The following is a 46,606-nucleotide window of genomic DNA, read 5'->3' as shown; positions in this document are numbered from 1 at the left end:
CTCGAGCGCCGAGCTGCTGGCCTGGAAGCTCTCCGAGACCTGGAAGATCGGGCTCGTCGACTGGCCGCAGGAGCGCGATGCGCTGCGCGCGCTGCTGCGCACCGAGGCGGCGACGACCCCTCAGGAGCTGCAGAAGGCCGCCCCGCACCTCTCGCGCGTGCTCGCTCCGGCCTGGCTCGCCTCGCCGTACGAGGTGCACCGCATCGGCACCGAGACGACCTTCGACGCGGTGTTCCTCGTCGACGCCGGGGCGACCACGCTGGCCGAGAACGTCGGAGCGATCCGCCGGGCCAAGCAGGTCGTCGCGTTCGGCGACCCGGTCACGCAGACCCCCACTCCCTTCGGCCTGCGCGTCGACGAGACGCCGGAGTTCGGCTCCACCGCCTCGCGGACCGACGTGGAGGCGCTGCACGCCCAGTCGGCGCTCGCCCGACTCGGCGAGCTGCTCAACACCGTCACGCTCACCCGCAGCTACCGCGCGGGCGGCGAGGACCTGGCCGAGCTGGTCAACCGCCGCTTCTACGGCGGCCGCATCGACTCCCTGCCCTGGGCCGGCTCGTTCCTCGGACACGACTCGCTCCGCTTCCACTACATCGCGAGCGGGCACGGCATGCCCGAGAACGACTCCGGAGCCGTCGAGTCCGTCGACGCCGAGGTCGCGAAGGTGGTCGAGCTGGTGCTCGAGCACGCGGTGATCCGTCCGCGCGAGTCGCTGATGGTCATCACTGCGAGCCCTCGCCACGCCGTGCGGGTGCAGCAGGCGGTGCTGACGGCCTTCGCCAAGCGCACCGACCTGAGCGACTTCATCCTCGGCGACCGGCCCGAGCCCTTCGCCGTCGTGACGCTGGAGCAGTCGGTCGCGCAGAGCCGCGACCGCGTCATCTTCTCGATCGGCTACGGCCGGACGCCCCACGGCCGCCTGCTGTCGAACTTCGGCGCTCTCGCGGAGCCGGGCGGAGAGCGCCTGCTGGCGGTCGGGATGACCCGTGCCCGCCGCTCGATGGACATCGTCTCGTGCTTCCGCCCGGGCGACATCGACGAGTCGCGCATGCGATACGGCATGGTCGCGCTCGCGCAGGTGCTGCAGGAGGCGGAGGACCGCGTCCAGCCGAGCGACCGCGACGACTACTCGGAGCCGATGCTGGTGGATCTCGCCGCGCGCCTCGAGCGCCGCGGACTCCGGGTCAACATCGGGCACAAGGGCAAGCTGGCCCTCGTCGCCGCGCACGGGACCCGTGCCGTGGTGGTCGAGACCGACCGCGACGTGAGCACGCAGAGCCTGCGCGTGTCGCTGCGCCTGCGTCCGGAGCTGCTGCGGCGGCTGGGCTGGCACTACCTGCGGGTGCACAACTTCGAGCTGTTCGCCGACCCCGAGGCCGTGGCCGCGCGGGTGGCCGGGCTGGTCGGTGCGACCGCGGGGGAGGAGCAGACCCCTGCTCCCGCCGCCGGCGAGGCTCCTGCTCCTGCCACTCCTGCCGCTCCTGCCGCCGCCGCCGCTCCGGCGTCGGGGGAGACGCAGCCCGTCGAGCCGCTGCCGCACGACTGATCGTGGCGCCGGATCCCGACGCCCCCGCGGGTGCCGACCGCCCGTTGCGGCGCACCCGCGGCGGCCGGCGGGCGACGCTCCCCGCGAAGCCCGGCACCGATCCGTCCCCGCACGACGCGCCGATCGCCGACCCCTCCGCACCGCCCGCGCGCCCCGACACCGGCCCGAACGACGCGCGCCTGCGCCAGGACGTCCCCCCGCACTACTGATTCCACCCGCGCCGGCTGACGGTCCGCGAGTCGACGCAGGTTCCGTCGACGATCCCGGACCTCACCCCGGCCCGCCCCTGCTCGACGAGCGACCACGTCGCGCCGACGTCTGGCGGGCGCCCACGTCGGACCCGTCGACGGTGGCCGACCGCATCCCGTCCGGTGCCGCTGACGACCGCGTCCGCCCGGTGCCCGCTGGCCGACCGCTTCCCGCCCGGTGCCCGGCGGTATCCGAGGAGCGCGTGGAGACAGGGCCGATCAGTCCCCGTCGGAGACGCCGAAGGTCCCGTTCGGCGACCTCCCGAAGGTGCAGGTGCCGTCCGAAACGCGTGCCGGTGTTTCGGACGCATCGTTCGCACAACGCTCTGCGAAGCGTTCCCCCATCGTGAAGCCGACCGCGGTCTTCTTCCGCCTCCGGCGGAAGAAGACAGAGCGACTCAGTCGACGTGCTTGCCGGAGTTCGCGGTGGTGGCGGTGCCGTTGTTGGCGAGCAGGTCGCGGATGTCGGCGAGGAGCTCGAGCTCGGTGGGGGCCTTGTCCTCCGCGGCGGGGGCGTCGGCGGCCTTCTTGGCGAAGGCGGCGTTCTTGAGGTGGTTGATCGGCAGGACGAACGCGAAGTAGAGGACGAAGGCGACGATCACGAACTGGATCAGGGCCGAGACGACCGAGCCGTAGGCGATGACGGTCGGGTCCTCGCCGTTCTCTCCCGGCCGGATGACCCAGTTCAGGGTCTCGAGGGAGGAGGCGTCGAAGATCACGCCGATGAGCGGGTTGAAGATCCCCGTCACGATCGCGTTGACGATGGTCGTGAAGGCGGCGCCGATGACCACGGCGACAGCCAGGTCGATGACGTTGCCGCGGAGGATGAACTCCTTGAAGCCGTTGATCATGATCGTTCCGTTTCTGCCGTGAGCGGTGAGTGGCGGTTCAGCTCCCTGAGGAGGAGCCCGAGGAGGAGGACCCGGAGGAGCCCGAGGACGACGAGGAGGAGGACGATCCGGAGCCCGAGGACCCCGAACCGGACGAGGAGCCGCCCGAGCCGCCCGAGCCCGACGACCCGGAGGATCCCGAGGAGGAGCCGCCCGATCCCGAGGAGCCCGACGACGAGTCGGATGAGCCGGAGCCGGACGAGCCCGAGCCGGACGAGCCGGATCCCGAGGAGGAGGAGGAGGAGCCGCCCTCGCTCGACTTCCCGCCGGAGCGGGAGTCGGTGCGGTAGAAGCCCGAGCCGTTGAAGGTCACGCCGACCGCGCTGAACACCTTGCGCAGCGCCCCCTGGCAGCTCGGGCACTCGGTGAGCGTGTCGTCGGTGAACTTCTGCTGGATGTCGAAGGCGTTGCCGCACTGCGTGCAGCGGTAGGAGTAGGTGGGCACAGAGGGCTCCTCGGAGGCGGGTGGGGGAGAAGGAGGACGGGGTCAGTGGCGCAGGTCGACGATGCCGGAGGGAGTGACGACTCCGTCGACGGCCTGGTCGTGGACCTCGCTGGGCACCCGGTCGACGAGCTCGCTGTCGAAGACGACGGCGTAGACCGGAGGGCACTTCTCCATCGAGCCGAGGGTCTTGTCGAAGTAGCCGCGCCCCCAGCCCATCCGCATCCCCTGCCGGTCGACGGTGGCGGCCGGGACGACGATGAGGTCGACGTCGTTGATCGCGATGGGGCCGAGCAGCTGCCCGACGGGCTCGGGCATGCCGAACAGGCCCTGGGTCTCGGTGTGGCCGTCGCCGACCGCCCAGTCGAGCAGGCCGTCCTGGCGTGAGACGGGGAAGAGGACGCGGATGCCGTGGCTCTCGGCCCAGCCCAGGAACGGCCGGGTGCTCGGCTCGTCCGGAGCGGAGAGGTAGCACGCGAGGGAGCGGGCCCCCACGCGGGTGGCGAGCTCGATCAGGTGGGTGGTGATCTGCTCCGCGGCCTGCTCGCGAGCGGTCGAGGTCTGCGTGCGGCGGCGCTCGCGCAGCTCGGCGCGCAGCGCCCGCTTCTCGTGCGTGATGTCGGCTGGCATGCGCTCAGTCTAGAACCGGGCCCCGCGCCGGCCTCCGCGCGGACGACCCTGAGGGACGCTCGTCCCGGACCGCCCCGGAACGGGGTCCGGCGCCTTCCGTCGCCGGTCCTGGCGCGAAACTCCCGCGACTTCCCCCGCCGCTAGGATGGCGCCCCATGGGCACTCGAATCCGCAAAGCAGTCATCCCCGCCGCAGGTCTCGGCACCCGCTTCCTGCCGGCGACGAAGGCCATCCCCAAGGAGATGCTGCCGGTCGTCGACAAGCCGGCGATCCAGTACGTGGTCGAGGAGGCGGCGGACGCCGGCCTCCAGGACGTGCTCGTGATCATCGGGCGCAACAAGAACGCGCTCGCCAACCACTTCGACTCGGTGCCCGAGCTCGAGCAGAACCTGTCCCAGAAGAAGGACGACAAGAAGCTCGAGCACGTCAAGTACGCCAGCGACCTCGCCGACGTGCACTTCGTCCGTCAGGGCGAGCCGAAGGGCCTCGGCCACGCGGTCTCCCGCGCGCAGCGCCACGTCGGTGACGAGCCCTTCGCCGTGCTCCTCGGCGACGACCTGATCGACGCCCGCGACCCGCTGCTCTCGCGCATGATCGACGTCGCCGAGCAGCGCGACACCACGGTGGTCGCGCTGCTCGAGGTCGACCCCGACCAGATCCACCTCTACGGCTGCGCCGCGGTCGAGGCGACCGACGAGGACGACGTGGTGCGGATCACCGGCCTGGTCGAGAAGCCCTCCAAGGAGGACGCCCCCTCGAACCTCGCGATCATCGGCCGCTACGTGCTGAAGCCCGACGTGTTCGGTGTGCTCGAGCACACCGCTCCGGGCAAGGGCGGCGAGATCCAGCTGACCGACGCGCTGGAGCGCATGGCGCAGGACCCGGCCGAGTTCGGCGGCGTCTACGGCGTCGTGTTCCGCGGCCGCCGCTACGACACCGGCGACAAGCTCGACTACATCAAGGCCATCGTGCAGCTCGCCTCCGACCGCGACGACCTCGGCAAGGACCTCAAGCCCTGGCTGAAGGACTTCGTCGCCGGCCTCTGAGCCCCGGCGAGCGCGCCTCCGGAACGGACGGGACCCCTGCTGCGGCACGGGATCCCGTCCGTTCCTCCGTTCCCCGAGGGCATGGAACGCCGCGGAGTCCAGTCCCCCTCCCGCAGTGCGGCGGAGCAGTAGGGTCGCATCATGCCGCTCCCGATCCCGACGCTCACCGAGGGTCGTGTCACCGTCCGCCCCATCCGCGTGCGCGACGCCCGCCCTCTCGAGCGGGAGCTGATCGCGAACCGGTCCTGGCTGCGCCAGTGGGAGGCGTCCGACCCCCGTGGAGGCGCCGCGTTCGACGTGCGCGCCAGCATCCGCTCGCTGCAGCAGAACGCGCGGGCCGGCGGGGGAGTGCCGTTCCTCATCGACTGGGACGGCGAGCTCGCCGGGCAGCTCAACATCTCGAACATCGGGTACGGCTCGCTCTCCTCCGGGTCGATCGGCTACTGGGTGTCCGAGCGCTACGCCGGGCGGGGGATCACTCCGATCGCCGTGGCCCTCGCGGCCGACCACGCCTTCCTCGACCTGGGCCTGCACCGGATCGAGATCTGCATCCGCCCGGAGAACCGGCCGAGCCTGCGCGTGGTCGAGAAGCTCGGCTTCCGCTACGAGGGCCTGCGGCGGCGCTTCATCCACATCAACGGCGACTGGCGCGACCACTTCTGCTTCGCCCTCGTGGCGGAGGAGGTGCCCCGCGGCGTGCTCCGCCGCTACCTCGACGGGCAGGTCCCGTCGGAGGTCGGCGTGCCGACCGACGCGGACCTCCGCGCCTCGCGCCGCTCGGGTCTCTCCGGACCCTCCGACGGCGCCGGTGTCCCTCCGACGGGGCCCCGGCTGATCCGCGATCCGCACGGACACACCTACCCGTAATGACGGACGGGAGTGCCCGGTGCTCCTAGCGTTGTCCGCATGAGTAGCGACTGGCTGGGCGGGGGCGTCGTCTGGGCGCTCGCCGCCGTTCTGTGGGTCGCCTACCTGATCCCCACGTGGATGCGCAGGCGGTCGTACAACGCGACCGAGCGCAACGCGGTGAGGCTGCAGCAGACGCTGCGGATCCTCGCCGAGACCGCGGAAGTGCCCGAGCACGTGCGTGCGGAGGCGACGGCCCGCGAGGTGGCGCTGCAGCAGCGCCGGCTCCGGGTGACCGAGACACGACGACGAGCCGAAGAGAAGGCACAGGCGATGGAGCTGGCACAGGCGGAGAAGGCGGCGCGCGACGCGCTGCGACGGGCGACCGCGAGCGCACGGCGGAGCACGCGGTCGGGGCCCTCGGTCCTGCGATGGCGCCAGGGCGCCGCGCTGGCCGTGCTGGTCGGCGCGGTCGCCGCGCTGGTCGGGCTCGTGATGCTGCCCTTCGGCGGTACGGGCGCGGTGCCGCTCGTCGGCCTGCTCCTCGCCGTCGCGGGGCTCGGCACGCTGATCCTGCTGGCGCCGGGTCGCCGCCGCGCCGCCGCTCCGGTCGCGACCGCGACGACGGCCGCCGCGACCGAGCGCCGGCGCGCCGAGGTCTTCGAGGCCGAGCTCGCCGAGGAGGCGGCGGACGACGCCTCCGAGGAGCTCGCCGAGGACCGTGCGAGCTGGACGCCGCAGCCGCTCCCCAAGCCGCTCTACCTCTCCCGGGGCACGGTGGCCGCCTCCGCGATGGCGTCGATCGACGCCGTGGAGCGCCTGCGCACCGCCGCGGCGGAGGCGGAGCTCGCCCAGCGCGCCGCCGCGACCGCTCCCGAGGTGGCGCCGCTGCGCGTCCCGCGTGCTGCCGCTCCCGCTCCCGAGGCGCCGCGTCCCTCCTCCCGCTTCGCCGCGATGGGCGTCGTGGACGGCGTCGACGCGATCGACCTCGACCAGGCGTTGCAGCGCCGCCGCGGGGCCTGACGCGAGTGCGAGGCGCCTGCTCGTCCGTGCTAGTGTGGACGAGTTGTTCGGGCCGGTGACGGCTCGGAAGGCACGGGTCCGTGGCGCAGTTGGTAGCGCGCTTCGTTCGCAATGAAGAGGTCAGGGGTTCGAATCCCCTCGGATCCACCACAACGGAAGGCCCGCTCGAGAGAGCGGGCCTTCTGCTTTGTGCCGGCCGCCCGCTCGGGAACCTCGCCTGTTCGGCGGGTCGACCGCCTCGCGGCCTCGACGCGCTCGTCGGCGGAGGAGTGGTCCGTCCGATCGGCACTCGGTACTAGGCGTCTCCGCCGATCCTGGCTCGACCGCCGAGGACGGCGACTCCCGTCGAGACTCCGGCGACTGCGACCATCGCGACGATGCCCAGTGCACGGAGCACGAACGCCTTGTGCTCCGAATCCTTCAGCGCTTCGTCGTCGATCGCTTCTTTGAACAGCCGAAGGACCGAGTAGCGGTCCGCCGCGCTCAGGGTGTCACGATCCAGTTCGCGGTTCAGGACGGCGCGGTACTCGGCGAAGGCCCTGTGAACCTTCTTCTGACTCTTCCAGTTGGCTCGAACGGCTGAACTCGCCTGATCTCGCACTTCACTGAACGAGTCGAGGACGAGATTCTTGAAATCCGGGAACTGCTCGACGACCTTCAGGGCGAGCTCCTCGCTCATGTTCGGCAGCTCGGATGCGAACGCGATGAACTTCTCTTTCGACAGATTCCTCCAGGAGTCGATACCGATCCTCTGCTTGAGATCGTCCTCGTTCGAGTAGTCCATGCTGATCCCTCTTCCCTCCACGGCGACGGCCGATCATCGCCTCAGAGTATCGAGGAGGAGCCGTCGGTCCACGTGCTCTCCGGGCGGGAGAGCGCGCGGGCCGGTCGTGCAGGTCCTGACGATCGGGTGCCCGAAGCTGTGGGCCGCCCGCCTCCGTGCGTCCTGCGTATCCCCCATCCGGGCCGCGCCGGACGGGAGCCGCCCTCCTCCGGTCCGTCGGGGGATCCGCGGCGACGTACGCTCGCCCCTCGTGCTCTCGCAGCACGCGAGGCACTCGAACGATGGACGACCAGGGGACGGGACGACATGGGGACCACAGCACACAGGGCACGGCGGAGAGCGGCAGGGGTCGGCGCGGGGGCGATCGCGCTCCTGGCGGCGCTCCTGGCGGCACCGCCGGCGCAGGCGTCCGGGACGCAGACGCTGCTCGCGCTCGGCGACTCGATCACGCGGGCAGCGACGACCTGCGGGGTGAACCGCGATTGCGTCGAGAACTCCTGGGCGACGGGATCGGCGCCCGCGGTCGACTCGATCGCGAGCCGGATGGCGGCGGCGGATCCGCGGACGGCGGTCCGCGCGGTGAACTACGCGAAGTCGGGCGCGGTCATCAGCGGAGTCGAGTCGCGGATCGACGCCGCGGTCGCGGCCGGGGAGGAGCCGGACGTGGTCACGCTGCTGATCGGCGGCAACGACCTCTGCTCGCTGAGCCTCTCGCCCGACTCCCGCGACGGCTACGCGATGACGCCCGCGGCCTCCTTCGCGGCGTCGGCGACCCGGATCCTGCGCTCGATCGGCGAGGAGTGGCCGGAGGCGACGGTGCTCGTCGGCTCGGTCCCGGACATCGAGTCGGAGTGGGAAGCCGTGAAGCCGACGCCGGGCGCAGCGATCTGGGCCTGGGGCGGGGTCTGCAGGACCCAGCGCGGAGTCGACGCCACGACCGGAGCCCCGCTGACCGGCTCGGCCTCCACCGCCTCGCTCGCGGCGGCGGAGGACCGGGAGGCCGACTTCAACGAGGCACTCGAATCGGCCTGCGCGTCCGCCGCGAACGACTGCGTGTGGGACGGCGGCGCCCTCACGGCGGCTCCGATCTCGCTCGATCAGCTCTCGACGGACGTCGACTACTTCCACCCGAACGTCGCCGGCCAGGCGATGATCGCGGAGGAGCTGTGGACGGCCTGGGGCCTCGGCGACGAACCGGCTCCGGCTCCGACCCCGACTCCCACGTCGGCGCCCACCGCGGCTCCTGCTCCGGCACCCGCAGGCTCGCCCGCGCCGTCGCGCGACACCACGGCTCCGAAGACCGTCATCACCGCGCCGACGAGCGGATCGACGGTGCGCGGCTCGGTCACCCTGGTCGCCACCGCCAAGGACGACGTCGGCACGACGAAGCTGAGCTTCTGGAGCGGAGCCACGCGGCTGGGCGACGCGACGAGGGCGTCGGACGGCACGTGGCGCCTGACCGTCTCGGCCTCCTCCTACCCGGCCGGGCGGTACGCGATCGTCGCGCACGCCTCCGACGCCGCAGGGAACCTGGGGCGGAGCTCTTCGATCACCCTCAAGCGCTGAGCGGCTGAGGGGGCCGTCCGTCACCGGCCCCCTCAGCCCCGCGCGACGAGCAGCACGTCGGGACGATCCCAGTTCTCGACGGTCTGCAGCACCCAGAAGACCCCGAAGAGGGCGAGCGCGACGGCCTCGCCGAGCAGGAGCCACTGCTCGCCGAGAAGGTCCGCTCCCCGCCCCGTGAGAAGCAGGAGCACCAGCGCCGCATCGACCGCGGCGATCAGCACCGCGAGAACGGCGTAGCAGCGGGAGTAGAAGCGCGGCGTCCCCGGCCCGCTCGCTCCCTCCTCGCGCACCGCGACGGCGTGCAGACCCGCGGTGACGGCGATGAGGAGGAAGAAGACGCCGGCGGCGGCGTAGTGGCCGAGCCGCAGGAACGACGGGAGCGTGCTCCAGGCCGCCAGAGCGATCAGGAGGGCGGCGGCGATCGCGGTGCGGACGAGCGCCCAGCGGTCGAGGACCCGGTCGAGGGCGAGCAGGATCACGGAGGCGACGAGGACGGCCGCGGCCGTGACCAGGTAGGCGGGCAGGGAGGCGGCGACCTCACCCGCGGCCGTCGCGGGAAGGCACGACGCCCCTCCCGCCGGGCACACCGCCTGGAGGCGCTGCAGCTCCTCCGAGGCGAGGGGCACCGGCACGATCGCGATGACCGGCGCCGTCATGCCCGCCAGTAGCAGGAGGAAGCGCCGCACGCTCCTGCCGGCGAGGACGACCAGCGCGACGCCGACCGCGAAGAGCGCCCCGGTGAAGAGGGAGCGGACCGGGGTGTAGTACGAGGCGCTGATCGAGCGCAGCGGGCCTCCGACGACGAGCTGGTGGACGAGGCCGGCCGTGAGGAGCACCACGGCCGCCACCAGGGAGAGGCGGACGTAGCGGTAGGTGCGGAGGGAGGAGACGGCGCCGCCCCCGCCCAGCGCGTCGCTGCGGGCCACCCGGCTACTCCGCGCGCAGGCCGGAGGAGGCGAGGGCGAAGTCGACGTCGATGCGGATCGCGACGCGGAGGGGGTTCGGGCGCGGGGTGCGGTAGCGCTGGGAGTAGAGCTCGACGGCGTGCTGCACGGCGTCCGGCTCCTCCTCGATCGTCGCCGGACCGCCCAGGCTCAGCCACCGGATGCCGTCGACCTGCCCGACCGTCGCGGTGCCGCCCCGCCGGACGTTGAGCACCTTCTGGCTCTCGCGGGACGTGATGACGCGGACGACGCCGTCCTCGTAGGTGAAGCCCACTGCGACCACGTGCAGGCGGCCCTGGCGGCCGGGGGTGGAGAGGGTGGCCAGGTGGCGCTCGGTGACGAAGGCGAGGCCGTCGGCGCTCAGGATGCTCATCCCGCGAGCGTAGCCGGAGGCGCCGACGCGCTCCTGGGGGCGGACCGCCGGTCAGCCCTCGAGGATCAGCGCCTCGCCCTGGCCGCCTCCGCCGCAGAGCGCGGCGACGCCGAGCCCGCCGCCTCGGCGACGGAGGGCCAGCGCCAGGTGCAGGGCCAGCCGTGCTCCGGAGGCGCCCACCGGGTGGCCGAGCGCGATCGCCCCGCCGTCGAGGTTGACCGCTTCGGGCTCGACGCCCAGGTCGTCCGCCGACTGGAGGACGACGGAGGCGAACGCCTCGTTGATCTCGATCAGGTCCAGGTCGGACACCGCTGCACCGCGGCGGCCGAGCGCCCGGAGGATCGCCGCCGACGGCTGCGAGTGGAGGGAGTTGTCCGGTCCGGCGACCTGCCCGTGCTCGGCGACGGCCGCGAGCCAGGGCAGTCCCCGCTCGCGGGCCCAGCCGCGGGACACGACGACCAGCGCGGCGGCGCCGTCGGTGATCGGGGACGAGCTGCCCGCCGTGATCGTGCCCTCGGGCGAGAACGCGGGGGCCAGCCGGGCGAGCGTCTCCACCGTGCTGTCCTCCCGGATCCCGTCGTCGGCGGACACGACGAGGTCCGGTCCGCGCCGCTGCGGAACCGCGACCGGCACGATCTCCTCGGCGAGCACGCCGGTGGACCGTGCCGCGGCGGCCCGCTGGTGCGAGAGCGCGGCGAAGGCGTCCTGGCGCTCGCGGCGGATGCCCCGTGCGGCGTTGCCGTCGTCGGTCACCCTCCCCATCAGGCGGCGGTCGAACGGATCGAGCAGGCCGTCGTGGAGGAGCGCGTCCTCGAGCGGACGCGGACCGACGCCCAGGCCCGAGCGGGATCCGAGCAGGAGGTGCGGCGCGTTGGTCATCGACTCCTGCCCTCCGGCGACGACCACCTGCGCCTCGCCGAGCCGGATCATCCGCGCCGCGTCGATCACCGCGGTGAGACCCGACAGGCAGAGCTTGTTGATCGTGACCGCCGGGACGTCCCAGCCCAGGCCCGCGAGGACCGCGGCCTGCCGGGCGGGGCCCTGACCGGCTCCGGCCTGGATCACCTGGCCGAGCACGACCGCGTCGACGTCGGCCGCGGAGGCGCCCGAGCGCTCGAGAGCCCCTCGGATCGCAGCGGCGCCGAGCTCGACGCCCGAGAGCGGCGCGAAGGCTCCGGAGAAGCGGGCGAACGGGGTGCGGGCGCCCCCCAGGATCACGGGGGTGGTGTCGTCAGTGGACACGGGGACTCCTTCTCGACGGTGAGAGCGGGGGAAGCGGTGGGGAGACGGATGCCGTAAGCCGGCCCGGCTCAGGGAACGAGCAGGATCTTCCCGCGGACGTGGCCGTCCTCGCTGAGCCGGTGCGCCTCGGCGGCCTGCTCGAGCGGGAGGCGCGGACCTGTCGCGACCGCGAAGCGCCCCTCGCTCGCCAGCCGGGCGGCGAGCGGCACGCCCTCGCGGCGGAGGCGCTGCTCCTCCTCGGTCAGCGGCACGGGACTGCCGCCGCTCCAGGCCCGGATGCCCAGCTCTGCCGCACGAGGGCCGGCGACCACCGTTCCGACGTGCTGCGGGTCCTCGACCAGCGCGAGCGAGGCGGCGAGCGCCTCGTCCGTCCCGGCCGCGTCGAGCACGCGGTCGACGCCCTCGGGCGCTGCGGCGCGCAGCCGCTCGAGCAGTCCGGGCCCGTAGGCGACCGGCACCGCTCCGAGCGCGCGCAGCGCCCCGTGGTTCGCCGGGCTCGCCGTGGCGATCACCCGGGCTCCGCGGTCGACGGCGAACTGGATCGCCGCCCGGCCGACCGCGCCGGCGCCCGCGTGGACCACGAACGTCGATCCCTCCGCGACGCCGAGCGAGACCACCGCCTGGTAGGCGGTGGAGACCGGGATGCCGAGCGCGGCCGCCTCCTCGAAGCCGAGTCCGTCGGGGAGCGGATCGAGGGAGTCGGGGGAGACCGCGACGGCGGTCGCGTAGGTGCCGGTGGCGCCGCTGACGATCACCCGGTCTCCGACGCTCCAACCGGTCACGCCCGGACCGACGGCGGAGACCACGCCGGAGCCGTCCGACCCGAGCCTCCGCGGACCGTCGAACGGCGGGCTCGGGCGCAGGCCGGAGCGCACCTTCCACTCGATCGGGTTCACGCCGGCCGCGCGGACGGCGACCACCACGGTGCCGGGCCCCGCCTCGGGCTCCGGCGCCTCGACGGTCTCGAGCACCTCGGGCCCGCCGATCCGCTCGTACTGCACGATCCTCGCCATGTCGTCCTCCTCCTCGCGGGCCACCGCCCGCTCCGGTCGCCTCAGTCCAGCAGACTCTCGCGCACCTGGCGGCGCAGCACCTTGCCGATCAGCGAGGTCGGCAGCTCGTCCACCGGGACGATCCGCTTGGGCACCTTGTAGGGCGTCAGGTGCAGCCGGCAGAAGTCGCGCAGCGCCTCCGGATCCACGGCCGTCCCGGCCCGCAGGACCACGGCCGCCGCGACGCTCTCGCCGCCGTCCTCGCGGGGGAGCCCGACGACGGCCGCGCGCGTCACGTCCGGGTGCGACTCCAGCACTCCCTCGACCTCGGAGGGGGAGACGTTGAAGCCGCCGGTGATGATGAGCTCCTTGGCCCGGTCGACGATCGTCACGAAGCCGTCGGCCGAGACGGTCGCGATGTCGCCCGTGCGCAGCCAGCCGCCGGGGAGGAGGGCCTCGGCCGTCTCCTCCGGCCGCTTCCAGTACCCCTGGAACACCTGCGGCCCCCGGAGCAGGAGCTCGCCGGACTCGCCCGGGCCGCGGTCGACCGACGGATCGGCGGGGTCGACGAGGCGGATCGTCGTGCTGGGGAACGGCACGCCGACCGTGCCGGGCCGGCGGGTCGGGCCGACCGGGTTGCCGAGGGCGACCGGCGAGCTCTCGGTCATGCCGTAGCCCTCGACCAGGAGTCCCCGGCTCGCGCGCTCCCAGCGGTCGACCGTCGCGACCGGCAGGCTCATCGCTCCCGAGATCGCGAAGCGGATGCCGCGCAGGTCGAGCTCGTGGCGCTCGGAGGCGCGGGCCAGCGCGTCGTACACGGGCGGCACCGCGGGGAGGAAGGTGGGCGGCGACGACTTCGCGGCCGCCTTCACGAGGCCGACGTCGAAGGTCGGGAACAGCACGACCTTCGCGCCGATGCTGATCGCGAAGGTCAGGCACAGCGTCAGCCCGTAGGCGTGGAACAGAGGGAGCACCGCGTAGAACGTCTCGTCGCCCTCGCGCAGGCCCGGCACCCAGGCGCGGCCCTGCAGGGCGTTCGCACGGAGGTTCGCGTGCGAGAGGATCGCGCCCTTGGGCGTCCCGGTGGTGCCGCTCGTGTACTGCAGCAGGGCCGTGTCGCCGAGGACCGGGCGGGGGTGCGAGCGCGCGATGCGGCGGTTCTTCAGCAGCGACGCGAAGGGCACCAGGGAGCGGCTGCGGGGGGTCGCGGTCAGCTTCTCGCGCGACCGGCGCACCGACGGCAGGGGGAGCCGCAGCGCCAGGCGCTTGCCGAGCGGGAAGGAGCGGGTGAGGTCGACGGAGACGACGCGCTCGATGCCCAGGTCGGCGGGCATGGTCGCGACGACGTCGGCGATCTTGTCCCAGACGACCGCGAACCGGGCGCCGTGGTCCTCGAACTGCCGCCGCAGCTCGCGCGGCGTGTAGAGCGGGTTGTGCTCGACCACGATCGCTCCGAGGCGGAGAGCGGCGTAGAACGCCACCACGTGCTCCGGGCAGTTCGGGAGCACCAGCGCGACGCGGTCGCCGGCGCGCACGCCGAGGCGCCGCAGGCCCTCCGCCGCCCGCGAGACCTGCTCGCCGAGCTCGGCGTAGGTGGTCTCGGCGCCGAAGAACTCGAGCGCGGTGCCGCGGCGGTACCGCGCGACCGAGTCCTCGAGCAGGTCGACGAGCGTCTGGGTGGGAGGGTCGATCTCGGCGGGCACGCCCTCCGCGTAGGAGGTCAGCCACGGCTTCGTCGCCAGGTTCGAGGATCCGGAGGTCACGGGCCGAGTATCGGGCACCCGCCTCCGCACTTCCTCCGAGGCGCGCGGAGGGGGTGCCGCACCGGGCGCGGGAGCGGCAGGCTGGCGGCATGAGCGCAGCCATCGACCTCCTCCGCGACGCCTTCGGCCGGGTGCACGAGAACGTGCACGCCGTCCTCGACGACAGCACCCCCGATCAGCTCGCGTTCCGCGCGGACAACCGCTCGAACTCGCCCGCCTGGCTCGTCTGGCATCTCGTCCGAGTGCAGGACGACCACCTCGCCCCGCTCGCCGGCCACGAGCAGGTGTGGACGGCCGACGGCTTCCACGGCCGGTCCGGCCTGCCCTTCGGGCCCGACGAGACCGGCTACGGGCAGGAGCCGGCCGAGGTGGCGGCGCTCGCCGCGGTGCCGGCCGCGGTGCTCGCGGAGTACGCCGACGCCGTGCACCGGCAGACGCTCGCCCTCCTCGACACGCTCGGCGACGAGGACCTCGAGCGCGTCGTCGACGAGCAATGGGAACCGCCGGTGACCCTCGGGGTGCGGCTGGTCTCGGTGATCGACGACGACACGCAGCACGTCGGCCAGGCCGCGTACGCGAAGGGTCTCGCCGAGCGCTCGGCGCGCTGAGCCCGGCCTCTACGCTGGCGTGATGCGCGCGCTCCGGACCCTGCCCGCGAGCGCGGTCCTCGCCCTCGCCACCGCGCTGACCCTCGTCGGCTCCTCGATCCCCTCCTACTGGAACGACGAGGCCGCGACCCTCCGCCTGGCACGGCTCCCGGTGGGGGAGCTCCTCGCCTTCGTGCAGGAGAAGGACGCGGTGCACCTGGTCTACGGCCTGCTGATGCACGGCTGGATCGCGATCGCCGGGGAGTCGGAGCTCGCGGTGCGCGCGCCGTCCGCTCTCGCCACGGGAGCGGCGGCGGCGGGCGTCGTCGTCCTGCTGCGATCGTTCGACCGGCCCCGGACGGCACTCCTCGCCGCCGCGGTGCTCGTGCTGCTCCCTCGGTCCTCGTTCTCGGGGACCGAGGCGCGATCCTCCGCTCTGGCCACCGCGCTCGTGGTGGGAGCGGCGGTCCTCGTCGTGCGGGCGGCCCGCTCCGGAGGCGCCCTGCGCTGGATCGCGTTCGTGGTCGTCGCGGGACTGTCGAACGCCGTGTTCCTCTACTCCGTGCTGGTGCTGCCGGCTCTCGTCGCTCTCGCCGCGGCCGCGGCGCCCCGGGGTGCCGGGAGGGCTCTCGCGGCGAGCGCCCTCTCGGCACTGGGCGCCGTGCCGGTGCTGCTCCTCGCCGCCGGGCAGAGCGGCCAGGTCGGCTGGCTCCGCTCGCAGCCGGTGACCGCGTTCACCGTCCTGGTCGAGCCGTTCTTCGGATCCGCGTGGTGGCTGGCCGGGATCGCCGTCGCGCTCCTCGCGGTCGCCGCGGTGCGGGGCGGCCTGCGCGGCCCGCTCCTGCCGGCCCTCCTCCTCTGGATCGTGCTGCCGACCGCGGTGCTGGTGCTCGGGACCCTCCTCGTCGAGCCGATGTTCACCCCGCGCTACCTCGCGTCGAGCACGCCCGCTCTCGCGGTCCTCCTCGGCCTCGCGCTCGACTCGTTCAGGGCCCGGACGGGCGTCGCCCTCCTCGCCCTGACCGCGGTGGCCGCCTTGCCGGTCCTGGTGCAGATGCGCACGGTCACCGGGAAGCCGGCCGGGCAGGATCTCCGCGGTCTGGCGGCCGCCGTCGAGGAGCGGGCCCGTCCGGGCGACGCCGTCCTCCTCGGCGCCTCCGGGACGGTCTCGCTCCGGCCCCGCCTGGCGCTCGCCGCCTACCCGGGGGCGTTCGCGAGCGTGGACGACGTCGCCCTCGGCGCTCCGTACGGGACGACGGGCACGTACTCGGACGTCTTGCTGGAGGGCGAGGCGCTGCGTGCCGCGCTCGCCGGGGCGGACCGGGTCTGGCAGGCGCTGCCGGAGGGCGAGGCGGACGCGGTGCTCGCGGAGGCGGGGTTCGTCGCGCGCGAGCGGATCCGGGTGCCGACGACGGTGCTGACGCTGTGGGAGCGTCCGGAGGGCCGCTGATCCGGAGCGCTCGGGGCGTCGCAGCCCCGGAGTGGAGAGACGCCGGAGTGCCCGGAGCCCCGTCGACGGGGAGCCGCTACCCTTGTCCCCGGCGCCGTCGCAGAGCGGTGGCGTCCGCGGAGCGAGGACCGCGCCACCGAGAGGACCCGAACGTGACGTTGCCCGAGACCACCACCACCGCCATCGCGAAGCGGAAGGGGCGCGACGTCGCCCCCGAGATCGCGCGCTCCTGGCTGCTGGTGAACGCCACCCGCACCGAGACGTTCGACGCCGCGCACGCGTCCCGCGCCGACCAGATCGTCCTCGACATCGAGGACGCGGTCGACCCCAAGGCGAAGCCCGACGCGCGGACCGACGTCGCGGAGTGGCTGACCGGCGAGAAGCGCGCCTGGGTCCGCATCAACGACCACTCCACCCCGTTCTGGTCCGACGACGTCGACGCGCTGAAGGGCCTGCCCGGCCTCGCCGGCGTCATGCTCGCCAAGACCGAGGCCGCCGAGCACGTCACCGAGACCTTCGATCGCCTCGGCGGCTCCACCCCGGTGCTCGCCCTGGTCGAGTCCGCCCTCGGCATCGAGGAGTCGGTCTCGATCGCCCGCGCCCGCGGCACCTTCCGCCTCGCGTTCGGCAGCGGCGACTACCGCCGCGACACCGGCACCAGCGCCGACGATCTCGCGATGGCCTACCCGCGCTCGCGCCTGGTCGTCGCCTCGCGCATCGGCGACCTGCCCGGCCCGATCGACGGACCGACCGTCTCGAACAGCCACCCCGTGCTGCGCGAGCAGTCCGCGCTCACGGTCTCGCTCGGCCTCACCGGGAAGCTGTGCCTCGACACCGAGCAGCTCGCCGTGATCAACGAGGTCATCAGCCCGACGCCGTCCGACGTCGCCTGGGCCCGCGACTTCCTCGACGACTTCGAGGCTCGCGGCCGCGTCATCCGCGACGGCAGCGACCTGCCCCGGCTGGGCCGCGCCAAGAAGATCGACAAGCTGGCCACGGCGTTCGGCGTCAACCCGCTGTGACCCGTCGCGGGGAGGGCGCCTCCGCGGCACACTGAGGGAGCCGCGGAGACCCTCCCGCGCAGGACGGAGACTCCGATGGGCGCGGTCAGCACCTTCCTCTGGTTCGACGACGGCGCAGGGGAGGCGGCGCGCTTCTACACGGAGCTGGTGCCGAACTCGCGGATCACCGGAAGCCAGGTGCTGCCGGAGGGCTCCCCGTCGCCCGGCGAGGTGCTGTCGGTGACGTTCGAGCTCGACGGGCAGCGGTTCCAGGCGATCAACGCCGGTCCGCGGTTCCCGTTCACCGAGGCCGTCTCGATCGTCGTGACCGTCGGCGGCCAGTCCGAGCTCGACCGGCTGTGGGACGCCCTGATCGCGGACGGCGGCGAGGAGAGCCGGTGCGGCTGGCTCCGCGACCGCTGGGGGCTGTCCTGGCAGATCGTGCCGGAGGTCCTCCCGCGTCTGCTCGGAGGCGCCGACCCCGAGGCGTCCGCGCGCGCTCTGCAGGCGATGCTCGCGATGAGCCGCCTCGACATCGCGGAGCTGGAGCGGGCCCATGCCGGCGCGTGACTCCGCCCGCCCGCGCCGCTCGACCTCGCTGCGGCGCGCGTACCTCCGCGACTACCGCTACGCCTACGGCTCGCGCTTCGTGCACCTGCGGGAGGGCTGGGACGTGTCGCGGTACGCGTCCGGCGACGGCGCTCCGGTGCTGCTCATCCCCGGCATCTACGAGACGTGGCAGTTCCTCCGGCCCATCGCCGAGAGGCTGCACGCGGCGGGCCATCCGATCCACGTGCTGCCCGCGCTCGGCTACAACACGCGGCCGATCGTCGCGTCGGCCGGACTCGGCCAGGACTACCTGCGCGAGCACGATCTGCGCGGAGTCGTCGTCGTCGCGCACAGCAAGGGCGGCCTGATCGGCAAGCACATGATGGTCGTCGACGACCGCGAGGACGGGCGGATCGAGCGGATGATCGCCGTCTCGACCCCGTTCAACGGCTCGTCGCTCGCCCGGATCGCCCCGGCGCGGGCGCTCCGGGAGTTCGCACCCCACCGCCCGCTGATCCGCACCCTGCTGGCCGAGCGTGAGGCCGACGCGCGCATCACGTCGATCTACGGGATGCGCGACCAGTACATCCCCGGAGGGAGCCGCCTCGCCGGGGCGCGCGAGAACATCGCGGTCTCGGTGGTCGGCCACTTCGCGCTGCTCTCGAGCCCGAAGGTGCTCGACCTCATCGCGGCCCGGGTCTGAGGCCGGACCGGATCCGCTGGGCCCGCCGCCCACGTGAGGCGCCTGCCGTGCGGCGCGACCTCGACCGGAGGACGGCCGCCTCAGCGACGGGCCGAGCCGCCCGCCGCGCTCAGGACCAGGGAGTGAGCAGCACGAGCGGGATCTGCCGCTCGGTCTTCGTCTGGTACTCGGCGTAGTCCGGCCACGCGGCGACCGCGCGCTCCCACCAGGCCGCGCGCAGATCGCCCTCGAGCACGCTCGCGGTGCAGTCCTTCTTCACGGGCCCGTCCTGCAGCTCGACGTGCGGCTCCTTGAGCATGTTGCCGTACCAGACGGGGTGCTCGGGCGCGCCGCCCTTGGACGCGACGACCACGTACTCGCCCTCGTGCTCGACGCGCATCAGCGCGGTCTTCCGGAGCTTCCCGCTCTTCGCGCCGACGGTGGTCAGGACGATGATGGGGCGGCCGCGGAGGAGGTTCCCCTCGGCTCCGCCGGTCCGCTCGTAGAGCTCCGCCTGCTCGCGGGCCCACTCGGACGTGCTGGGTTCGTACTCTCCGGTCAGCGGCATGCCTCCGATCGTACGGCCGCGGCGGCCCCGGTGGCCGACCCGTGTGCAGGAGGATGGAGCGGTGTTCTCCGCAGACCCGTTCGACCGAGCCCGTATCGCCCTCCTGCGCGACGACCTGATCCGCGCCCGCTACGGCGTGGACGCCGTGCGGGGGCTCTGGGGCGACGAAGCGGCCGAGGCGCTGCACCGCGGCGACCGGGTCCCCGCCCGCCGCGCCCTCGAGCGCAGCGGCGACCACGACGCGCTGGCCACCCTCGCCCGCCTGTTCCTCCTGGCCGATCCCGTCTCGGCCGACGACGCGGACGAGGCGTTCGGCGCTCTCGCGCTGGAGGGGGCGGTGGAGCTCGGCCTGGTGCGCGTCGAGGCCGGAGCCGTCGTCACCGCGGCCCTCGACCTGCGCCCCTACGACGTGGTCGACCAGCGCGGCGCGGCCTCCTGGTGGATCGCCTCCGACCTCGGGGAGCTCGCCCTCGGCCGCGCGCTCGACGAGGACCACGTGCTCGGCGTCGGCGGAGCGAGCCTCACGCTGACCGGCCTGATGATCCAGCGGCCCGTCGGCCGCGTGCTCGACCTGGGGACCGGCTGCGGGATCCAGGCGCTGCACGCCTCCCGCCACGCCGAGCAGGTGGTCGCCACCGACATCTCCGAGCGCGCGCTCGCGCTCGCCTCCTTCACCGCGGCGCTCAACGGGATCGAGAACATCGAGTTCCGCCTCGGCAGCCTCTACGAGCCGGTCGCGGGGGAGCGCTTCGACCACATCGTCACGAACCCGCCGTTCGTCATCACGCCGCGAGCCGAGGGCGTCCCCTCCTACGAGTACCGCGACGGCGGACTCGAGGGCGACGAGATCGTCCGCCGGGTGATCCTCGGAGCGGCGGAGCACCTCGTGCCCGGCGGCGTCGCGCAGCTCCTGGGCAACTGGGAGTACCGGGAGGGCGCTGACGCCTTCGACCGGATCGCGGACTGGCTCGCCGACGCCCGCAGCCCGCTGGAGCAGGCGCTCGAGGCGGGGCCCGAGGGGCTCGACGCCTGGATGGGCGGGACCGCCTCTCCGCTGGACGTCTGGGTCGTGGAGCGCGAGCGTCAGGATCCGGCGGTCTACGCCGAGACCTGGATCCGGGACGGCGGCACGACCCGCGGCCCCGCGTTCGACGCGCTGGTCGACGCCTGGCTGACCGACTTCGAGCGGCGCGGGGTGACCGGCGTCGGCTTCGGCTACGTCACGCTCCGCCTGCCCGAGCAGCCCCGCCCGCCGATCCGCCGCCTCGAGCGGATCACCACGCCGGTCGCGACCGCGGGCCTGGGCGGCCACCTCGCCGCCTGCCTCGACGCGGCCGAGGCCCTCGCGTCGCTCGACGATCGCGCTCTGGCGGGTCTCGCCCTGGTCGTCGCCGGAGACGTCACGGAGGAACGGCACTACTGGCCGGGCAACGACGATCCGACGGTGCTGCGGCTGCGCCAGGGCGGCGGGTTCGCCCGGGTCGAGGAGGTCGACACGGCGCTCGCCGCCGTGGTCGGCGCCTGCGACGGCGAGCTCTCGGTGGCGGCGATCGCGGCGGCGGTCGCCTCGCTCCTCCAGGTCGAGGAGGAGGCGGTGTCCGACTCGGTGCTGCCGCGGGTGCGCGAGCTGGTGGCGACGGGGCTGCTGCGGCTGCCCCAGGGGGAACGCGGCTAGAAGAGGGTGGCGGAGTCCTCGACGGGGGGCGCAGCGGCCGCGGCGGGCGCGGCGGCGGCCGTCGGCCATCCGGGTCCGGCGTCGACGGGCTGCCGGCGCTGGTAGGCGGTCGCGGCGCTCCGGGCGCGGACGTCGGCGGCCTCGTTCATCCGGTGGTTGGCGTGCCCCTTCACCCACTCGAAGGTGACGGCCCGGCCCTGCAGCTCCTCGTCGAGCGCCTTGATGATCTCGACGTTCATCACCGGCTTGCCGTCGGCCTTGCGCCAGCCCTTCCGCTTCCAGCCCGGCAGCCACTCGGTGCAGGCCTTGATGGCGTACTGGCTGTCGCAGAGGATGTGCAGCGGCTCCTCCTCCTGCGCGGTCGCGCGCAGCAGCTCGAGCACCGCGGTGAGCTCGCCGATGTTGTTCGTGCCGTGCGACCAGCCGCCCGCGGCCCAGCGCTCGTCGTCGACGTACCAGGCCCAGCCGGCGGGGCCGGGGTTGCCCAGTGCGGACCCGTCTGCGGCGGCGATGATGCTCACGTGCGTCTCTCCTCGTGCTCTCGGTGCTCGCGCCGGTGCGGCGCCCTCCGAGGGTAGTCGGCGGGCGGGGCGGTCCGCGGCGCGCGGCGCGGAGTCAGGCGGAGGAGGAGCGGCGCGCGATCGTCACGCGCGTCGAGTACGGCATCGCGACGGTCCCGCTCCCGCCCGACTCCTCGTCCACCACGGCGTCGACCGCCGCGAGGACCGCGGCGCGCTCCTCGTCGGGCATCGCGATGACGGAGCTGCGGGACGCGAACATGTCCCGCACCCCGGCTCGGTCCAGCTCGAAGGACCACTCGAAGGCCGCGAACGCCACCCGCTCGAGAGCGGAGCCGAGCGGCGGCCGAAGCGTCTCGAAGCGCTCGGCGGTGGAGGCTCCGGCGACCTCGCCGAGCCGGCGCACCCAGGGGACCGACTCGTCGCGGATGTTCCACACCAGCGCGAGCACGCCCTCCGGCACCAGGACGCGGGCGACTTCGGCTCCGGCGCGCTCGGCGTCGACCCAGTGCCACGACTGCGCGGCGGTGACGAGCTCCGCGGAGGCGTCCGCGGCGGGGATCGCCTCGGCCGTCCCCTCCTCGGGGCGGACCCCCGGCAGATTCGAGGCGAGACGCGCGAGCATCTCCGCGTCGGGCTCGACCGCGGTCACGTCGAGGCCGCGGGACGCGAGCGACGCGGTGAACTTGCCCGTTCCCGCGCCGAGGTCCACGGCGCGCAGCCGATCGGAGGCGTCGGCTCCCGCCGCGCGGGCCCGCTCCGGGATGAAGGCGCCCGCCACCCGCGCGGGGGCGTGCCCCACGATCCAGTCGACGGCGTCGTCGGGGTAGCCGGGCCGCCCGCGGTCGTAGGCGTCGACCGCGCTGCCGAAGGAGCGTCCGAGCCCGCTCATCGCTTCTCCGCCGCTCGCGCGAGCACGTCCACCGCGTAGCCGTAGCCGGCGATGCCCGCGCCGACGATCACGGCGATCGCGACGTCCGAGAGGTAGGAGTGCTGCCGGAACGGCTCGCGCCGGTGCACGTTGCTCACGTGCACCTCGACCATCGGCAGCTCGGTCGCGAGGACGGCGTCGCGGATCGCGATCGACGTGTGCGTGTACGCCCCGGCGTTGAGCACGACTCCCGAGACGGAGCCGCGAGCCGCGTGCAGCCGGTCGACGATCGCGCCCTCCGAGCTGCTCTGGAAGGTCTCGACCGTGAAGCCGTGCCGCTCGGCCGCCTCCGCCGCCAGCGCCTCGGCGTCGGCGAGGGTGTCCGAGCCGTAGAGCTCGGGCTCGCGGGTGCCGAGCAGGTTCAGGTTCGGGCCGTTGAGGACGAGGATCGGCAGCTTCACGCTCCGACCCTAGCGCCGGCCGTCCCCGCGAGCGGGAGCGGCGGCAGCGCCGCGCGCAGGAGGATCAGCTCGCGCGCATGGGCGTCCAGACGCCGGTCCTCCTCGGTCCGCAGCTCGAGAGGCGGGACCGGCTCGGCCGCCCCGTCGGCGCCCCGCACCACGAAGACGCTCCGGCACTGCGTGGTCAGCTCCAGCTCGCCGGTCCGCGGGTCCCCGGAGCGCACGTGCACCGCCAGGTGCATGCTCCGGGCGCTCGTGTGGATGAGGCGCGCCTCCACCTCGACGAGGTGCCCGATGCGCACCGGACGGTAGAAGTGGATCCCGCCGGAGTAGACGGCCACCGCGTCGCGGCCGGTCCAGCGCTGCGCGACCGCGTCGGCCGCCTCGTCGATCCAGCGCATCACGATCCCGCCGTGGGCGTTGCCGCCCCAGTTGACGTCGCCCGGCGCCGCGAGGAAGCGGAACACGATCCGCGGACCGGTGCCCTCCTCGGTGTACTCCTGGGCGCGCATCACGTCGTGCAGCCGTCGGCGGCCGTCGATGCGCGCGGCGGCGCCCTCGGCGAGGGACAGGTCCTCGATCGAGCGGGGCCGCCACTCCGGGACCGACCGCGGCCTCTTCTCGTCGTCGACGGCCACGAACACGAGGAGGCAGTGCGTGGCGTCCTCGTAGAGGCCGGTCCGCGGATCCGCCTGCGCGACCTGCACCAGCACGTGCATGCTCGTGCGCCCGGTGTGGATGACGCGGGCGGTCGCCTCGATCAGGTTGCCGACCGAGATGGGCCGGGTGAAGTGGACGTTGCCGACGTACGCCGTCACGCAGTAGCCGCCGCTCCAGCCCACGGCGCAGGCGTAGCCGGCCTTGTCGATCCACTCGAGGACGCGGCCGGCCTGGGCGCTGCGGCCGTCGGCGGTGGCGTCCTGCGGGGAGGCGAGGAAGCGGAGCGTGATGCGGTCGGTCATGGTGCCCGTCGTCGTGGGAGCGGAAGGGGGGGAGTGGACCCGCGGGGGTGCGAGGAAAGGGGGATGATCCGCCCGCGGGCCACAGGGGTGTCCGGCCGGAGCCGGCTCGGTCAGGGGGATCAGGCCGCCAGCGGCAGCTTCTCGGCGAGGAGCCGGAGCCGCAGGGCCTGGAGCTCGGCGGTCAGCTCGGGCGGCAGCCGGTCGCCGAACCGCGTGAAGAACTCCTCCGTGAGCGCGCACTCCTCCAGCCACGCCTCGACCGGGACGGAGAACAGCTCCTCCTTCTGGGCCGCGGAGAGCAGGAGCCCGTGAGTGTCGATCGCGAGCGGCAGGTCGCCGAGGGGGCTCCGCCGCGCCTCCGCCAGCCCCTCCAGGCGGCGGACGAGCCACTGCAGCACCCGCGCGTTCTCGCCGAAGCCGGGCCAGAGGAACTCGCCGTCCGCGTCCTTCCGGAACCAGTTGACCTGGAACACGGCCGGCGCCGCATCGCCGAGCTCAGCGCCGATCGCGAGCCAGTGCGCGAAGTAGTCGGCCATGTTGTATCCGCAGAAGGGGAGCATCGCGAACGGATCGCGGCGCAGCTCCCCGACCGTGCCCTCCGCGGCCGCGGTCTTCTCGGAGGCGACGGTCGCACCCAGGAAGACGCCGTGCTGCCACGAGGTGGCCTGCGTGACCAGCGGGACGTTGCTCGCCCGTCGGCCCCCGAAGACGATCGCGTCCAGCGGCACGCCCTCGTGGGCGTCCCAGTCGGCGGAGAGCGACGGGCACTGCGCGGCCGGCGCGGTGAAGCGCGAGTTGGGGTGCGCGGCCGGCGTGCCGGACGCCGGCGTCCACGGCTGCCCGCGCCAGTCGGTCAGCCGCTCCGGGACCTCGTCGGTCAGGCCCTCCCACCACACGTCGCCGTCCTCGCGGAGCGCGACGTTGGTGAAGATCGTGTTGCCCCAGAGCGTCTGCACGGCGTTCGGGTTCGAGCTCTCCCCGGTGCCGGGAGCGACGCCGAAGAAGCCCGTCTCGGGGTTCATCGCCCAGAGGCGTCCATCCTCCCCGCGGCGCATCCAGGTGATGTCGTCGCCCAGTGTCTCGACCCGCCAGCCGGGGATCGCGGGCTGCATCATCGCGAGGTTGGTCTTGCCGCACGCGCTCGGGAAGGCGGCGGCGATGTGGTAGCGCCGTCCCTCAGGCGAGACGATGCGGATCAGCAGCATGTGCTCGGCGAGCCAGCCCTCCTCGCGCCCCATCGCCGAGGCGATCCGCAGGGCGAAGCACTTCTTCGCCAGCAGGGCGTTGCCGCCGTAGCCGGAGCCGTACGAGACGATCTCGCGCGTCTCCGGGAACTGGGTGATGTACTTCACGGGGCTGCACGGCCAGGCGACGTCCTCGCGGGTGACGCCGTCCGCGTCGCGGAGGGGCAGCCCCACGGTGTGCACGCCGCGGACGAACGGGGTCTCCTCGGTGAAGGCGGCGAGCGGCTCGGAGCCCACGCGCGCCATGATCCGCAGGTTCAGCACCGCGTAGGCCGAGTCGGTGACCTGGACGCCCAGCTGCGAGAGCGGACCGCCGACGGGCCCCATCGAGAACGGGACGACGTACATCGTCCGTCCGCGCATCGCTCCGTCGAGGAGGGGAGCGAGCTCGGCCCTCATCGCGGCGGGCTCGCGCCAGTTGTTGGTCGGTCCCGCGTCGGCCTCATCGGTCGTGCAGATGAAGGTGCGGTCCTCGACTCGGGCGACGTCGTCCGGGTCGGTGCGGGCCAGGAACGAGCCGGGCCGCCACTCCGGATTGAGCGGGAGGAGCGTGCCGGAGGCGACGAGCCGCTCGGTCAGGCGGTACCACTCCGCGGGGGAGCCGTCGCTCCACTCGATCGCGTCGGGCTGGAGGATCGCGGCGGTCTCGCGCACCCAGCGGCGGAGGGCGAGGGGCGCCGGCGGCACGACGGGCGCGGGGACGGACGTCGGCCCGGTCATGGTGCTCGGCTCGAGTCGGACGGTGTTGCTGTAGATGCTCATGCTGGCTCCGCTTTCGGTGGTCGTCGTCGACGGGGGTGGGGAGTCGCCGGCCGCAGCCGGGAAGGGGCCGGCCGGGCCGGGAGGGGCGCTCAGTGGCGCCTGAAGCCAGGATGGAGGAGGATCAGGAGGTATTCCCGGCGCTCAGGCGGTCAAGAAACCATCTTTTTGCGCTTCCGTCACAACCGACCGCTGGAGCTCGCCGTGACCGATCCCTCGACACCCGCCCCGGGCTCCGACGCCGTGCTGCTCGGGCAGCGCCTGCGCCACTTCCGCACCCGGCGCGGACTGACCCTCGGGCAGCTCGCCGAGCGCGTCGACGTGTCGGGGAGCCAGCTCTCGCTGATCGAGACGGGCCGCCGCGAGCCGCGCCTCTCCCTCCTGCAGCGCCTCGCGGCCGCGCTCGGCGTCGAGCTGGCGGCGCTGCTCTCGGACGAGCCGCCGAGCGAGCGGGCCGCGCTGGAGATCGAGCTGGCGCGCGTGCAGAAGGGCTCGCTGTACCGCTCGCTCGGCCTGCCCGAGTTCAAGGTCAACAAGGGGCTGAGCACGCCCGTGCTGGAGGCGTTCCTCGGCGTCTACCGCGAGCTCGCCCGTCGCCGGAGCGAGGCGAGTGCCACGCCGGAGGAGGCACGCCGGGCCAACACCGCCCAGCGGCTCCAGCTGCGCGAGCGCAGCTCCTACCTGCCCGAGATCGAGGAGGTGGCGGGCGAGATGCTCCGCACCGTCGGGCACCGCGGAGGAGCTCTGACCCACAGCTCCGTCTCGAAGATGGCCCGGCACCTCGGCTTCGAGATCATCCACGTCGGCGACCTGCCGCACTCCGCCCGCTCGGTGATCGACCTCGCGAACGGCAGGATCTACCTCCCGCCCGCCTCGATCCCCGGGGGGCACGGCCTGCGGGCGCTGGCGCTGCAGGCGATGGCGCACCGCCTCCTCGGGCACGAGCGGCCGGTGACCTACGCCGACTTCCTCCGCCAGCGCCTCGAGATCAACTACTTCGCCGCCGCGTGCCTGATGCCGCTGGAGCCGGCGGTCGCGTTCCTCCAGGAGGCGAAGCGCGAGCGGGACATCTCGGTGGAGGACTTCCGTGACGGCTTCGGCGTCACCCACGAGGCCGCCGCCCTGCGCTTCACGAACCTGCTCACCTCGCACCTCGACATCCGGATGCACTTCCTGCGAGTGCTGGGAGACGGCTCGATCCAGAAGGCCTACGAGAACGACGGGCTGCCGCTGCCGACCGACGTCACCGGGGCCGTCGAGGGCCAGGTCGTCTGCCGCTACTGGTCGGCGCGCTCCGCGTTCACCCGGACCAACCGGACGACGGAGTACTACCAGTACGTCGACACTCCGGCGGGGACCTTCTGGTCGGCGTCGCAGACCGGCACGACCGCCACCGAGGAGTTCTCGATCACCGTGGGCGTCCCGTTCGCCGAGGCCCGCTTCTTCCGAGGCCGCGACACCGACCGCCGCGAGCTCTCCCGCTGCCCCGACGAGTCCTGCTGCCGGCGCGCCCCGTCGGAGCTCGCCGCGCGCTGGGACGGCAACGCCTGGCCGAGCGCGCGCCTGCACGCGCACGTGCTCGCACCGCTGCCGTCAGGCACCTTCCCCGGCATCGACGACGCCGAGGTCTACGAGTTCCTCGACGCGCACGCCCGCGAGTCCTGACCCGCTCTCGCCTCACCCTTCCCCTTCCGCGAGATGCCACTTGTGACGGTCTCCTCCGGCGTGTCGCCCTCACAGGTGGCATCTCGCAGGAGGGGGTGTGGAGAACGCGAGCGGGGTGGGCGGCGGATCGGGCACCCTGCGGGGCATGAGCGAGCAGCAGCACCCCGGGGTCATGAATGCATCGACGAGCGGGCAGTCGCGACACGGTCTCGTCCGGGACTACCCGGTCGCCGTGTTCCGGGGAGCCCGTGCAGCGCTTGAGCCGGCCGATGTCGACGAGCGGATCGCCGCGTTCTCCGCTGTGATGCGGCCGGGCGAGTTCTTCTCCCACGGCACGGCAGCGCATCTGCTGGGCCTGCCGGATCGGCGGATGACCGCGACGAGTCCGCTCGACGTCTCGGTCGCTCCTCCGATGCGAGCCGCCCGACGGGTGGGCGTGCGGTCACACCATCTCTGGGACGAGGCGGTCGCCGTGGTGCAAACGCGATACCCGGCAGCCGACCCCGCTTCGACCTTCTGCCACCTGGCCGACTCCCGCCGTCTCGACGAGCTCATCGTCCTCGGCGACGCGATCGTCCTCCCTGATGACGAGGGACGCAGGCGCGGCCTGCGGGTCGACCTCCCGGTCCTCACGGAGCGTGCAGCGCGGTTCCGCGGGCGTGGCGGCCGGCGAGCACGCGAAGCAGCGGGCCACCTCCGGGTCGGGGCGGAGTCGCCCCGCGAGACCCTGCTGCGGCTCCTGCTGGTCAGGGCCGGGCTTCCCGAGCCGGAGCTGCAGGTGGAGCTGTCCGATGCCGACGGGTGCTTCGTCGCTCGGGTCGACATGCTCTACCGGATCGCGCGCGTCGTCGTCGAGTACGACGGTGACCACCACCGCACCGATCGTGCACAGTACGAGCGCGACATCGCCCGGATCGAAGCGATCGAGGCCCTCGGCTACCGGGTCGTCCGAGTGCGGGCCTCGGGCATGCTCGACCCGGACGCCACCGCCGCCCGGGTCCGCCGCGCGCTCGCGCTCTGACGACCCTCGCGAGATGCCACCTGTGCTGGCGACACGCCGGACGGAAGCGTCACAAGTGGCATCTCGCGGCGGGGGAGGGGGAGGGGAGCGCGGACGTCAGTCCGAGATGAGGGCGCGGGCCGTTCCCTCGTCGAGGATGAGGTCGGTGATGAGGCCGGCCGCCAGGGCGCCGCGCAGGCCCGGCAGCTTCGAGGCGCCCGACACGACGCAGATCCGGCGCGACGCGCGGCGCACCGTGGAGAGGTCCGGACCGCTTGCACGTTCGTTCATGGGGATGTCGTCCCAGCTGCCGTCGGACCGGTAGAACACCGTCGCGACGTCGCCGACGACCCCGGAGCCGCTGAGCGAGGTGAAGTCGCTCGGCTCCAGGTAGCCGCCGATGTAGACCTTCGAGGGGACCGCCGCGAACGGCGACCCGAGCCCGAACAGCGCCACGTCCATCCGCTGCTGCAGCTCCAGGACCCGTCGGGTGGAGCGCTCGCGCCACACCGCCTGCTTGGTGGTCGGGTCGTCGAAGAACGCCGGCACCGGGAACTGCTGGACCTTCGCCGCGTAGGCGTCACCGAAGCGGCGGAGGATCTCGCTCGAGTAGTTGATTCCCGTGGTCTCGGTGTTGCCGGCGCCGTTCAGCTGCACGATCTGCGTGTTGTGCGTCTCCTTGGCGATCAGGTGGCGGCTGATCGCGCTCATCGTGGAGCCCCAGGCGATGCCGACGATCATGTTCGAGTCGATGAACTGCCCGAGGATCCTCGCTGCGGACAGGGCGACCCGCTCGAGCCGGTCGATCTCGCTGGTGTGGTCCGGCACCGGCACGATGTGCGCCGTGATGTCGAAGTGGGACCGCACCTCGGCCGAGAGGGCGCTCGCCCGGTCGAGGGGGGAGCGGATCTGGATGTCGACCAGGCCGGTCGCGCGGGCGTGCGAGAGCAGGCGCGAGACGGAGGAGCGCGACGTGTGCAGCTCGTGCGCGATCGCGTCCATCGTCAGATCCTGCATGTAGTACAGCTGGGCCGCACGCAGCGCGTCCCGCGTCTTGTCGGGATGGGTCGCGTGGGTCGTCTCGTCGAGTTCGACGACCGGTCTCACCGGGGTCATAGCGCTCCCTGCACGGATTTCCACCCGTCTTGACCGGATGTGTTGTCGGGTCAAGGATGGCTGTATTCCTCCGCGAAATCAATCGGTCATCTCCCCGGTGCACGCTGGTGCGGAGGCCTCGACGACACCCCTACGACACGAAGGCGAGTACGAAGTGGCACAGTCCGACGGAACTCCCGGAAACTCCGCTCTGCGCGAGAGCGTCGCTGCTCTCCGCGACAACCCCCGCGCCACGGTCCTGGTCATCGGCGGTGGCATCAACGGCATCGGGACCTTCCGCGAGCTCGCGCTCAACGGCGTCGACGTCGCCCTCGTCGAGCGCGGCGACTACGTCTCCGGTGCCTCGAGCGCCTCGAGCCACATGATCCACGGCGGCATCCGCTACCTCGAGAACGGCGAGTTCCGACTCGTCAACGAGGGCGTGCACGAGCGCAACGGCCTGCTGAAGATCGCTCCCCATTACGTGAAGCCGCTGCAGACGACGATCCCGATCTACTCGACGTTCTCGGGCATCCTCGCGGCTCCGCTGCGCTTCCTGACCCACAAGTCGGGCAAGCCGCAGGAGCGCGGCGCGCTGCTGATCAAGGTCGGCCTCACGATGTACGACTTCTTCTCCCGCGACGGCGGCACGGTCCCGCGCCACCAGTTCCACGGACGCAAGCGCTCGCTGAACGAGCTCCCCAAGCTCGACCCGAAGATCAAGTACACCGCCACCTACTTCGACGCCTCCGTGCACGAGCCCGAGCGCCTCGCGCTCGACGTGCTCCACGACGCGCTGATCGGCGGCAGGAAGGCCCGCGCGGCCAACTACGTCGAGGCCGTCGGCGCCGACGAGAAGGGCGTCGTCCTCCGCGACCGCGAGTCCGGCGAGGAGTTCACCTTCGCGGCGGACGTCGTCGTCAACGTCTCCGGACCGTGGACCGACTTCACCAACACGGCCCTCGGCACGACCACGAAATTCATGGGCGGCACCAAGGGCTCGCACATCGTGCTCGACAACCCCGAGCTGGTCGAGGCCTGCGAGGGACGCGAGATGTTCTTCGAGCACAGCGACGGACGCATCGTCCTCATCTACCCGCTCAAGGGGCGCGTGATGGTCGGCACGACCGACATCGACGCCGACCCCACGAAGCCGGCGGTGTGCACGGAGGAGGAGATCGACTACTTCTTCGAGCTCGTCAACCACGTCTTCCCGGCCATCCGCGTGGACCGCTCGCAGATCGTCTTCAAGTTCTCCGGCATCCGCCCGCTGCCCCGCCACGACGACGAGGCCCCGGGCTTCGTCTCCCGCGACTACCGCATCGAGCCCTCGACGCTCCCCGGCAACGGCTCGCCCGTGCTCAGCCTGGTCGGCGGCAAGTGGACGACGTTCCGCGCCCTGTCGGAGCACCTCTCGAACGAGGTCTTCAAGCGGATCGGCGTGACCCGTCGCGTCTCCACCGTGAAGACCCCCATCGGAGGCGGCAAGGGCTTCCCGCGCACCGACGCGTCCCGTGCGCAGTGGATCAGCCAGCACCGCTCCGGGCTCTCCTCGGCCCGCACGGGCCAGCTGCTCGAGCGCTACGGCACCCGCGCGCAGGAGGTCATCGAGGCCCTGGCCGACGGACACGACGAGGCGCTCGACTTCGACAAGGACTTCACCACCGGTGAGATCCGCTACCTCGCCCAGCGCGAGAGCGTGGTGCACCTCATCGACCTGGTGATGCGCCGCACCAACCATGCCTTCACGGGCGGCCTGAGCCGCGAGCTCCTCGAGGAGCTCGCCGAGCACACGGGCGCCGTGCTGGGCTGGGACGACGCCGCCCGCGCGTCGGAGGTCGACGCGACCATCGCGCACCTCAAGGAGTACAACGGCGTCGACGTCGGGGGCACCTCGGTGCAGACCCCGACGGCCGTGCCCGCCTCCTGATCGGCGATCAGGCGCGGATCGACGGAAGCCCCGGACCGAGGATCACCTCGACCGGGGCTTCCGTCGTGACAACGCACAAACGTGCACGCGCCGTTCCTTGTCGCTAGGACAGGGCGCCGATAACTTCACACCGTCGGGCATCGAAGCCCGCCGCGGACGCCTGTGCGCGTCCGTCTTACGAAAAGGAAAAGGTCAACGTGGACAATCTCGGAGTGGTCTTCCTCGCCGAAGTCGTGGGAACGGCCATGCTCGTGCTCCTCGGCTGCGGTGTCGTCGCCAACGTCGCGCTCGTGAAGAGCAAGGGCCTCAACGGCGGAACCCTCATGGTCAACATCGGCTGGGGCTTCGCGGTCTTCGCCGGTGTGATCGTCTCGTACAACTCGGGGGCGCACCTCAACCCCGCGGTCACCCTGGGCCTCGTCGCGAGCGGAGCGACCGAGTTCGGTTCCGGCGTGCCCGTCAACATCGTCTCGATCCTCGTCTACATCCTCGCTCAGATGATCGGTGCGATCCTCGGTGCCGTCTTCTGCTGGCTCGCCTACAAGCAGCACTTCGACGAGGAGCCCGACGCGGCGAACAAGCTCGGCGTCTTCTCGACCGGCCCGGCGATCCGCTCGTACGGCTGGAACTTCGTCACCGAGGTCATCGGCACCTTCGTCCTCGTCTTCGTCGTCATCGGCTTCGGCGGCGGACGTCAGGGCGACGGCGGTCTGGCCGCGCTCGGCGCGCTGCCCGTCGCCATCCTGGTGATCGCGATCGGCGCCTCCCTCGGCGGCCCGACCGGCTACGCCATCAACCCCGCCCGCGACCTCGGCCCCCGCATCGCGCACGCTCTGCTGCCGATCAAGGGCAAGGGCTCGAGCGACTGGAGCTACGCCTGGGTGCCCGTCGCCGGCCCGATCGTCGGTGGAGTGCTCGCGGGCCTCGCCTCGCTCGTGCTGCTCCCGGTCCTCTAGACCGCCGCGCTTCCTTTCACCCCCGTTACGAAGGAGTAATCATTCATGGCTGACTACGTCATCGCTATCGACCAGGGGACCACGTCGTCCCGCGCGATCATCTTCGACAAGAAGGGATCGATCGTCTCCACCGGCCAGAAGGAGCACGAGCAGATCTTCCCGCGCGCCGGCTGGGTCGAGCACGACCCGATCGAGATCTGGAACAACGTCCGCGAGGTGATCGGCCAGGCTCTCTCCCGCGCCGACCTGACCCGCCACGACATCGCCTCCGTCGGCATCACCAACCAGCGCGAGACCGCTGTCGTCTGGGACAGGACGACCGGCAAGCCCGTCTACAACGCCATCGTCTGGCAGGACACCCGCACCCAGTCGATCGTCGACCGCCTCGCCGGCGACGAGGGCGCGGACCGCTTCAAGTCGATCGTGGGCCTCCCGCTCGCGACCTACTTCTCCGGCACCAAGATCGTCTGGATCCTCGAGAACGTCGAGGGTGCTCGCGAGAAGGCCGAGGCGGGCGACCTGATCTTCGGCACGACGGACACCTGGGTCCTCTGGAACCTGACCGGCGGCATCGACGGGGGCGTCCACAAGACCGACGTCACCAACGCCTCCCGCACCCTGTTCCTCGACCTCGAGACCCTGGAGTGGCGCGACGACATCCTCGAGGCCTTCGGGGTCCCGAAGTCGATGCTCCCCGAGGTCTGCTCCTCCTCCGAGGTCTACGGCCACGTCGAGTCGTCGTCGCTGCTGCGCGAGGTCCCGATCGCCGGCATCCTCGGCGACCAGCAGGCCGCGACCTTCGGCCAGGCGGCGTTCGACCCGGGCGAGGCGAAGAACACCTACGGCACCGGCAACTTCCTGATCTTCAACACGGGCACCGAGATCGTCCACTCGAAGAACGGTCTGCTCACCACCATCGGCTACAAGCTCGGCGACGGCGAGGTGCACTACGCGCTCGAGGGCTCGATCGCGGTCTCCGGCTCGCTGATCCAGTGGCTGCGCGACAACCTGGGCCTCATCGGCTCGGCCCCCGAGGTCGAGGCGCTGGCCGCCACGGTCGAGGACAACGGAGGCGCGTACTTCGTCCCCGCCTTCTCGGGTCTGTTCGCCCCCTACTGGCGCTCCGACGCCCGCGGAGCCCTCGTCGGCCTCACCCGCTACGTCAACAAGGGCCACATCGCCCGCGCCGCGCTGGAGGCGACCGCCTTCCAGACCCGCGAGGTCCTGGACGCGGTCAACGCCGACTCCGGCGTCCCCCTTCAGGAGCTCAAGGTCGACGGCGGAATGATCGCCAACAACCTGCTCATGCAGTTCCAGGCCGACATCCTCGGCGTCCCGGTCGTCCGACCGGTCGTCGCGGAGACCACCGCGCTCGGAGCGGCCTACGCGGCCGGACTCGCGGTCGGCTTCTGGGAGAACCTCGACGACCTGCGCCAGAACTGGCAGGAGGACTCGCGCTGGACCCCGCAGATGGACCAGGACGAGGCCGCCCGCCAGTACCGCCTCTGGAAGAAGGCCGTCACCAAGACCTTCGACTGGATCGACGAGGACGTGCAGTAGTTCCTTCCGCGGCAGTCCCTGCCTGCCGCGGCGCGGTCGGCTCATCGAGGTGGTCGCGTCTCGGGGAGCGGGTTCCGTCCGGTTAGGGGACAACGCTGACACGCGTTCTCCCCGTTCGCCTCGTGCGGCGAGCGGATGATGTGCGTCCGTTCACGGTGAAGCGCCCTGTCCGACCCTCGGGTCGGGTGGGGCGCTTCGTCGTTCCGACGACGGCGCAGGGGGTCGCAACGGCGTGATTCCGGGGAGAACCGTGCTGGTCGCCTAGTCGGTGCAGGCGGTGTATCGAGATCCGGGGCGTGGGAACCCCATGCTGGTCGAGCAGTCGCTGCAGGCGGCGTATCGAGGCCCGAACCGGGTGAGGCCTCAGTCCGCCGACAGCCCCAGCTGCGCGTCCAGCTCGTCCAGGGAAGCGATCCGGCGCACGCCCAGCTCGACCGCTTCGGGCGGCAGCTCGCGGCCGTGCTCGGGGCCGCCGATGCGGTCGAGCCAGACGCCGCGCAGGCCCGCAGCGGCCGCTCCGACGGCGTCAGTGCCGAGCCGGTCGCCGACGTAGAGGGCCTCCTCCGGAGAGACCCCGAACCGCTCGCAGGCGATCGCGAAGATCCGCGCGTCCGGCTTGGCGACGCCGACATCGCCCGAGGCGATCACGTGCTCGAAGCGACCGGAGAGGCCCGTGCCCTCGATCTTCCCCCGCTGGAAGTCGAGCACGCCGTTGGTGATGACGCCGAGACGGACCCCGGCGGCGCCGAGCCGGTCGAGGACGGGCAGCGCGTCGACGTGGAGGGTCCAGGCGGCGACGTAGTGCTCGAGGTACCCGCGGAACCAGGAGCTCGCCTCCTCGGGAGTCAGCCCGACTCCGGCCTCCGCGGCGAAGTCCGTGGCGCGCGCCCGGCGCTGGCCCTCGTAGTCGAGCTCGCCCGCGAGGTAGCGGTGGTAATGCTCCTCCTCGAGCAGGTGCCAGCGGCGCTGCACGTCGGCCGGCTCCCCGGCGTAGGCGGCGCCGAGCGAGGCGGCGTACGCGACGATCCCCTCCCGCACCGCGCGGGCATGGGCGAAGAGGGTGTCGTCGAGGTCGAAGAGCGCGAGCCGCAGCACCGCCGCCTCAGCGGACGCGGCGGAGGAGGCCGACGGAGTCGTAGACGGCGGCGAGCGTGCGCTCCGCGGTCTCGGACGCGCGGTCGGCGGCGAGGGAGAGGACCCGGTCGAGCTCGGCCGGGTCGGCGAGCAGCTCCGCGGTCCGTGCGCGGATCGGATCGAAGGTGGCGGCGACCACCTCGACGAGGCCCTTCTTGAGGTCCCCGTAGCCGCGGCCCGCGTACTCCTGCTCCAGCGACTCGACGGAGCGGTCGGCGAGGACCGAGTAGATCGTCAGCAGGTTCGAGACGCCGGGCTTCGCCGCCCGGTCGAAGCGCACCTCAGACTCGGTGTCCGTCACGGCGCGCATGATCTTCTTCGCGGTCGCCTTCGGCTCGTCGAGCACGCTGAGCAGGCCCGCGTCCGACTCCGCCGACTTCGACATCTTGGCGCCCGGGTTCTGCAGGTCGAAGATCTTCGCGGTCTCGCGCACGATGTGGGGGGCCGGCACGGTGAAGGTCTCGCCGAAGCGCGAGTTGAAACGCGCGGCGAGATCGCGGGTGAGCTCCAGGTGCTGGCGCTGGTCCTCGCCGACCGGCACCGCGTCCGTCTGGTACAGCAGGATGTCGGCCGCCATCAGGATCGGGTAGGTGAACAGGCCCACCGAGGCGGCCTCGGCGCCCTGCTTCGCCGACTTGTCCTTGAACTGCGTCATCCGGCTGGCCTCGCCGAACCCGGTCAGGGTGTTGAGGACCCAGGCGAGCTCGGCGTGAGCGGGTACGTGGGACTGGATGAAGAGGGTCGAGCGCGCGGGGTCGATGCCCGCGGCGATGTACTGCGCGGCGGTCGCGCGGGTGCGCTCGCGGAGCTGCTGCGGATCCTGCGGGACCGTGATCGCGTGCAGGTCGACGACGCAGAAGTAGGCGTCGAAGTCCTCCTGCATCGCGACCCACTGGGTCAGCGCGCCGATGTAGTTGCCGAGGTGCAGCGACCCGGAGGAGGGCTGCATGCCGGAGAAGATGACGGGCTTGGCGCCCGGGGTGCTGGGAGTCATGGGTGGCCTCGAGGGGTCGGTTCGCGGGGGAGAGGGTCAGAGCTCGTAGTCGACGACCACGGGGGAGTGGTCGGACCAGCGGGTGTCGTAGGAGGCGGCGCGGTCGACCTCGTAGCTGCGGGCGAGGTCGGCGAGCGCGGGCGTGGCGAGCTGGTAGTCGAGGCGCCAGCCGGTGTCGGTGTCGAAGGCCTGGCCGCGCTGCGACCACCACGTGTACGGTCCGGGCACCTCGCCCGCGAACCGGCGGCCGAGGTCGACCCAGCCCAGTCCGGCACCGGCGTTGTAGTCCGGGTCGCCCTCGGCGCCGACGAAGCGGTCGACGTAGGCGCGCTCCTCCGGGAGGAAGCCGGCCTTCTTGACGTTGCCCTTCCAGTTCTTGATGTCGATCGTGCGGTGGCCGACGTTGAGGTCGCCCATCACCACGGCGAGCTCGCTGTGCGCCCGGATCTCGGGCAGGCGCGCCTCCATCGCGTCGAGGAAGCGGTACTTCTCGACCTGCTTGGGAGTGCCGACCTCGCCGGAGTGGACGTAGGTGGAGACGACGGTGAGCGAGCGGCCGCCGACCTCGTAGTCGGCCTCGAGCCAGCGTCCGGCCGAGTCGAAGTCGTCGGCGCCGAAGGTCACGCGGTGGATCGTGGCGCGCTTCCGCGAGGCGAGAGCGACTCCGGCGCGCCCCTTGGCGGTCGCCTCGTCGTGCAGCACGTCCCACTCGTCCCCGAGGAGCCCCGTGAGGTCGTCCGTGGAGGCGCGGACCTCCTGCAGGGCCAGGACGTCGACGTCGCGAGCGGCGAGCCAGTCGCCCATCCCCTTGCGGTAGGCGGCGCGGACGCCGTTCACGTTGACGGAGGCGATGCGGAGGGTGCTGCGAGTCACCGGAGCAGTCTATTCGGAGCCGCGGAGCGGGCCGCCCGGCCGCGCTCGCACCCCGGAACGCGGAAGCCGGCGGCCGCCTCGCGCGACTCCCTCGGAGAGGGGGAGGAGCGCGGAGGCGACCGCCGGCGGGACCGCTCAGGACGGTCGGTCGGAGGGGATCAGGCGGGGACGGCCTGCGCGGTGGCGGGCTCGGGCACCTCGGCGACCACCGGGGCGCGCTTGATGCTCTTCGCGATGATCACGCAGACGGCCGTGACGACCATGCCCACCAGGATGGCGACCAGGTAGAGGATCGGCTGCCCGACGAGACCGGTGACCCAGACGCCGCCGTGCGGGGCGCGGAGGGTGGAGCCGAAGAGCGCGACGAGCGCACCCGTGACGGCCGAGCCGACCATGGCGGACGGGATCACGCGCAGCGGGTCGACCGCGGCGAAGGGGATGGCCCCCTCCGAGATGAAGGACGCGCCCAGCAGGTAGGCGGCCTTGCCGTTCTGGCGCTCGGCGTCGGTGAACAGGCGCTTGCGGAGCGTCGTGGCCAGGGCCAGACCCAGCGGCGGGGTCATGCCGGCGGCCATGACGATCGCCATCACCTTGAACTGCACGGAGTTCGGGTCGCCGTCGGCGGGGACGGAGGCGAGGCCGGTGGTCGCGAAGGCGTAGGCCACCTTGTTGACCGGGCCGCCCATGTCGAACGCCATCATGAGGCCGAGGATGATCCCCAGGATGATCAGGTTGCCGCCCGAGAGGCCCGAGAGCCAGGACGACAGGCCCTCGCTCAGTGCGCGGAGCGGCGCTCCGAGCACCACGAACATCAGGAAGCCGGTGATGAAGGTGGCGATCAAGGGGATGATCACGACGGGCATCAGCGACTTGAACGCCGCGGGGAGCTTGATCCGCGAGATGTAGAGGGCCGCGTAGCCGGCGATGAAGCCGGAGGCGAGGCCGCCCAGGAAGCCCGCGCCGACGGTGACCGCGACCGCGCCGCCGAGGAAGCCCGGCGCGATGCCGGGACGGTCGGCGATGCCGAAGGCGATGAAGCCCGAGAGCACCGGCACCAGGAAGGCGAAGGTCGCGCTTCCGATGAGGAACATCACTCCGGCCCAGTCGGTGATGTTCGCGACGTTGAAGCCGTCGTCGATGATCTGCTGGGCCGTGAAGTCGACGATCCGGTAGCCGCCGAACAGGAACGACAGGGCGATCAGCAGACCGCCCGCCGCGACGAACGGGATCATGTAGGAGACGCCGGTCATCAGGTTCTGGCGGATGCGTGTTCCGACGCCGACCTTCTTCGGCGCGGCGGGGGCCGCGGCCGGAGTCGAGCGGGCGGGGGCGGACGCGGCGGAGCCGGAGCCGCGGAGGGCCAGAGCGCGGTCGAGGACCTCGTCCGGCTTGGAGAGGGCCTCGGCGACGCCCACCTGGAGGATCGGCTTGCCGGCGAAGCGGTCCTTGCCGCGGACCTCGAGGTCGGCGGCGAGGATGACGACGTCCGCGGCGGCGATGTCGGCCGCGGTCATCTCGTCCGAGCCGGCCGCGCCCTGGGTCTCGACGTGGATCGGGTAGCCGCGCTTCTTCGCGGCCTGCTCGAGCGCCTCCGCGGCCATGTAGGTGTGGGCGATGCCCGCGATGCAGCTGGTCACGGCGACGAAGCGCGGGCCGGAGGCGGGGCTCGCGGCGGGCGCGTCCTGCACCTTCGCGACGGCGCGGTCGATGACGTCCGCCGCCTTCGCGAGCGCCTCCGACGTGCCCACCTCGAGGGTGGGCTTCCCGGCGAAGCGCTCCTTGCCGCGGACCTCGAGGTCGGCGGCGAGGATCACGACGTCGGCGTCGGCGATGGTCCGGTCCGACATGGGATCGGAGCCCGCGGCGCCCTGGGTCTCGACCTGGATCTCGTACCCCTTCTTCTTCGCGGCCTGCTCGAGGGCCTCGGCCGCCATGTAGGTGTGCGCGATGCCGGCGATGCAGCTCGTGACGGCGACGATCCTCATGAGACGACGACCTCTCGGGCGATGATGTCCGCGACCTCCTGGCCGCTGGCGGCGGCGCGGAGGGAACCGGTGAAGGACTCGTGGATCAGCTTGCGGGCGAGCTGGGCGAGGATCTTGAGGTGCGCCTGGTCGGCGCCGTCCGGAGCCGCGATCAGGAAGATCAGGTCGGCCGGGCCGTCGGGGGCGCCGAAGTCGACGCCCTGCTTCGCGATGCCGACCGCCACGCTGGGCGAGACGACGTGGGAGGAGCGGGCGTGGGGGATCCCGATGCCGCCGGGCATGCCGGTCGCCATCTGCGACTCGCGGTCGCGGACGTCGGCGAGGAAGCCGTCGAGGTCGGTGACGCGGCCGGCGTCGGCGAGCGTCTTCGCGAGCTGCGCGGTGGCCTCGTCCTTCGTGGCGGCGGTGAGGTCGACGATGACCGTCGACGCCTCGGTGAGAGCAGTCATGCGCTCAGTTCTCCAATCGGGAGGGTGGGGTCGGGGTTCTCGACGACGGAGACGTCGTCGAGGCGGAGGGAGTCGGGACCCGGGGCTTCGCTGCCCGGGAGCTGGACGGCGGCGGTACCCCACGCGACTGCTGTCGCGAGGCGCTCCGCCTCCGTGGCGTCGACGGCCGAGAGGTAGCCGGCGAGCGTGCTGTCGCCGGCGCCGACGGTGCTGAGGGGCACGACGGCGGGGGCGCCCGCCCACCACGACGCGTGCGCCGTGACGAGGAGGGCGCCGTGCTCTCCGAGGCTGACGAGCGCTCGCGCGTCGGGCAGCTGCAGGAGTTCACGGGCTCCGGCGACGACGTCTCCGACCGTCGTCAGGGAGCGGCCGAGGAGCTCCTCGAGCTCCTCGAGGTTGGGCTTCACCAGGGTGGCAGTGCCGGCCGCGATGATCGCGGTCAGGGGGGCTCCCGAGGTGTCGACGGCGAGGGGGACGCCGAAGTGCAGCGCGAGGCGGCCGAGGGCGGGGTAGAAGTCCGCTCCCAGTCCCGGGGGGACGCTGCCGCAGGCGACGAGCCAGCGGGGCGAGGCCGAGACGTGCTCGCCGATCAGCTCGGAGAGGGCGTGGGCCTCCTCCTCCGTGACGGCGGGGCCGGGCTCGTTGATCTTGGTGGTGCGGCCCGTCCGGTCGTCGACCACGGTGATGTTGGTGCGGATCGGGTGGGCGATCGCCGCACTGGCCGAGCGGACTCCGGCGGCCCGGAGCATCGTGGACAGGTCGAGGCCGGTGGAGGCGTCGGCCGGGTAGACCGCGGTCGCCTCGACGCCGTTGCGCGCGAGGGCACGGGCGACGTTGACGCCCTTGCCGGCCGGGTCGCGCCGCACGTCGTGCGCGCGGTTGACCTCGCCGACGGCGAAGCCGCTCGTGGAGAGGGTGACGTCGATGCTCGGGTTGGCGGTGACGGTGACGATCATGCGCGGACGACCTCCGGGCCGGCCGACTCGATGTCGTCGGCGAGCTCGTCGTCGACATCGGCGTCGGTGATGACGGTGTCGACCGCGGACAGCGGAGCGACGTGCCCGAAGTCCTGCCGGCCGAACTTCGAGTGGTCGGCGAGGACCACGACCCGGCGCGCGGAGGCGATGATCGCGGACTTGACGACGGCCTCGTCGAGATCGGGGGTGGTGAGCCCGCGCTCGAGGCTGAGGCCGTTCGTGCCGATGAAGGCGACGTCCACCGAGACCGTGGAGAGGGCCTGGGCGGCCCACGGCCCGACGGCGGCCTGCGTGACTCCGCGCAGGTGCCCGCCGATGAGGTGGAGGTCGATGTTGGGCCGGCCGACGAGCGCCATCGCGACGGGGAGGGAGTGGGTGACGACCGTCAGCCGGCGGTCCAGGGGGAGCAGCTCCGCCAGCCGCACCGTGGTGGTGCCGGCGTCGATGGCGATCGAGCCGCCGTCGGGCACCTCGGCGAGGGCCGCGGTGGCGATGCGGTCCTTCTCGCCGGCGAGGTGTCCCTCGCGGGCGGCGACCTCGGGCTCGATGCCCAGGCGCTCGACGGGGATGGCGCCGCCGTGCGCGCGGCGCAGCAGGCCCCGCTTCTCGAGGCTGGTGAGATCGCGGCGGATCGTCTCCGGGGTCACGGCGAGGGAGAGGGCGAGGTCGCGGACCTCGACGCGCCCGTCGGTGCGGGCACGGTCCAGGATCGCCTGGTGCCGCTCCGGTGCGTACATGTGGACTCCGTCGTCTCGCCGTGGGTGGTGCGCCGGATCCGCGGTGTTGTTGCCGACCTCGGATCTGCGTTTACCTCTTTTTAGACCCGTTCGGGAGGGAAGTCAACAGAAACGGACAGACTCGGCAGGGGGAATCGGGCGCGACGACGCAGGGCCGGGCGGGAAGAGGTCCGCCGGGTCAGGCGGCGAGCTGCTCGAGCTCCTCCTCGAGCTGCGCGAGCTGGCGCTCCAGACGCCGTCGTTTCAAGAGGGACGCCTCGGGCAGCGCGGCACGAAGCCGCTCGCGCTCGGCCTCGGCGAGGGTGCGGCGGGCGGTGCGCAGCTGCTCCTCCCGCTCCTTCTCGCGCTCCTCCGGCGTGAGCTTGCGCGCCGAGATCCCGGCGTCGCTCATCCCGACGGAGATCCACGACGCGGCGATCAGGATCACCTGGCAGACGAGGTTGAACCAGATCAGCAGACCGATGAGGACCGCGAACGAGGCGAGCAGCGGATTGCGGGAGGCGCCGCCCAGCAGCTGCGTCCCGAGGACCTTGAGCGCGCCGAGAGCGATCCCGCCGAGCAGCGACCCCGCCCAGAGGTTCTTCCAGGGGATCGAGATGCCCGAGAGGATGCGGAAGGAGCCGGCGAGCGTGCCCGTGTCCAGGGCGAGCATGATCAGCAGGCCGACCGCGCTGCCGGCGAGACGGGCCGGCATCGACTCGCTGCCGATCCCGAGGAAGCCGAACGCCACGTCCACCAGCGAGGTCGAGAACACGGAGAGACCCGCCGAGACCAGCAGCACCGCCCCGAAGACCAGGGCGAGCCCCGCGTCCTTGAGCTTGAGCAGGACGAAGAGGGTCGTGGGCCCGGGGAGCGAGAAGAGCAGCCGGACCGCCTGGCGCAGGCTCCCCAGGAAGTTCAGCGCCGTCCAGAGCAGGCCGGCGGCCGCGATCGCACCCGTCCAGCCGAGGATCGACGAGTCGAGCAGGTCGTCGACCGACACGAGGGCGTTCTTCCCGCCGATCAGGCCGGGGACGGAGCGGGTCACCAGGTCGAGGAGGGAGTCGCGCAGCACCGAGTCGTCGCGCACCCAGAAGCCGAAGACGGCGAAGAAGACGAAGAGCGCCGCGAAGACCGCGAACAGGGCCTGGAAGGCGAGTCCGGAGGCGAAGAGGGGCCCGCCGGTCTCGGAGTAGTGCAGCATCACCCGCACCGGCCGCGTCCGCATGACCCGCTCGAACAGGCCCGGGATCCCGCGGGGAGTGTCGGCCGCCTCGGTCATTCCTCCAGCGTACTGAGGCCTCGCGGCGCTCCCGTGCACGCGCCCGCCTGCATGCAGGAACGCGTCCGGCCCGCCGGATCCGAGGATCCCGGCGGGCCGGACGCGTTCGCGAGGGGGAGGATCAGGCGCGGCCGCGGATGACGGCCTGCTTCACCTCGGCGATCGCCTGCGTGATCTGGATGCCGCGCGGGCACGCCTCCGTGCAGTTGAAGGTCGTGCGGCAGCGCCACACGCCCTCCTTGTCGTTGAGGATGTCCAGGCGTGCTCCACCGGCGTCGTCGCGCGAGTCGAAGATGAAGCGGTGGGCGTTCACGATCGCCGCGGGGCCGAAGTACTGCCCGTCGGTCCAGAACACGGGGCAGGACGACGTGCACGCGGCGCAGAGGATGCACTTCGTGGTGTCGTCGAAGCGGGCGCGGTCGGCGACCGACTGCACGCGCTCCTTGCCCTTGGGCGCCGGGGTGTTGGCGACCAGGAACGGCTGCACCTCGCGGTAGGAGGCGAAGAACGGCTCCATGTCGACGACGAGGTCCTTCTCGAGGGGCAGGCCCTTGATCGCCTCGATGTAGATCGGCTGCGAGATGTCGAGATCCTTGATCAGCGTCTTGCAGGCCAGGCGGTTGCGGCCGTTGATCCGCATCGCGTCGGATCCGCAGATGCCGTGCGCGCACGAGCGGCGGAAGGTCAGCGATCCGTCCTGGTCCCACTTGATGCGGTGCAGGGCGTCGAGGACGCGGTCGGTCGAGTACATCTCGACGTCGAAGTCCTGCCAGCGCGGCTCGGCGTCCACCTCGGGGTCGAAGCGGCGGATGATGAACGTGACGGTGAACGCCTCCGGGGCCGCGGGGGCGGCGGGCGGCTGCTCGAGGGTAGCGGTCGACATGGCTAGTACTTCCTCTCCATCGGCTGGTACCGGGTGATCACGACGGGCTTCCAGTCGAGCCGGATGTGGTCACCGGCGTCGGAGGAGTGGGCGTCACCGGAGAGGTACGCCATCGTGTGCTGCATGTAGTTCTCGTCGTCGCGCTTCGGGAAGTCATCGCGCATGTGGCCGCCGCGGCTCTCCTTGCGGTTGCGCGCCGAGTAGACGACGACTTCGGCGAGGTCGAGCAGGAAGCCCAGCTCGACGGCCTCGAGGAGGTCGGTGTTGAAGCGCTTGCCCTTGTCCTGCACCGAGATGTTGCGGAACCGGTCGCGCAGGCGCTGGATGGTCCCGGTGACGGCCTCGAGGGACTCGTCGGTGCGGAACACCTGGGCGTTCTTGTCCATCTCGTCCTGCAGCTCCTTGCGGATCGAGGCGATCCGCTCGGTGCCGGTCGCGGAGCGGAGCGAGGCGAGCATCTCGCGGATCGCGCCGGCCGGGTCGGCGGGCAGGGGGGTGAAGTCGACCGTCTGGGCGTAGTCCGCGGCGTTGTTGCCGCTGCGCTTGCCGAAGACGTTGATGTCGAGGAGGGAGTTGGTGCCGAGGCGGTTGGAGCCGTGCACCGAGACGCACGCGCACTCGCCGGCGGCGTAGAGGCCCGGGACGACGGTCGTGTTGTCCGAGAGCACCTCGGCCTTGACGTTGGTCGGGATGCCGCCCATCGCGTAGTGCGCGGTCGGCATGACGGGGACCGGCTCGACGACGGGGTCGACGCCCAGGTAGGTGCGGGCGAACTCGGTGATGTCGGGGAGCTTGGTCTCGAGGACCTCGGCGCCCAGGTGGGTGCAGTCCAGCAGCACGTAGTCCTTGTGCGGTCCGGCGCCGCGGCCCTCCGCCACCTCCTGGACCATGCAGCGGGCGACGATGTCGCGCGGCGCGAGGTCCTTGATGGTGGGGGCGTAGCGCTCCATGAAGCGCTCGCCCGAGGCGTTGCGGAGGATCGCACCCTCTCCTCGCGCTCCCTCGGTGAGGAGGATGCCGAGGCCGGCGAGGCCGGTCGGGTGGAACTGGAAGAACTCCATGTCCTCCAGGGGGAGGCCCTTGCGCCAGATGATGCCGACGCCGTCGCCGGTGAGGGTGTGCGCGTTGGAGGTGGTCTTGTAGATCTTGCCGAAGCCGCCGGTCGCGAAGATGATCGCCTTCGCCTGGAAGACGTGCAGCTCGCCCGTGGCCAGCTCGTAGGCGACGACGCCGGAGGGCTTGGCCACTCCGTCGACCTCGGTCATCACCAGGTCGAGGACGTAGAACTCGTTGTAGAAGTTGATGCCGAGCCGGACGCAGTTCTGGAACAGCGTCTGCAGGATCATGTGGCCGGTGCGGTCGGCCGCGTAGCAGGCCCGGCGGACGGGCGCCTTGCCGTGGTCGCGGGTGTGGCCGCCGAAGCGGCGCTGGTCGATCTTGCCCTCCTCGGTGCGGTTGAAGGGCAGGCCCATGTTCTCGAGGTCGATGACCGCGTCGATGGCCTCCTTCGCGAGGATCTCGGCCGCGTCCTGGTCGACGAGGTAGTCGCCGCCCTTGACGGTGTCGAAGGTGTGCCACTCCCAGCTGTCCTCCTCGACGTTCGCGAGGGCGGCGGCCATGCCGCCCTGCGCCGCTCCGGTGTGGGAGCGGGTCGGGTACAGCTTCGAGATCACGGCCGTCTTCGCCTTGGGGCCGGCCTCGATGGCCGCGCGCATCCCGGCACCGCCGGCGCCGACGATGACGACGTCGAACTGGTGGTAGTGGACGCCGTCGGGTCCGACGGTCTGCGCGAAGGCGCTCTGGTCGGCGCCGGTGTGGGAGTGGCCTGGTGTGCTCACGGGGTGGGTGCTCCGTCGTACGGGGATGGGAGGGGGAGGTGCCGGGACACGGTGCCGCGGACCGGGAGGGGCGCGGGCCCCTCTCCGATCCGCGGCACCGTGGTCACGCTGCGCAGAAGGAGGGCAGCAGGTCCGCGGCGGTGCCGGCGGGGCACGGGTCGAACGCGAAGACGACCCAGGTGCCGAGCGCGATCAGCGCGACGACGGCGACGAGGATGCCGCCCTTGAAGGCCTTGGCCAGCAGAGGCGAGGTCGCGTAGTCGTTGACCAGCGTGCGCATGCCGTTGCCGCCGTGGATCAGCGCGAGCCACAGCATGAGGACGTCCCACCACTGCCAGAACGGGTTCGCCAGCTTGCCGCCGACGAAGCCGAAGTCGATGGCCTTGATGCCGTCGCCCAGCAGCAGGTTGTAGATGAGGTGCCCGAAGATCAGGACGATCAGCACGACGCCGGAGGCGCGCATGTAGATCCAGCCCCACTTCTCCCAGTTGGTGCCGGAGGAGCGGGTCGGGGTGTGCGGGGTCCGCGGTGCGGCGACGGTGCTCAATGCGCACCCCCCTCGCTGAAGACGTTGATCAGGTGGCGCGGCGCGAAGCCGAGCATCAGCACCACCCAGAGGCCCATGACGACCCAGAAGAGGACGCGCTGATTGCGGGTCGCCCAGCTCCAGAAGTCGACCAGGATGATCCGCAGGCCGTTCAGCGCGTGGAACGCGATGGCGCCCACGAGCCCGGTCTCGCCGAGTCCCATGATCGGGTTCTTGTACGTGCCGATGACCGCGTTGTAGGCCTCGGGGCTCACGGCGATGAGAGCGGAGTCGAGGACGTGGACGAGGAGGAAGAAGAAGATGGCGACACCGGTGATCCGGTGGAGCACCCACGACCACATGCCTTCGCGACCGCGGTACAGGGTGCCGGCCGGACGCCGGATCTTCCCCTGCTTCCGGGGTGCGAGGGTTTGAGCAGCTTGAACTGACACGAACAACCCTCCCTGGTTGTGCTCCCACGGCCTGACCTGTTCCCACGTCGCGTGGACGGGGACGGGGCGGGGAGCGACGAGAAACTCGCCCCTCGATTCTAAGCGCGCTCGCAGGCGGGCGCGGCTTAGGCGAGCCTTAGCTGCGGGGCAGGGCGAGGGCGGGCGCCCCCGCGGTCGCGTAGTGCGCGAGGAGCTCGTCGGTGAGCGCGCTCCAGGTGCGGTGGAGCACGCGGCGGCGGCCCGCCTCGCCGAGCCGGGCGCGCAGTGCGGGATCGCGGACCAGGCGCTCCACCTGCCGGCGCAGGTCCGAGTCGCTCTCGGGCGCGTAGAGCAGGCCGTCCACACCGTGCTCGATGAGGTCGGTGGGGCCGCCCGCGTGCGGCGCGACCACCGCGGTGCCGGACGCCTGCGCCTCCTGGACCGTCTGGCCGAACGTCTCCTCCGTGCCGGTGTGCACGAAGACGTCGAGCGCGGCGAAGACCGCCGGCAGCCGGTCGCCGTCGAGCCGGCCGAGCATCCGCGCCGCCGGGCCGAGGGCGGCGGCGACCCGGGCGGAGGAGGGGCCGTAGCCGCCCACGACCAGTTCCGCGTGCGGGAGGGAGGCGAGTGCCGCCATCCGCTCCACCCTC

General features: G+C 72.4%; 46 protein-coding genes and 1 tRNA gene (1 of these 47 running past the window's edge). 18 read left to right on the top strand and 29 right to left on the bottom strand.

Annotation, left to right across the window (positions count from 1 at the left end; translation table 11 throughout):
- Both C5C27_RS00485 and C5C27_RS00480 read left to right on the top strand, forming a co-directional pair.
- Positions 1-1,546: DEAD/DEAH box helicase (locus C5C27_RS00485; protein ID WP_374955268.1), on the top strand; the 1,546-nt coding region annotated here is incomplete at its 5' end.
- A gap of 2 nt (positions 1,547-1,548) precedes the next feature.
- Positions 1,549-1,755: a hypothetical protein gene (locus C5C27_RS00480; RefSeq protein ID WP_104223221.1), complete on the top strand. Its 207-nt coding sequence runs from the start codon at positions 1,549-1,551 to the stop codon at positions 1,753-1,755.
- Positions 1,756-2,192: 437 nt separating this feature from the next.
- Here the strand turns inward: C5C27_RS00480 and mscL are convergent, their stop codons facing one another.
- Genes mscL through C5C27_RS00465 form a run of 3 tightly spaced genes read right to left on the bottom strand, consistent with a single transcriptional unit; the run spans position 2,193 to position 3,756 of the window.
- Positions 2,193-2,645: a large conductance mechanosensitive channel protein MscL gene (gene mscL, locus C5C27_RS00475; RefSeq protein ID WP_181067745.1), complete on the bottom strand. Its 453-nt coding sequence runs from the start codon at positions 2,643-2,645 to the stop codon at positions 2,193-2,195.
- 37 nt (positions 2,646-2,682) lie between these two features.
- Complete coding sequence (locus tag C5C27_RS00470) at positions 2,683-3,129, bottom strand: FmdB family zinc ribbon protein (protein ID WP_104313150.1); 447 nt, start codon at positions 3,127-3,129, stop codon at positions 2,683-2,685.
- A gap of 42 nt (positions 3,130-3,171) precedes the next feature.
- The gene (locus tag C5C27_RS00465) at positions 3,172-3,756 is read right to left on the bottom strand and encodes a 5-formyltetrahydrofolate cyclo-ligase (RefSeq protein WP_104238329.1); all 585 of its coding nucleotides are present in this window, start codon (positions 3,754-3,756) and stop codon (positions 3,172-3,174) included.
- A 155-nt stretch (positions 3,757-3,911) separates the two neighbouring features.
- On the opposite strand from C5C27_RS00465, the gene galU reads away from it, so the two are divergent.
- The 4 genes from galU (at position 3,912) to C5C27_RS00445 (ending at position 6,821) form a co-directional block, all read left to right on the top strand.
- Positions 3,912-4,802 (top strand): UTP--glucose-1-phosphate uridylyltransferase GalU, encoded by an 891-nt coding sequence (gene galU, locus C5C27_RS00460; protein WP_104223218.1) that lies wholly within the window; start codon positions 3,912-3,914, stop codon positions 4,800-4,802.
- A 141-nt stretch (positions 4,803-4,943) separates the two neighbouring features.
- Positions 4,944-5,669: a GNAT family N-acetyltransferase gene (locus C5C27_RS00455; protein WP_104223217.1), complete on the top strand. Its 726-nt coding sequence runs from the start codon at positions 4,944-4,946 to the stop codon at positions 5,667-5,669.
- 39 nt (positions 5,670-5,708) lie between these two features.
- Complete coding sequence (locus C5C27_RS00450) at positions 5,709-6,671, top strand: hypothetical protein (protein ID WP_104238328.1); 963 nt, start codon at positions 5,709-5,711, stop codon at positions 6,669-6,671.
- Between the two features lie 74 nt (positions 6,672-6,745).
- A tRNA-Ala gene (locus C5C27_RS00445) sits at positions 6,746-6,821 on the top strand.
- Between the two features lie 145 nt (positions 6,822-6,966).
- Here C5C27_RS00445 and C5C27_RS00440 read toward each other — a convergent pair.
- Complete coding sequence (locus C5C27_RS00440) at positions 6,967-7,455, bottom strand: hypothetical protein (RefSeq protein WP_104226443.1); 489 nt, start codon at positions 7,453-7,455, stop codon at positions 6,967-6,969.
- Positions 7,456-7,761: 306 nt separating this feature from the next.
- Between C5C27_RS00440 and C5C27_RS00435 the strand changes: the two genes are divergently transcribed.
- Positions 7,762-9,021, top strand: coding sequence for a GDSL-type esterase/lipase family protein (locus C5C27_RS00435; protein WP_104313148.1), 1,260 nt, complete (start codon positions 7,762-7,764; stop codon positions 9,019-9,021).
- Positions 9,022-9,053: 32 nt separating this feature from the next.
- Here the strand turns inward: C5C27_RS00435 and C5C27_RS00430 are convergent, their stop codons facing one another.
- The 5 genes from C5C27_RS00430 to C5C27_RS00410 all read right to left on the bottom strand — a co-directional run bounded on the left by C5C27_RS00430 (position 9,054) and on the right by C5C27_RS00410 (position 14,335).
- Positions 9,054-9,947: a hypothetical protein gene (locus C5C27_RS00430; RefSeq protein ID WP_104313146.1), complete on the bottom strand. Its 894-nt coding sequence runs from the start codon at positions 9,945-9,947 to the stop codon at positions 9,054-9,056.
- A gap of 4 nt (positions 9,948-9,951) precedes the next feature.
- Positions 9,952-10,338 carry a pyridoxamine 5'-phosphate oxidase family protein gene (locus C5C27_RS00425; RefSeq protein WP_104223212.1) on the bottom strand — a complete coding sequence of 129 codons (387 nt, stop codon included), beginning with the start codon at positions 10,336-10,338 and terminating at the stop codon, positions 9,952-9,954.
- 51 nt (positions 10,339-10,389) lie between these two features.
- Positions 10,390-11,580: an acetyl-CoA C-acyltransferase gene (locus C5C27_RS00420; protein WP_104313144.1), complete on the bottom strand. Its 1,191-nt coding sequence runs from the start codon at positions 11,578-11,580 to the stop codon at positions 10,390-10,392.
- A gap of 68 nt (positions 11,581-11,648) precedes the next feature.
- A complete protein-coding gene (locus C5C27_RS00415) occupies positions 11,649-12,593 on the bottom strand; it encodes an NADP-dependent oxidoreductase (protein WP_104313165.1) in 945 nt (314 codons plus the stop codon).
- A gap of 41 nt (positions 12,594-12,634) precedes the next feature.
- A complete protein-coding gene (locus C5C27_RS00410) occupies positions 12,635-14,335 on the bottom strand; it encodes a long-chain-fatty-acid--CoA ligase (protein WP_104313143.1) in 1,701 nt (566 codons plus the stop codon).
- 89 nt (positions 14,336-14,424) lie between these two features.
- On the opposite strand from C5C27_RS00410, the gene C5C27_RS00405 reads away from it, so the two are divergent.
- The 5 genes from C5C27_RS00405 (at position 14,425) to C5C27_RS00385 (ending at position 18,625) form a co-directional block, all read left to right on the top strand.
- Positions 14,425-14,943 carry a DinB family protein gene (locus C5C27_RS00405; protein WP_104313141.1) on the top strand — a complete coding sequence of 173 codons (519 nt, stop codon included), beginning with the start codon at positions 14,425-14,427 and terminating at the stop codon, positions 14,941-14,943.
- Between the two features lie 22 nt (positions 14,944-14,965).
- Complete coding sequence (locus C5C27_RS00400) at positions 14,966-16,372, top strand: glycosyltransferase family 39 protein (RefSeq protein ID WP_146079579.1); 1,407 nt, start codon at positions 14,966-14,968, stop codon at positions 16,370-16,372.
- Positions 16,373-16,530: 158 nt separating this feature from the next.
- Positions 16,531-17,394 carry a CoA ester lyase gene (locus tag C5C27_RS00395; protein ID WP_219813121.1) on the top strand — a complete coding sequence of 288 codons (864 nt, stop codon included), beginning with the start codon at positions 16,531-16,533 and terminating at the stop codon, positions 17,392-17,394.
- A gap of 75 nt (positions 17,395-17,469) precedes the next feature.
- Positions 17,470-17,943, top strand: a complete 474-nt coding sequence (locus C5C27_RS00390) for a VOC family protein (RefSeq protein WP_104223207.1) — start codon at positions 17,470-17,472, stop codon at positions 17,941-17,943.
- The gene (locus C5C27_RS00385) at positions 17,930-18,625 is read left to right on the top strand and encodes a triacylglycerol lipase (RefSeq protein ID WP_104223206.1); all 696 of its coding nucleotides are present in this window, start codon (positions 17,930-17,932) and stop codon (positions 18,623-18,625) included. Before C5C27_RS00390 ends, C5C27_RS00385 begins: the two co-directional genes overlap by 14 nt.
- 109 nt (positions 18,626-18,734) lie before the next feature.
- Here C5C27_RS00385 and C5C27_RS00380 read toward each other — a convergent pair whose 3' ends face one another.
- A complete protein-coding gene (locus tag C5C27_RS00380; protein ID WP_104313136.1) occupies positions 18,735-19,172 on the bottom strand; it encodes a nitroreductase family deazaflavin-dependent oxidoreductase in 438 nt (145 codons plus the stop codon).
- Between the two features lie 61 nt (positions 19,173-19,233).
- Between C5C27_RS00380 and C5C27_RS00375 the strand changes: the two genes are divergently transcribed.
- Positions 19,234-20,847, top strand: coding sequence for a methyltransferase (locus C5C27_RS00375; protein ID WP_258066454.1), 1,614 nt, complete (start codon positions 19,234-19,236; stop codon positions 20,845-20,847).
- Here C5C27_RS00375 and C5C27_RS00370 read toward each other — a convergent pair.
- The 5 genes from C5C27_RS00370 to C5C27_RS00350 form a co-directional block, all read right to left on the bottom strand.
- Positions 20,844-21,368, bottom strand: coding sequence for a ribonuclease H (locus C5C27_RS00370; RefSeq protein WP_104223203.1), 525 nt, complete (start codon positions 21,366-21,368; stop codon positions 20,844-20,846). The genes C5C27_RS00375 and C5C27_RS00370 overlap by 4 nt on opposite strands.
- Positions 21,369-21,462: 94 nt before the next feature.
- On the bottom strand, positions 21,463-22,257 hold the full coding sequence (locus C5C27_RS00365) for a class I SAM-dependent methyltransferase (RefSeq protein WP_104223202.1): 795 nt from the start codon (positions 22,255-22,257) through the stop codon (positions 21,463-21,465).
- A complete protein-coding gene (aroQ, locus tag C5C27_RS00360; RefSeq protein WP_104238317.1) occupies positions 22,254-22,697 on the bottom strand; it encodes a type II 3-dehydroquinate dehydratase in 444 nt (147 codons plus the stop codon). Before aroQ ends, C5C27_RS00365 begins: the two co-directional genes overlap by 4 nt.
- Complete coding sequence (locus C5C27_RS00355; protein WP_104313132.1) at positions 22,694-23,659, bottom strand: acyl-CoA thioesterase; 966 nt, start codon at positions 23,657-23,659, stop codon at positions 22,694-22,696. Before C5C27_RS00355 ends, aroQ begins: the two co-directional genes overlap by 4 nt.
- Positions 23,660-23,778: 119 nt before the next feature.
- A complete protein-coding gene (locus C5C27_RS00350) occupies positions 23,779-25,665 on the bottom strand; it encodes a phosphoenolpyruvate carboxykinase (GTP) (protein WP_374955267.1) in 1,887 nt (628 codons plus the stop codon).
- A 201-nt stretch (positions 25,666-25,866) separates the two neighbouring features.
- On the opposite strand from C5C27_RS00350, the gene C5C27_RS00345 reads away from it, so the two are divergent.
- Complete coding sequence (locus tag C5C27_RS00345; RefSeq protein WP_104223199.1) at positions 25,867-27,327, top strand: helix-turn-helix domain-containing protein; 1,461 nt, start codon at positions 25,867-25,869, stop codon at positions 27,325-27,327.
- 145 nt (positions 27,328-27,472) lie between these two features.
- Positions 27,473-28,348 (top strand): endonuclease domain-containing protein, encoded by an 876-nt coding sequence (locus C5C27_RS00340; RefSeq protein ID WP_219812363.1) that lies wholly within the window; start codon positions 27,473-27,475, stop codon positions 28,346-28,348.
- Positions 28,349-28,444: 96 nt separating this feature from the next.
- On the opposite strand, the gene C5C27_RS00335 is transcribed toward C5C27_RS00340, so the two are convergent.
- On the bottom strand, positions 28,445-29,443 hold the full coding sequence (locus C5C27_RS00335) for a sugar-binding transcriptional regulator (protein ID WP_104223198.1): 999 nt from the start codon (positions 29,441-29,443) through the stop codon (positions 28,445-28,447).
- Positions 29,444-29,597: 154 nt separating this feature from the next.
- On the opposite strand from C5C27_RS00335, the gene C5C27_RS00330 reads away from it, so the two are divergent.
- From C5C27_RS00330 to glpK, 3 genes are all read left to right on the top strand, one after another.
- On the top strand, positions 29,598-31,352 hold the full coding sequence (locus C5C27_RS00330; protein ID WP_258066312.1) for a glycerol-3-phosphate dehydrogenase/oxidase: 1,755 nt from the start codon (positions 29,598-29,600) through the stop codon (positions 31,350-31,352).
- A 245-nt stretch (positions 31,353-31,597) separates the two neighbouring features.
- Positions 31,598-32,308 carry an MIP/aquaporin family protein gene (locus C5C27_RS00325; protein WP_374952909.1) on the top strand — a complete coding sequence of 237 codons (711 nt, stop codon included), beginning with the start codon at positions 31,598-31,600 and terminating at the stop codon, positions 32,306-32,308.
- A gap of 45 nt (positions 32,309-32,353) precedes the next feature.
- A complete protein-coding gene (glpK, locus tag C5C27_RS00320; protein ID WP_104226427.1) occupies positions 32,354-33,868 on the top strand; it encodes a glycerol kinase GlpK in 1,515 nt (504 codons plus the stop codon).
- A 363-nt stretch (positions 33,869-34,231) separates the two neighbouring features.
- Here glpK and C5C27_RS00315 read toward each other — a convergent pair whose 3' ends face one another.
- The 13 genes from C5C27_RS00315 to C5C27_RS00250 all read right to left on the bottom strand — a co-directional run.
- Complete coding sequence (locus C5C27_RS00315) at positions 34,232-34,963, bottom strand: HAD family hydrolase (RefSeq protein ID WP_104313128.1); 732 nt, start codon at positions 34,961-34,963, stop codon at positions 34,232-34,234.
- A 7-nt stretch (positions 34,964-34,970) separates the two neighbouring features.
- Complete coding sequence (trpS, locus tag C5C27_RS00310; RefSeq protein ID WP_104313126.1) at positions 34,971-35,996, bottom strand: tryptophan--tRNA ligase; 1,026 nt, start codon at positions 35,994-35,996, stop codon at positions 34,971-34,973.
- 36 nt (positions 35,997-36,032) lie between these two features.
- Positions 36,033-36,869, bottom strand: coding sequence for an exodeoxyribonuclease III (locus C5C27_RS00305; RefSeq protein ID WP_104313124.1), 837 nt, complete (start codon positions 36,867-36,869; stop codon positions 36,033-36,035).
- A 158-nt stretch (positions 36,870-37,027) separates the two neighbouring features.
- A complete protein-coding gene (locus C5C27_RS00300) occupies positions 37,028-38,854 on the bottom strand; it encodes a PTS fructose-like transporter subunit IIB (protein WP_104232839.1) in 1,827 nt (608 codons plus the stop codon).
- Positions 38,851-39,303 carry a PTS sugar transporter subunit IIA gene (locus tag C5C27_RS00290; protein WP_097166616.1) on the bottom strand — a complete coding sequence of 151 codons (453 nt, stop codon included), beginning with the start codon at positions 39,301-39,303 and terminating at the stop codon, positions 38,851-38,853. The genes C5C27_RS00300 and C5C27_RS00290 overlap by 4 nt, the downstream gene beginning before the upstream one ends.
- Complete coding sequence (locus C5C27_RS00285) at positions 39,300-40,259, bottom strand: 1-phosphofructokinase family hexose kinase (protein WP_104223191.1); 960 nt, start codon at positions 40,257-40,259, stop codon at positions 39,300-39,302. The genes C5C27_RS00290 and C5C27_RS00285 overlap by 4 nt, the downstream gene beginning before the upstream one ends.
- Positions 40,256-41,017 carry a DeoR/GlpR family DNA-binding transcription regulator gene (locus tag C5C27_RS00280; protein WP_104226423.1) on the bottom strand — a complete coding sequence of 254 codons (762 nt, stop codon included), beginning with the start codon at positions 41,015-41,017 and terminating at the stop codon, positions 40,256-40,258. Before C5C27_RS00280 ends, C5C27_RS00285 begins: the two co-directional genes overlap by 4 nt.
- Positions 41,018-41,195: 178 nt before the next feature.
- A complete protein-coding gene (locus tag C5C27_RS00275) occupies positions 41,196-42,278 on the bottom strand; it encodes a YhjD/YihY/BrkB family envelope integrity protein (protein WP_104223189.1) in 1,083 nt (360 codons plus the stop codon).
- 121 nt (positions 42,279-42,399) lie between these two features.
- Positions 42,400-43,161, bottom strand: coding sequence for a succinate dehydrogenase iron-sulfur subunit (locus tag C5C27_RS00270; protein ID WP_068254543.1), 762 nt, complete (start codon positions 43,159-43,161; stop codon positions 42,400-42,402).
- A 2-nt stretch (positions 43,162-43,163) separates the two neighbouring features.
- A complete protein-coding gene (gene sdhA, locus C5C27_RS00265; protein ID WP_104313159.1) occupies positions 43,164-44,900 on the bottom strand; it encodes a succinate dehydrogenase flavoprotein subunit in 1,737 nt (578 codons plus the stop codon).
- Positions 44,901-45,102: 202 nt separating this feature from the next.
- A complete protein-coding gene (locus C5C27_RS00260) occupies positions 45,103-45,546 on the bottom strand; it encodes a succinate dehydrogenase hydrophobic membrane anchor subunit (protein ID WP_104223187.1) in 444 nt (147 codons plus the stop codon).
- Positions 45,543-45,977, bottom strand: a complete 435-nt coding sequence (gene sdhC, locus C5C27_RS00255) for a succinate dehydrogenase, cytochrome b556 subunit (RefSeq protein WP_374952907.1) — start codon at positions 45,975-45,977, stop codon at positions 45,543-45,545. The genes C5C27_RS00260 and sdhC overlap by 4 nt, the downstream gene beginning before the upstream one ends.
- Positions 45,978-46,113: 136 nt before the next feature.
- Positions 46,114-46,606 carry the final stretch of a glycosyltransferase family 1 protein gene (locus C5C27_RS00250; protein WP_181133401.1) on the bottom strand. Its footprint extends 632 nt past the window's final position, so the window shows 493 of its 1,125 coding nt (coding positions 633-1,125); its start codon lies off the right edge, out of view; it ends in the stop codon at positions 46,114-46,116.

Origin of the sequence: Rathayibacter sp. AY2B7, from assembly GCF_002931635.1 — a bacterium.
GTDB lineage: Bacteria > Actinomycetota > Actinomycetes > Actinomycetales > Microbacteriaceae > Rathayibacter.
The sequence above is the reverse complement of the archived record's forward strand: the minus strand, read 5'-3'. Positions and strand labels throughout refer to the sequence as shown.

Excerpts from the sequence above, each read along its gene's own strand:
- C5C27_RS00400 (WP_146079579.1), top strand. The coding sequence starts at position 14,966 with ATGCGCGCGCTCCGGACCCTGCCCGCGAGCGCGGTCCTCGCCCTCGCC.
- mscL (WP_181067745.1), bottom strand. The coding sequence starts at position 2,645 with ATGATCAACGGCTTCAAGGAGTTCATCCTCCGCGGCAACGTCATCGAC.
- C5C27_RS00300 (WP_104232839.1), bottom strand. The coding sequence starts at position 38,854 with ATGAGGATCGTCGCCGTCACGAGCTGCATCGCCGGCATCGCGCACACC.
- C5C27_RS00355 (WP_104313132.1), bottom strand. The coding sequence starts at position 23,659 with ATGACCGACCGCATCACGCTCCGCTTCCTCGCCTCCCCGCAGGACGCC.
- C5C27_RS00380 (WP_104313136.1), bottom strand. The coding sequence starts at position 19,172 with ATGCCGCTGACCGGAGAGTACGAACCCAGCACGTCCGAGTGGGCCCGC.
- C5C27_RS00365 (WP_104223202.1), bottom strand. The coding sequence starts at position 22,257 with ATGAGCGGGCTCGGACGCTCCTTCGGCAGCGCGGTCGACGCCTACGAC.
- C5C27_RS00465 (WP_104238329.1), bottom strand. The coding sequence starts at position 3,756 with ATGCCAGCCGACATCACGCACGAGAAGCGGGCGCTGCGCGCCGAGCTG.
- C5C27_RS00275 (WP_104223189.1), bottom strand. The coding sequence starts at position 42,278 with ATGACCGAGGCGGCCGACACTCCCCGCGGGATCCCGGGCCTGTTCGAG.
- C5C27_RS00285 (WP_104223191.1), bottom strand. The coding sequence starts at position 40,259 with ATGATCGTCACCGTCACCGCCAACCCGAGCATCGACGTCACCCTCTCC.
- C5C27_RS00455 (WP_104223217.1), top strand. The coding sequence starts at position 4,944 with ATGCCGCTCCCGATCCCGACGCTCACCGAGGGTCGTGTCACCGTCCGC.
- C5C27_RS00450 (WP_104238328.1), top strand. The coding sequence starts at position 5,709 with ATGAGTAGCGACTGGCTGGGCGGGGGCGTCGTCTGGGCGCTCGCCGCC.
- C5C27_RS00340 (WP_219812363.1), top strand. The coding sequence starts at position 27,473 with ATGAGCGAGCAGCAGCACCCCGGGGTCATGAATGCATCGACGAGCGGG.
- C5C27_RS00325 (WP_374952909.1), top strand. The coding sequence starts at position 31,598 with ATGCTCGTGCTCCTCGGCTGCGGTGTCGTCGCCAACGTCGCGCTCGTG.
- C5C27_RS00435 (WP_104313148.1), top strand. The coding sequence starts at position 7,762 with ATGGGGACCACAGCACACAGGGCACGGCGGAGAGCGGCAGGGGTCGGC.
- C5C27_RS00350 (WP_374955267.1), bottom strand. The coding sequence starts at position 25,665 with ATGAGCATCTACAGCAACACCGTCCGACTCGAGCCGAGCACCATGACC.
- galU (WP_104223218.1), top strand. The coding sequence starts at position 3,912 with ATGGGCACTCGAATCCGCAAAGCAGTCATCCCCGCCGCAGGTCTCGGC.
- C5C27_RS00385 (WP_104223206.1), top strand. The coding sequence starts at position 17,930 with ATGCCGGCGCGTGACTCCGCCCGCCCGCGCCGCTCGACCTCGCTGCGG.
- C5C27_RS00405 (WP_104313141.1), top strand. The coding sequence starts at position 14,425 with ATGAGCGCAGCCATCGACCTCCTCCGCGACGCCTTCGGCCGGGTGCAC.
- C5C27_RS00415 (WP_104313165.1), bottom strand. The coding sequence starts at position 12,593 with ATGGCGAGGATCGTGCAGTACGAGCGGATCGGCGGGCCCGAGGTGCTC.
- C5C27_RS00425 (WP_104223212.1), bottom strand. The coding sequence starts at position 10,338 with ATGAGCATCCTGAGCGCCGACGGCCTCGCCTTCGTCACCGAGCGCCAC.
- C5C27_RS00280 (WP_104226423.1), bottom strand. The coding sequence starts at position 41,017 with ATGTACGCACCGGAGCGGCACCAGGCGATCCTGGACCGTGCCCGCACC.
- C5C27_RS00290 (WP_097166616.1), bottom strand. The coding sequence starts at position 39,303 with ATGACTGCTCTCACCGAGGCGTCGACGGTCATCGTCGACCTCACCGCC.
- glpK (WP_104226427.1), top strand. The coding sequence starts at position 32,354 with ATGGCTGACTACGTCATCGCTATCGACCAGGGGACCACGTCGTCCCGC.
- C5C27_RS00270 (WP_068254543.1), bottom strand. The coding sequence starts at position 43,161 with ATGTCGACCGCTACCCTCGAGCAGCCGCCCGCCGCCCCCGCGGCCCCG.
- C5C27_RS00390 (WP_104223207.1), top strand. The coding sequence starts at position 17,470 with ATGGGCGCGGTCAGCACCTTCCTCTGGTTCGACGACGGCGCAGGGGAG.
- C5C27_RS00440 (WP_104226443.1), bottom strand. The coding sequence starts at position 7,455 with ATGGACTACTCGAACGAGGACGATCTCAAGCAGAGGATCGGTATCGAC.
- C5C27_RS00335 (WP_104223198.1), bottom strand. The coding sequence starts at position 29,443 with ATGACCCCGGTGAGACCGGTCGTCGAACTCGACGAGACGACCCACGCG.
- trpS (WP_104313126.1), bottom strand. The coding sequence starts at position 35,996 with ATGACTCCCAGCACCCCGGGCGCCAAGCCCGTCATCTTCTCCGGCATG.